This window comes from Dapis brunnea BLCC-M229 (assembly GCF_050015995.1).
In the GTDB taxonomy this organism is placed as follows: Bacteria; Cyanobacteriota; Cyanobacteriia; order Cyanobacteriales; family Microcoleaceae; genus Trichodesmium.
Map to the genome: position 1 here is coordinate 24,535 of NZ_JBNHEP010000223.1, position 57,671 is coordinate 82,205.

At 35.3% G+C, this 57,671-nt stretch carries 38 protein-coding genes and 2 pseudogenes; 22 read left to right on the forward strand and 18 right to left on the reverse strand.

Annotation, left to right across the window (positions count from 1 at the left end; genetic code table 11):
* On the reverse strand, positions 1–472 hold a 472-nt coding region (locus ACP6PM_RS24535), incomplete at its 3' end, for a tetratricopeptide repeat protein (RefSeq protein WP_426589288.1).
* 607 nt (positions 473–1,079) lie between these two features.
* Here ACP6PM_RS24535 and ACP6PM_RS24540 point away from each other — a divergent pair.
* The gene (locus ACP6PM_RS24540; RefSeq protein ID WP_426589290.1) at positions 1,080–2,294 is read left to right on the forward strand and encodes a hypothetical protein; all 1,215 of its coding nucleotides are present in this window, start codon (positions 1,080–1,082) and stop codon (positions 2,292–2,294) included.
* 340 nt (positions 2,295–2,634) lie between these two features.
* On the opposite strand, the gene ACP6PM_RS24545 is transcribed toward ACP6PM_RS24540, so the two are convergent.
* Positions 2,635–2,829 carry a hypothetical protein gene (locus ACP6PM_RS24545; protein WP_426589292.1) on the reverse strand — a complete coding sequence of 65 codons (195 nt, stop codon included), beginning with the start codon at positions 2,827–2,829 and terminating at the stop codon, positions 2,635–2,637.
* A gap of 391 nt (positions 2,830–3,220) precedes the next feature.
* Between ACP6PM_RS24545 and ACP6PM_RS24550 the strand changes: the two genes are divergently transcribed.
* Complete coding sequence (locus ACP6PM_RS24550) at positions 3,221–3,394, forward strand: hypothetical protein (protein WP_426589293.1); 174 nt, start codon at positions 3,221–3,223, stop codon at positions 3,392–3,394.
* Positions 3,395–3,720: 326 nt separating this feature from the next.
* Here the strand turns inward: ACP6PM_RS24550 and ACP6PM_RS24555 are convergent, their stop codons facing one another.
* The 4 genes from ACP6PM_RS24555 to ACP6PM_RS24570 form a co-directional block, all read right to left on the reverse strand.
* Positions 3,721–4,341, reverse strand: a complete 621-nt coding sequence (locus tag ACP6PM_RS24555; protein WP_426589295.1) for a ribonuclease HII — start codon at positions 4,339–4,341, stop codon at positions 3,721–3,723.
* Positions 4,342–4,681: 340 nt separating this feature from the next.
* A complete protein-coding gene (gene rne / locus ACP6PM_RS24560) occupies positions 4,682–6,727 on the reverse strand; it encodes a ribonuclease E (protein ID WP_426589297.1) in 2,046 nt (681 codons plus the stop codon).
* Positions 6,728–6,860: 133 nt separating this feature from the next.
* The gene (locus tag ACP6PM_RS24565; RefSeq protein ID WP_426589299.1) at positions 6,861–7,037 is read right to left on the reverse strand and encodes a hypothetical protein; all 177 of its coding nucleotides are present in this window, start codon (positions 7,035–7,037) and stop codon (positions 6,861–6,863) included.
* A 1,626-nt stretch (positions 7,038–8,663) separates the two neighbouring features.
* The gene (locus ACP6PM_RS24570) at positions 8,664–11,447 is read right to left on the reverse strand and encodes a TIGR03960 family B12-binding radical SAM protein (protein WP_426589301.1); all 2,784 of its coding nucleotides are present in this window, start codon (positions 11,445–11,447) and stop codon (positions 8,664–8,666) included.
* Between the two features lie 209 nt (positions 11,448–11,656).
* Here ACP6PM_RS24570 and ACP6PM_RS24575 point away from each other — a divergent pair, with 209 nt between their 5' ends.
* The 11 genes and pseudogenes from ACP6PM_RS24575 to ACP6PM_RS24625 all read left to right on the forward strand — a co-directional run bounded on the left by ACP6PM_RS24575 (position 11,657) and on the right by ACP6PM_RS24625 (position 28,291).
* Entirely contained in the window at positions 11,657–11,851 is a 195-nt protein-coding gene (locus ACP6PM_RS24575; RefSeq protein WP_293104450.1) for a hypothetical protein, read from the forward strand.
* Positions 11,852–13,151: 1,300 nt separating this feature from the next.
* The gene (locus ACP6PM_RS24580; protein ID WP_426589303.1) at positions 13,152–14,324 is read left to right on the forward strand and encodes a pyridoxal phosphate-dependent aminotransferase; all 1,173 of its coding nucleotides are present in this window, start codon (positions 13,152–13,154) and stop codon (positions 14,322–14,324) included.
* 873 nt (positions 14,325–15,197) lie between these two features.
* Positions 15,198–15,348 (forward strand): annotated as a pseudogene (locus ACP6PM_RS24585) (transposase); the annotation flags it as partial.
* 787 nt (positions 15,349–16,135) lie between these two features.
* On the forward strand, positions 16,136–17,836 hold the full coding sequence (locus ACP6PM_RS24590; RefSeq protein WP_426589305.1) for a S8 family serine peptidase: 1,701 nt from the start codon (positions 16,136–16,138) through the stop codon (positions 17,834–17,836).
* 233 nt (positions 17,837–18,069) lie between these two features.
* Entirely contained in the window at positions 18,070–18,801 is a 732-nt protein-coding gene (locus ACP6PM_RS24595; RefSeq protein WP_426589307.1) for an undecaprenyl-phosphate galactose phosphotransferase family protein, read from the forward strand.
* 590 nt (positions 18,802–19,391) lie between these two features.
* Entirely contained in the window at positions 19,392–19,562 is a 171-nt protein-coding gene (locus ACP6PM_RS24600) for a hypothetical protein (RefSeq protein ID WP_426589309.1), read from the forward strand.
* 73 nt (positions 19,563–19,635) lie between these two features.
* Positions 19,636–20,664: a GDP-mannose 4,6-dehydratase gene (gene gmd / locus ACP6PM_RS24605; protein ID WP_426589311.1), complete on the forward strand. Its 1,029-nt coding sequence runs from the start codon at positions 19,636–19,638 to the stop codon at positions 20,662–20,664.
* 643 nt (positions 20,665–21,307) lie between these two features.
* Positions 21,308–22,258 (forward strand): GDP-L-fucose synthase family protein, encoded by a 951-nt coding sequence (locus ACP6PM_RS24610; RefSeq protein ID WP_426589313.1) that lies wholly within the window; start codon positions 21,308–21,310, stop codon positions 22,256–22,258.
* 1,181 nt (positions 22,259–23,439) lie between these two features.
* Positions 23,440–24,159 (forward strand): DUF7168 domain-containing protein, encoded by a 720-nt coding sequence (locus tag ACP6PM_RS24615; protein ID WP_426589315.1) that lies wholly within the window; start codon positions 23,440–23,442, stop codon positions 24,157–24,159.
* Positions 24,160–24,350: 191 nt separating this feature from the next.
* The gene (locus ACP6PM_RS24620; RefSeq protein ID WP_426589317.1) at positions 24,351–24,785 is read left to right on the forward strand and encodes an AbrB family transcriptional regulator; all 435 of its coding nucleotides are present in this window, start codon (positions 24,351–24,353) and stop codon (positions 24,783–24,785) included.
* A gap of 1,955 nt (positions 24,786–26,740) precedes the next feature.
* Positions 26,741–28,291 carry an NAD(P)/FAD-dependent oxidoreductase gene (locus tag ACP6PM_RS24625; RefSeq protein ID WP_426589319.1) on the forward strand — a complete coding sequence of 517 codons (1,551 nt, stop codon included), beginning with the start codon at positions 26,741–26,743 and terminating at the stop codon, positions 28,289–28,291.
* A gap of 971 nt (positions 28,292–29,262) precedes the next feature.
* Here the strand turns inward: ACP6PM_RS24625 and ACP6PM_RS24630 are convergent.
* A complete protein-coding gene (locus ACP6PM_RS24630; protein ID WP_426589321.1) occupies positions 29,263–30,675 on the reverse strand; it encodes a UDP-N-acetylmuramoyl-tripeptide--D-alanyl-D-alanine ligase in 1,413 nt (470 codons plus the stop codon).
* Positions 30,676–32,114: 1,439 nt separating this feature from the next.
* On the opposite strand from ACP6PM_RS24630, the gene ACP6PM_RS24635 reads away from it, so the two are divergent.
* The 4 genes from ACP6PM_RS24635 to ACP6PM_RS24650 all read left to right on the forward strand — a co-directional run bounded on the left by ACP6PM_RS24635 (position 32,115) and on the right by ACP6PM_RS24650 (position 37,440).
* Positions 32,115–33,413, forward strand: coding sequence for a hypothetical protein (locus ACP6PM_RS24635; protein ID WP_426589323.1), 1,299 nt, complete (start codon positions 32,115–32,117; stop codon positions 33,411–33,413).
* Positions 33,414–33,688: 275 nt separating this feature from the next.
* Positions 33,689–33,868 (forward strand): 30S ribosomal protein S21, encoded by a 180-nt coding sequence (rpsU, locus tag ACP6PM_RS24640; RefSeq protein ID WP_426589325.1) that lies wholly within the window; start codon positions 33,689–33,691, stop codon positions 33,866–33,868.
* A 1,270-nt stretch (positions 33,869–35,138) separates the two neighbouring features.
* Positions 35,139–36,584: a GTP-binding protein gene (locus ACP6PM_RS24645; RefSeq protein ID WP_426589327.1), complete on the forward strand. Its 1,446-nt coding sequence runs from the start codon at positions 35,139–35,141 to the stop codon at positions 36,582–36,584.
* A gap of 523 nt (positions 36,585–37,107) precedes the next feature.
* Entirely contained in the window at positions 37,108–37,440 is a 333-nt protein-coding gene (locus ACP6PM_RS24650; RefSeq protein WP_426589329.1) for a zinc ribbon domain-containing protein, read from the forward strand.
* Between the two features lie 179 nt (positions 37,441–37,619).
* On the opposite strand, the gene ACP6PM_RS24655 is transcribed toward ACP6PM_RS24650, so the two are convergent.
* Complete coding sequence (locus tag ACP6PM_RS24655; RefSeq protein WP_426589331.1) at positions 37,620–38,954, reverse strand: aminotransferase class I/II-fold pyridoxal phosphate-dependent enzyme; 1,335 nt, start codon at positions 38,952–38,954, stop codon at positions 37,620–37,622.
* Positions 38,955–39,274: 320 nt separating this feature from the next.
* On the reverse strand, positions 39,275–40,930 hold the full coding sequence (locus tag ACP6PM_RS24660; RefSeq protein ID WP_426589333.1) for a mechanosensitive ion channel: 1,656 nt from the start codon (positions 40,928–40,930) through the stop codon (positions 39,275–39,277).
* A 355-nt stretch (positions 40,931–41,285) separates the two neighbouring features.
* Between ACP6PM_RS24660 and ACP6PM_RS24665 the strand changes: the two genes are divergently transcribed.
* Entirely contained in the window at positions 41,286–41,741 is a 456-nt protein-coding gene (locus tag ACP6PM_RS24665) for an SRPBCC family protein (RefSeq protein WP_426589335.1), read from the forward strand.
* A gap of 424 nt (positions 41,742–42,165) precedes the next feature.
* On the opposite strand, the gene ACP6PM_RS24670 is transcribed toward ACP6PM_RS24665, so the two are convergent.
* From ACP6PM_RS24670 to mutL, 3 genes are all read right to left on the reverse strand, one after another.
* Complete coding sequence (locus tag ACP6PM_RS24670) at positions 42,166–42,813, reverse strand: alpha/beta hydrolase (RefSeq protein WP_426589337.1); 648 nt, start codon at positions 42,811–42,813, stop codon at positions 42,166–42,168.
* A 185-nt stretch (positions 42,814–42,998) separates the two neighbouring features.
* Positions 42,999–43,823 carry a SirB1 family protein gene (locus tag ACP6PM_RS24675; protein ID WP_426589339.1) on the reverse strand — a complete coding sequence of 275 codons (825 nt, stop codon included), beginning with the start codon at positions 43,821–43,823 and terminating at the stop codon, positions 42,999–43,001.
* A 1,186-nt stretch (positions 43,824–45,009) separates the two neighbouring features.
* Positions 45,010–46,773, reverse strand: coding sequence for a DNA mismatch repair endonuclease MutL (gene mutL / locus ACP6PM_RS24680; protein ID WP_426589341.1), 1,764 nt, complete (start codon positions 46,771–46,773; stop codon positions 45,010–45,012).
* Positions 46,774–46,933: 160 nt separating this feature from the next.
* Here mutL and ACP6PM_RS24685 point away from each other — a divergent pair, with 160 nt between their 5' ends.
* Positions 46,934–48,589, forward strand: a complete 1,656-nt coding sequence (locus ACP6PM_RS24685) for an AIPR family protein (protein WP_426589342.1) — start codon at positions 46,934–46,936, stop codon at positions 48,587–48,589.
* A gap of 221 nt (positions 48,590–48,810) precedes the next feature.
* Here ACP6PM_RS24685 and ACP6PM_RS24690 read toward each other — a convergent pair whose 3' ends face one another.
* From ACP6PM_RS24690 to ACP6PM_RS24715, 6 genes are all read right to left on the reverse strand, one after another.
* Positions 48,811–49,374 carry a Uma2 family endonuclease gene (locus ACP6PM_RS24690; protein WP_426589343.1) on the reverse strand — a complete coding sequence of 188 codons (564 nt, stop codon included), beginning with the start codon at positions 49,372–49,374 and terminating at the stop codon, positions 48,811–48,813.
* Positions 49,375–49,461: 87 nt separating this feature from the next.
* Positions 49,462–50,025 carry a Uma2 family endonuclease gene (locus tag ACP6PM_RS24695; protein ID WP_426589345.1) on the reverse strand — a complete coding sequence of 188 codons (564 nt, stop codon included), beginning with the start codon at positions 50,023–50,025 and terminating at the stop codon, positions 49,462–49,464.
* Positions 50,026–50,069: 44 nt separating this feature from the next.
* A complete protein-coding gene (locus tag ACP6PM_RS24700; protein ID WP_426589347.1) occupies positions 50,070–50,312 on the reverse strand; it encodes a DUF4926 domain-containing protein in 243 nt (80 codons plus the stop codon).
* 275 nt (positions 50,313–50,587) lie between these two features.
* Positions 50,588–51,736 (reverse strand): beta-ketoacyl-ACP synthase, encoded by a 1,149-nt coding sequence (locus tag ACP6PM_RS24705; RefSeq protein ID WP_426589349.1) that lies wholly within the window; start codon positions 51,734–51,736, stop codon positions 50,588–50,590.
* Positions 51,737–51,743: 7 nt separating this feature from the next.
* On the reverse strand, positions 51,744–52,505 hold the full coding sequence (locus tag ACP6PM_RS24710) for a peptidylprolyl isomerase (protein ID WP_426589351.1): 762 nt from the start codon (positions 52,503–52,505) through the stop codon (positions 51,744–51,746).
* Positions 52,506–52,680: 175 nt separating this feature from the next.
* On the reverse strand, positions 52,681–53,244 hold the full coding sequence (locus ACP6PM_RS24715) for a photosystem I assembly protein Ycf4 (RefSeq protein ID WP_293097523.1): 564 nt from the start codon (positions 53,242–53,244) through the stop codon (positions 52,681–52,683).
* Positions 53,245–53,849: 605 nt separating this feature from the next.
* Between ACP6PM_RS24715 and ACP6PM_RS24720 the strand changes: the two are divergent.
* The 3 genes and pseudogenes from ACP6PM_RS24720 to ACP6PM_RS24730 all read left to right on the forward strand — a co-directional run.
* Positions 53,850–53,996: pseudogene (locus ACP6PM_RS24720) on the forward strand (photosystem II D2 protein (photosystem q(a) protein)); the annotation flags it as partial.
* A gap of 13 nt (positions 53,997–54,009) precedes the next feature.
* Positions 54,010–55,389, forward strand: a complete 1,380-nt coding sequence (psbC, locus tag ACP6PM_RS24725; protein WP_426589353.1) for a photosystem II reaction center protein CP43 — start codon at positions 54,010–54,012, stop codon at positions 55,387–55,389.
* Positions 55,390–56,287: 898 nt separating this feature from the next.
* A complete protein-coding gene (locus ACP6PM_RS24730; RefSeq protein ID WP_426589354.1) occupies positions 56,288–57,091 on the forward strand; it encodes a hypothetical protein in 804 nt (267 codons plus the stop codon).
* Positions 57,092–57,671: the final 580 nt, after the last annotated feature.

Consider the following 57,671-nt stretch of genomic DNA (forward strand, 5'->3'; position numbering starts at 1 on the left):
AAAATATGTTCCCTAAACCGTTATATGGTTCAGCATAATTTGGTTGAAGTTCAATGGCTTTTTGATAATATTCAATGGCTGCTTCAAGTCGAGATTCTGTAAGTTTTCCTAGCTCTAAAAATATATTCCCTAAACCGTTATATGGTTCAGCATAATTTGGTTGAAGTTCAATGGCTTTTTGATAATATTCAATGGCTGCTTCAAGTTGTTGGCTATCCTTCAGTGCTAGACCAAGATTACTATGAATTTCGGCATTATTTGGATTTAGTTTCACAGCTTTATCAAAGTAGAAAACTGCTTCTTTTGGTTGCCCCTCTAAACCAGCAATAACTCCTAATAAATGTAGCGACTGCCAATTTTGTCGATCTCTTTCTAGGATTTTTTTGCAGATTTTTGCCGCTAATTTTAAATTTCCTTTTTGATAATTCTTTACCGCGGAGTTTAAAAGATTTTCTGATGTCTGATTTTCCATAAGTTGAGCCTAATTACAAAATTTTTAATTCAAATTAGCTAGAGTACGGGAATTAAATTTTTAAATTTGTAGGTATTAGAGATTGTTTGTAAATGAAATATAAAAAGGAGATAGGGAGCACTTAACTGGGAACAGGGAATTGGGAATAAGGTGGAAGAAATCAAGACAACTATTTGTCACTTAAAAATATAGGAATATATGTACCTTTCCACCTCAGTCTTTCTATACAGGCAATTAATAATAATGTTGGCTTAAGTAAATAGGTGTTAAAATTCTCAACTATATAACTAAATGTAAATCTACCTAGCTAATACTAATTTCATCAACCTAGGCTACACTACTTATCTTATAGTGAAATGTGAAATAATTTCCTGAAATTACCGTAGCATCAAAGTTTTAAGCCTATAAAATCTTAACTTGACTTTTAACTTCCGTGAAACGGTATGACTACCCTGACAGAAACTGGAATTAATTTCAAAATCTTAATATAGTCAAGCTTTTCCACATCTATATAGTTAATCAACTATCTACTGGCGTTAATTTTTGGATAATTACCCCGTAGTAAGACCTATAATTTAATACTTAAAACCTTGTATATATTCAAAATATGTGGCAATCTACCCAAGGCATTCCCAATATACCCGATATTACCCATCCCCAAGAACTGATTGAACTTGGCAATCAAATTCTGAAAGTATCTCTCACATTGATTATTCTCATTGGTTTCCTTGGTTTATTTATAGCAATTATAAATTCTTCTTTCCGTCATCAGCAAGAATCAGAAGCAAATATTTTGATTAATGAGTTGGTGTCTAGATATTCGAGTTTACTTAAAAAATTACCACATCTAATTTTAGTTTTAATATTGCTAGTAGGAGGATTTTTTCTTTGTTCAACCCTGAGTAATCGTTACCATAATTGGGAACAAGCAAAAATTGCCAAAATTGCTGCGGGTGTGGCAGGCAATCGCCTCGAACAAATAGCTCCAAAAATTCGTTATGTAATTGCAGAACCCTATACATATTATCAGTGGGTTGATAATAAACAGGTTGAAGTTGAAAGTACGAGAAATGTAGATAAATATTTGAATATAAATGCTTCAAAAATTCAGGTAAATATTAACCAAGCTAAAGACGTTCAAAATCTCAAAGCTGTTTATGTTGTAGATTTTTCCGCAGAATATCAAGTTACTAACCAACTTCAAGATATTCAAGAATTTTTCTTTGATATTCGTCCTCCCTATAGTTATTCTTTACTCCAAAACTTTCGCGTCGAACAAAACAATAAAAGATTAATTCCTACCAACCCTGGAAATTATACTTTTCCTTTCAGTTTATCCCCTGGAGAAACTGTCAATTTCAAAGTAAATTATCAAGCTCAAGGCGGACCACGTTGGATTTATAATGCCAATAATCAACTATTATCAAATTTCCAATTAATAGCATTAGCAAACTTTCCCAAAGCAGACTTTGCAAGTGGTATTGTTCCTACCGAAACTATGGAATCAAATTCAGGTCGAAAGTTTACTTGGGTATTTGATGATAATGTTTCTGTCAAAAATCCTTTTGGAGTTTTTACTGCCACAGACTCAGTAAAAAATACAGGCATTTTACCTCGCCTATTAATATTAGCTCCCCTATTATTTTTATGGTGGTTAATTCTCTTATATTTTTCCCTACCTTTGAATTTACGAGATGTGGCAATATTAGGCGGGATTTTCTTTGCTTGTTTATTGACTTTAACTTACTGTAGTCGCTTTATTAACAATTTCCAAACCAATTTCGCCCGATGCTGCTCTGAATCTTGCAAAAGTAATCTCTAAACTTTCTCCACTAGACATCTCCTAAAATAGTCAAACACTGACTCTAACTATCTTTTAGTCAGCGATGTAGCTGCCGCTAGGCTCCGCCAACGCCACTCCCTTAAGATAGTTAATTTTTACGGTAAAATCAGTATTATAGATACTTACTATTAAAAACCATCCTAGTAATTAACCATGAAAGTTAACTGATTTATCTGGATATTAAGCACGAATTACTACTACAAAATCAATCCACCTATTCATAATCTAACAAGACCACAAATAGTCATTATTATTGGCGTATATTTATCAAAATTTAGCCTAAATCTTTCTTGGGCTACTCGTGCAGATTTTTAGCAATCTAATTAAATGTTGTCAGATGTCTCAAATAAGTTAAAGTTAAAATGATTTGCTCTGATGGTGATAATAATGGTGATCTACCTCCACCTGATGCAATAATTCTTACCTTTTTTTTTGATGCTAACTCCTGCCGTCCTTCGTATAGTTTTATTGCTTGTTTTAATAATTTTTCTAGTTGTTCATAATTGATTCCCAATAAACGTTGTGCTTCTTGAGGATGACTGTGAATATGTTCTAATATACTGAATCATAATTTCTAGACCAAAATTAAGATTTTTATTGTTATATCACGATTTATTTATTTTTCGGAGTGGTCTACTGCTAGGAAACTTAATTGAGTTTAACATAACTGATTTTTTAAATGCTCAGAATTAATTTCATAAATTTGGGAAATGGAAAAATTAATACCCTCCTTTTCCTGATACTATTTTTGAAGGTAAAGTAACTCCTATTCCTGGATTTGAAATTTTGAAATTAAGACTTGGTTTCCTCTAGCTACAGAAATAACTACTCGTTTTAAAGATAGTCAAAACTATTTTCAATATGACAATATATATGTTCTTTTGCTCCCTTGGCTTCCTAGTAATTTGATATATAGAAAACCCTATATTTTAGAACTTTGTATAGTCTCTGCTAGGTCTGTAGGAGAAACTCGTGACAGCCATTATCATAACTCGCCAGACTATCTAGTTTTAAAACCAGAAGATACTCAAAAACGGACACAAAATTTACAACAAACTAACACTAATGGTTACAAATGACATAGTAATAATTCTCAATTTAAAGCAGCTCAAGAAATTGTAAAAATTTCGGGAAATCAAGGTAAATATTATCAACCTACAAAAGAGTATCAACAATTATTGCGACAGCTAATTAATCTTTTTCCATATAGATTAGATACTAATTTTACCAAAATAGATAGGATAGTTCACTATGAAATAGAGAAGTTTAAAGAAAAAATAGTAGAAATTGACTTTATATTCAACTGTTGCGCAACAGTTGATGAATTATTCAATCATAAAAGTATAATTAATTTAACTCAAGCAAAAATCCTGGGGCAGTTGTTGTTTCCCTAGAATTTCTAGGGCTAAAAAGGAAATAGGGAAAGTTGACAAGGACTAAACGAAAGACGATGTTGAGGTGACACCCCGTAATTTACTATTCCTTGTTTATGCTTTTTAGTACCATAACCCTTGTTATTAGTCAAATCATAAACAGGATATTTTTTCGCCAAACGCATAATCAAAGTATCACGCCAAACCTTAGCCACAATACTCGCAGCAGCGATCGCCAAACACTTACTATCCCCCTTAACAATAGTCCGTTGAGGTATAAATAAATCTCTAATTTCTTGATTTCCATCAACTAGAACCAAATCAGGCTTAGGTTTCAGCTTCATAACAGCCCGCTTCATCGCCAATAAAGAAGCTTGTAGAATATTCAAGCGGTCAATCTCCCGAACAGAAGCCATACCAATCTTACAATCCAAAGCCGCTGCCAAAATTTGAGTCGCCAAGTTACACCGACGCTTTTCTGTCAACCTTTTACTATCTTTCACCCCACTACTAGCCAAATGCTCTAAAACCTCCTCTGGCAAAATTACTGCTGCTGCCACCACTGGTCCAAATAATGCCCCACGCCCCACTTCATCCACACCAGCAGTTGGAAGTGAGGATGGATAATCAATCAACTCAGGAGAATTCATCATTACCATTTTAAAAAGTTTGCCACAAATTATTAGCAATCAGGAGTCAAGAGTCAGAATTGATAATGGTTGGTCTGACACTATAGACGTTGATTATTTGTTTTTTTGTCTATTGCTTGCTATTTCAGTTTCTTGGTGAGAAAAGTGAATATTGGTTTTTAGTCCAATAAATATCAAAATTAAGACTTACCTATTCCTCATGACTCTTGACAAAAGCCTAACTATTTGTAGCAAACATTTATCAGGCTTGGTATAACTGCCAAATCTCAAAATTAAATTGTTACCCTTAGGGGATAAGTAATTAGAGCAACTACAAAGCCGACATCATCGGAAAATTTTCCGCTTATTCTTCTGTAACTGCGGAAGAACGACGGCGACGGCGACGAATTGGCCCTGAATCATCAGAGTCATTGCTATCTGAGTTTAGATCGACATCTGAATCACCCAACTCTGACTCGTAGTTATCATTTTCCTCATCACCATCAAAATCATCAGCTTCCCCCAAAGACGCCGATGAATCAAACGTATCTAATTCCCGCTCGTCATCTTCTTCTTCGTAATCTACTACAGATTCAACTTCTAGATCTTCTTCCTTTTCTACCATTGTTTTTTTCAAATTACCCTCCCCAGGTTTCTTAATAGAGATAATTACTGACTTGGGATTTTTTACCGTTCCTTCCTCTACAAGTGTTAATGGAGAAATACCCATCAAAGCATACACATCCTGCTCATCAGATGTCATTTCTACCGTTACTATCTCTGGAGGTTCAGTCACAGGTCTAATTATCTCTCTTCCCGAACGTCGATTAGGACTTGTAAGTGGATACCCTTCTGAAAGGATAGGATATTCCATTCCCGATCCTAATTCTCTTTCCTGTAATTCCAAAGCCTCATCCTGCATAGTTTCACCCACTCCTACCCGACGGCGACGACGGCGACGGGTAGATTCCTGATAACTAGGATGATTCAACAATTCTAAATCTGAGCCATTATTAGCAGGTTCAACTTCTTGATATCTCTGTGTTACCTCCCAAGATTGGTTTTGGGCAGCACTAACCAAAGTTGGAGGAGGAACACTCACAGGTCTCGCTGGTTCCTCAACATCTGGAGTCCGAGTAACTACAGGCAAATTAACTTCCCCGATAGAAGCCTCCGACTCACCTGGTAAATGAACTAAATGTCCTAATCCATTACAGGTAGGACAAGTACGACCAAACAGTTCATATATATTTTGACCTTGACGTTTACGAGTCAACTCAACTAAGCCCAATTCTGACAACTGAGCTATCTGAGGTCTAGCTTTGTCAGCTCTGAGAACTTGATTAAAATGTTCAAGAACCTGCAACTGGTCTCGCCGTGAGTCCATATCAATAAAGTCAACAATAATAACCCCCGCAATATTACGCAAACGTAGTTGACGGGCTATTTCCGTAGCTGCCTCACAATTTGTCCAAAGTACCGTTTCCCGTGCTGTAGCAGAGCGTGTAAAAGAACCGGAGTTGACATCTATGACAGTTAGTGCCTCAGTAGGTTGGATAATAATATAACCTCCAGAAGGCAGGTCTACCCTTGGTCTGAGAGCCTCTCTAATTGCTGCATTAACTCGGAAGTATTCTAGGACAGGAATCCGATCGCTATGATGGTCAATCAAAACTTGTAATGGTTTACCCCCACTCCAGTTCAGCAAATGTTGCTTGACTCGCTTCACTCCCTCACTAGAGTCCACTACAATCCGATTTACATCGGTACTATACATATCTCGTAGTACCCGTTGAATAAAATCATTATCGCGATTTAGTAGTGCAGGCGCTCTGTTTGAATTAGCTTCGATTTGGATAGTTTCCCACTGTTGCTGCAAAACCTCCAAATCTTCTATAACCGCTTCTTCTTCCATTCCTTCTGCTTCAGTACGGACTAATAACCCCATTCCCGCTGGTTTGATTAAAATTGCCAGAGCTCTGAGGCGACTTCGTTCACTTTCAGAACGAATACGTCGGGATAAATTTACACCCCGTCCATAAGGCATTAGGACTAAATAACGGCCTGGTAGAGTTACATTTCCTGTTAAACGTGGCCCTTTTGTCCCAGTCGGTTCTTTCATCACTTGCACTAGGACTTTTTGTTGCGGTGTAAGTAGTTCTGTAATCGCACCAGAGGAGCGCTTCAATCGTAATGGCCCTAAATCACTAACATGAATAAATCCATTACGTTCAGGATCTCCAATATTCACAAAAGCTGCATCTATTCCAGGTAATACGTTTTCTACAATTCCTAGATATATATCACTAACTTGATGGCTGCCTTTAGCAACTACAAGCTCTTGTATTTGGTCTTCAGAAAATACAGCAGCGATTCTTTGCTGCTCGGCGATAATTATTTGCTTTGGCATTCAATTTCCTCCTGTACAGGCTTGCTAATCAAGCCCCTACTTGAATAAAAATGTGGCGTTGTCAATTAAGTCACCCTTAGTGTTATGTAGGTTACTCCTAATGTTGGATGTTAACTGCTTTGCTGTGTGAACTTTAAATTTCTGTTTTTTGGATAATACTTGGTCTGGTGTTGAGTTTTTTCCGTTTCAGTTCACCCTTACCAAGGTGAATATTCCCATCAACTTGTACAGACCTGGTTACTGAGCAACTACTAAAATTATCAACAACAAAACTAATCCAAGCTTTTTTACAAATCTTGATATTTGGCATCAATTCTAAGTTTTTAGAATGATATGCTCCTTTCCGTTCCAGAATGCTCCGCAAACAGGAATTTATAACTAGAGCAATTAATATAATTTATCATCAGGGTAACATTCTCTCAATTTTATAAGTCCTCACCCTTAAGGGCAAAGTTTAAATTGTCAGTTTTAATTCCCATCTGATTATTTATAATTTTCATACCTTTCTTGCTGCTATAAAACTTTAGCATTCAGGCTAATTAACATCTAGTTTCAGTTTTCATTAAATTAATCTATCAATGATTCACTGTATAATTTGCAGACAGTCTAATTTTAGCATTGTTTTAGTTGAAATTCTCTGACTAACTTTTTCATTCATAATATGCAACGCAATCAATAAATAAACGGACAATTTCTGTGATGACTCTGTACTGGAATTAATCAATTTATTAGGGACAATCCCCAATTATCTGCACTACAACTTTAGAGTTTTTTTTGTCAAAGCTTAATTTATTAAATCCATATCAATATCAAATCATACACATTGTTACTGAAAAATTGGGTTTAAAGCCTCCCCCTAAAAGGGGACTTTGTGCTACACTTAAAAAAACTCGAAAGGTATTCAACCGCTCTAAAAATCTAGCTACTAATCGTAACGCACTACCACATTCAAAACTAGAGCTATAGGGTTTTGCATAGGAACACTTATCCATGGAAAAGATCTAAGCAATAAGTACCAGAAAACCAAAGTTTTTTTAGGTTTTAACTGTACCCTAGGGCATAAAAAAACAAGCTCTTGGAATAGAGCAAACCCTTGGGGAGATAATCATCTCTGGATTAAATATCGCAAAGTAATTAATTTAAGTAGACTCTACGGAACTAAGCATCCTAATTTTAGGAGAATATCCGCCCCTTGAGGTCAGAGACCATATTAAACAAAGCTAATTTTCTTGCTTTTAATAAAGTAAATTTTTAGTCTTCAGACTTTGAAATTAATAGCGCTTCAAGCATTATTTTGTCGTTCAAGCAATCCTGAAAAAGCCTATTAACTCAAACTATAAGATTATCTCTACCCATAATTTTAGCATAGACACCCTCGTAGATTTTGGAATAGCAAGCCATAATACCTTATGCAAAAAAGATTGTTACAAATAAACTAATTAATTGTAGTAGCCAATAAGTCCTAGGTAAATCTTAATTTTATCACTATGTCTGAATCAAACTTCTCAGACTCTCAAATCCTGGACCATTATTTATAACATTATTTTACCTACTTGCCATAACAAGCTATAAGTTATATTTATTGACTTACAAGGCCATCATCCACCTTGAGCATGATTCTATGTAATATTGGCCTTGTATAAATCCTGTAATATTTCATATTGGCGATCGCCGAAAAATAAGCCTACTAAAATAACACAGCTCAAACAGTAAATTAGGAAAAATCCTTAATCTTTTGTCAACCAAGGCTTTCCCGAATATAAATTATACCACTTTAGTTGTATAACCTCCCTAAAAACAGAGCATTTCCTTGCTCAAAACTGTTTCAGCTTTAATTACTTAGATTATACCTTCTGCTTTTTTCAACTAGAGTCATCTTTTCAATTTCCACACTGATAAAACCGAAACTTCTTAATAGATTTTCCTGAAATTTTTATTACCCCAAGAACAACTTTTGCCGATGAGTATGCAGCAATTCAAATTCTAACTTGCTGACTTCTTCCAGCATATAAATTATATTTTGTGGTCTTAGTAAAGTCCCATCATTCTGATAGCTTCCTACATAACGAATAATACCATCAGTTTCATAATTCCAATTTGACTCATAAGACCTTGTAGGGAAGTTGCATCCAACGCCCGTAAAGTAATAATTTAAAGCTGTTGAATACTCTAAAAACTCCAACTCAAATAAGCGATCGCGCAAGTTAACAACCTTTACCTTACCCGACTTTGTTTTTTGTTCCCAAAGAATTGATTCCCTATTTTTAATTGCCTCTATCCATTCTTGCAAATTTAGAGTAGAACAGTCATTGCCTTCAAATTCTCTTATATTCTCACAGTCTTTTATTAAATCTTTTGCAGAGTCATTAATTTTTCTGACCCTCAAAATATACTCTGATCTTTCCAATATCTGAGATAAAGAAGGACTCTTAACTTCTACTTCTTCTACCTTATATATAGGTATACCAACTGGCAATTGATTCTCCAGTTTATTCTGAAATATTATCACATCCATTACTTCTGTCAACTCAAAATCCACTACTTCCCCTGTACTTGTTACTCCTAGAGATAAAGCACTAGCTGGAATAATCCGTGGACTTGGATGATATCCCCCGGTAAAGGCAATAGGTATATTACTCCGGCGAACAGCACGAGCGAATAACCTAGCTAAATCTAAATGACTAACCAAAGCCATTTCTCCTAACTTCCCAAACCAGACTCGCAGACGTTGTACCCGATTTTGATTAGGCACAAACTGACCGACAAATTCTGGAATTGGTGGTGGTGGAATAACAATATTATGACCCAAATCCGGACCACAAACACCACAATGGGAACAAGCTGCAAAAGAACAGTCAGGAACAATTGCTTCTGCCAAAGCTTTCTGCAAATCTTCTTTGAGCCAATTTTTATCAATTCCCGTATCTATATGATCCCAAGGTAAAGGTTGGTCAAGTAGGGAATTGATTTTCTCTTTACATATATCACGATGATTTTCTGTATTTTCAAATACATTCCACTCACCATTCTCTACCTGACGGTACTTCCAACTCAAATCTGACTCTGAAATAGCATCACTCCAAGCAGTAAAAGCTCTATCTAAACTTTCCCACCAAGAGTCCATTCCAGCGCCCTTTTCCCAAGCACGCCGAATTACAGATGCCAAACGGCGATCGCCTCTACCCAAAAAATCCTCCATTGCTGAGAGACGGACATCTGTATAATTTGCCTTTACACCTTTCATTCTCCGAAATTCTGTCTTTAGTAATTCTTGCTTACGTTGAAATTCAGCAACAGAAACAGAATGCCATTGAAAAGGAGTGTGAGGCTTGGGGGTAAAATTAGAAATCGTCAAAGTAACCTGTAGCTTTTTCCGACCTTTAGCTCTACATTCTTGCTGCAACCAATTAACAGTTTCCGCAATACCCAACACATCAGCATCAGTTTCCCCAGGCAAACCAATCATAAAATAGAGCTTAACCTTATCCCAACCTTGGTCATAAGCCGTTTTTACCCCCCGCAAAAGTTCCTCGTTTGTCAATCCCTTATTCACAATGTCCCGCATTCGTTGGGTACCTGCTTCTGGGGCAAATGTCAAACTACTTTGGCGAGTACCACCAATAATATTGGCAATATTTTCATCAAATCTATCTACTCTCTGACTTGGTAGAGATAGAGAAATATTTTCATCCTTAAAACGGTTTCTAATTTCAGTTCCCACTGCTGGTAAAGCCAGATAATCAGAACAACTCAAGGAAAGTAAAGAAAACTCATTATGTCCCGTTGCACTTATACCTTTTTCAATAGTATCCACTATCTGTTCTGGTTCCACATCTCGTGCTGGTCGAGTTAACATACCTGGTTGACAAAAGCGACAACCTCTGGTACAACCGCGTCGCACTTCTATTACCAATCGGTCATGGACTGTTTCTACATAAGGAACTAAACCTATAGAATAAGCTGGCATAGGAGTTGCGACTCGACGCAATATTCTTTTTGGCACATCATCACGAATAGGGAAAACCGAGCCATCTTCAGCCATGCTATAAAATTGTGGCACATAAACACCGGGAACTTGGACTAAATCCAACAGTAATTCTTCTCTAGTTAACCCATCCCTCTTCCCCTCTTGAACTATTAGTCCTATTTCTGGAAGTAATTCTTCTCCATCCCCTAAAGCAATAAAGTCAAAAAAGTCTGCATAAGGTTCGGGGTTTGAAGTTGCTGTTTGACCCCCGGCGAAGATTAAGGGGAAGGAGGAGTGTAGTGAGTACAACTTCTGACTTCTGACTTCTGATTTCTGACTTCGTTTAAGTCGTTCTTTCCAAGTCAACGGAATACCAGCTAAACTTAGCATTTCTAGAATGTTTGTTGCTCCTAGTTCATAACTGAGACTAAAGCCTAGAATATCAAAGTCAGTGAGCGATCGCCTTGATTCTACAGCAAATAGGGTCGTATCTGTGGCCCGCAATTTTTGTGCTAAATCTGGAGCTGGTAAATATGCGCGATCGCATAATTGCTGTGGCTGAGAATTTAAGATATTGTAAAGAATTATATGTCCTAGATTAGAAGCTCCTACTTCATAAACTTCTGGGTAGGTCAACACCCAGCGAACTTGAGAGCTGTCCCAAGGTTTATGAAAAGCACCAAACTCATTACCAAGATAACGAGCAGGTTTGTGGATATCGGGTGTAAGTAAATTCTCTACTGCTACTGCCACTATTACTACTTAAGGTGTATTTTATGGTTAGATATATTTCAAGATAGCACCAAAAACTTATGGTGTGGAACTATAACTCAAAGATTTCACTTATTATGGCCTCAGGGTCTCAATGATGAATATCACTTTCTCATATAGTATTGGATCACCTATCAGGGTAAATATCTAGCAGAGAATTTAACTATGTAGAGTTTTTATTTAGATTAGCCATGGAACCAAACTGTGTGATTCGGAAACTCGTATCTAAAGCTCTCTATTTTCGGCAATTAACCCCTGAAATCGAAAATCAAATCAACTCTGAGTTGACACGACTTGGGTATATTTCCGATGTAGATTATGAAGCATTAGAGTTATTAATGGAGGAAATGGATGCAGGGCGAATTCAGCTCGTTCCTACTATGTAAATAATCTCAATTTTTTGTAGTTTAAAATTTCCTAATGTGGAAAAATATTTTGACAGCAAAAATAATCTTTTTTTGGCATATCAGTTATTAGAAAAGCAATATTTAGCAGGGCTATAAAATAAAATAAAATAAAACATGAACTGAGATAGATATAATTCTAAGTTGCTAAGTTAAGTTTTGCGGTGGAGATAAAGAAGTAATGATAAGCAGTAAGGAATAGGAAAGACTGGAATCACTGAATAGTTCTGATACTAAATTAGGTACTTTTGTCAAATCCCCTCTGGTCTTTCAGCATAAGTGCTTTATACCCTCTGCCTTACTCCCGTTATCAAGATACTATCGTTAGCTGATTTTAGTATAATATCCTTTTTCCTTTTTCCTTGCCTTTTTCCTTTTTCCTTGTTCCTTGTTCCTTACTATTTTAGGACTACCAATTTCTCTATGTAGAGCTAGTTTGACGATCTTGTTTTTCAGGGTGTATATTCAATAATTGATAATTGATAATTGATAATTGATAATTGATAATTACCTCTCCCTAAAACGGATTGGATTGACGCTCCGCGTGAAAATTTTTCTTGTTTCTCCTTTAAAGGAGAGCCTTTAAACCTTAATTATTTAGTAATTTTCAAACTGTTTAGTATGGAAAGGTGCAGTTTAATATTAATTTTTTCTCTATTCCCTATTCTCTATTCCCTAAAGTCCTAAAATTTTTTACCTCATCAACTCCAAAACTGCTGCAATTGTATATCTGATGCTCAAGTTAAGTAAGTAGGCAAAATTATTTTTATATCTACTGCTCAAGTATATACAGCATATTTTTTGTTCCATGTTTCCTACTGACAAATTTTTAATTAATTTGGCAGAGGTACTTAGAACCAATTAGAACCAACAAAAATTCACTTACATTGTTGTTTCCAGAACCTGCTCTCTAAAATACCTAAAAATAATTAATTGCATAATTCTATTATCTGTGAATGCCGAGAAAAGAGAGGAAAAATCTGCTACATACATCGCTCCACTGAACATCTTAGTAGCATAAGGACGATAAAGTTGTGTAAAAACTTGGGATTAGTATCCTGCGGAATGCTTACCAAACATTTCACTTTCTCAGACTCATAATAAACTACTCATAAATTTTCCCACTTAATCTACTTGAACAAAATCTAGAACAGAAAATTTGACTGCTCATAACTTTTGTCTTACATATTTTTACTTTTGACTCAAAAACTTCCCTGACTACTTTTCAAGATAAACTTTCCTATATGTACATTAATCAGTTCAGGAGTTAATAAAAGTTATCATGCAGCTTGCCAAAAGGCTAGAAAAAATACCACCTTATCTCTTTACTGAAATTGACCGTAAACGGAATGAATTATTAGAAAGAGGAGTTGACATTATCAATTTGGGGGTAGGAGATCCAGATCAACCTACACCAAATCATATTGTTCAGGCAATGCATGAGGCAATTCAAGACTCAAGAAATCACCATTATCCCCCCTACAAAGGTATAAAAGAATATAGACAAGCCGCAGCAGCTTGGATGAAACGTAGGTTTGCCATTGAAGATTTAAACCCAGAAACAGAAGTAATTTCCTCAATAGGTTCTAAAGAGTCAATTCACAATACTTTTTTAGCCTTTGTAGACCCAGGGGACTATACTCTAATTCCTGACCCTGGTTATCCAGTTTATCGAACCTCAACAATCTTTGCTGAGGGTCAACCTTATCCAATGCAACTTAGGCCGGAAAATGGATTTTTACCAAATTTAAAGACTATTCCTCAAGAAGTAGCTGAAAAAGCTAAATTATTGTGGATTAACTATCCTAATAATCCTACAGGTGCCACAGCTAGTTTAGAGTTTTTTCAAGAATTAGTAGACTTTTGTGGGCATTATGACATATTACTATGTCACGATAATGCTTATTCTGAAATGGCTTATGATGGCTATAAACCTCCTAGTATATTACAAATTCCTGGTGCAAAAGATGTAGCAATTGAATTTCATAGTTTATCTAAATCTTACAATATGACAGGATGGCGGATTGGTTTTGTCGTAGGAAATAGTTTGGGAATTAAGGGATTAAGCCAAGTTAAATCTAATGTAGATTCTGGAGTATTTAAAGCAATTCAAAAAGCAGCGATCGCTGCTTTTTATACTACTCAAGAAGACTTGCAAAGTTTAGTAGCGGTTTACCAAAAACGAAGAGATATTCTCATCAAAGGTTTGCAATCTTTAGGTTTTCCGATTAAACCAACTTTAGCAAGTCTATATGTATGGGTTCCAGTTCCTCAAAATTATACATCTCAAGAATTTGTCACTCTTTTACTAGAAAAATGTGGTATTATCGTACCTCCTGGAAATGGATATGGTGCATCTGGAGAAGGTTTTTTTCGCATTACATTAACAGTAGAAGAAGAACGGATTTATGAAGCATTACAAAGAATCAAAGATGCAGGTATTACTTATGTATAAATAGGGAACAGGGAATAGGGAATAGGGAATAGAAAAAAAATTTAGCTCATTGATATAAGAACTCCTTGATCAATTTTACTCTGATGAGAGTTTAACATTACTAATGTTATGTCCTACATTCCGTGTTCAAAAAGTAGTACAAAACGATCAAGGAGCCTAATTAGGGCTTGCTTATGGAAGTCTTTTGGTAAGGGTAGGAGTTAGGAGTCAGAAGTCGTAGTGGCAAATGGCCATTCGCCACTACAGAATAGATGGGAATTATAGAGGAGGTAGTCGGAATAATTGTAAGAGTGATTTTTCTACCCTTGTCTGCCCAAAATCCTAACTTTTTGGTAGCTCAAGCTAAAAAAGTTGCACTTTTTTTCGATCCTTAAACGCTGAAGCTTTAGAATCTCAATGCTTTTAGATTTAATCAGCAAACCCTAATTAACCTAATTTACGGAGTATAAATACTTAGGGAGATAGGAAATTGTTTTCTACTTTAGTATGTTACAAATTGTCATGGGGAATGTAGGATATATAGTCGTTGCTTTTAGATTTAATCAGCAAATCCTATTAACCTAATTTGCGGAGTATAAATACTTAGGGAGATAGGAAATTGTTTTCTACTTTAGTATGTTACAAATTGTCATGGGGAATGTAGGATATATAGTCGTTGCTTTTAGATTTAGACAAGCTTTTCTTGGTATGAAAGGATTTCAGCCGAAAAAGTGTTTCATTCTTAAGTTAAATAACTATATTTGTGAGAAATATACTTCAAATTGATACCATAATAATTCTATTGTAGTTATTTATAAAATTAACTAAAAAAACAACAGCTTCTTTAGTATAAGAGGCAGAAGTTTTGAATGTGCAGCAGTTACTTCAGATTAAATTAGAGATATTTATCGAAAACGGTGGGGAGTTGAATTCTCATTGAAATTTTTAAAGATGCACCTAAAACTAGATAGATAGATTAATTACCAAAAATGTCAATGGTATTAGCATACAAATAATTTCTAGTTTCATCGCTTACCTAATTTTACCGAATTATTAATTATTAATAATTGATAATTAAATAATTCATGCCTTGAAGCCTCCCCTTGGATAGGGGAAAAAGCGGTCGTTTGCGGAGCATTCCGAAGGATGGGATGGCGAGGTCTCCCGCTCTTTACAGAGCCGCTCCGCTAACGCCATATCCAATCTCCCCTTGAGAAAAGAAATAATATTTCCTTATATTCAATTCCCGAACGGTTTTAACCAGAGGTAATTATCAATTACCCATTATCCATTAATGAAAATTTGTATCCATTCCCAAAGAATGGGGTAATAAAATGTTAGATACATTTCCCGATATTCAAGTTTGTAGGTTTCAACAAATCAGTTATATTCACTGGATAGAAGATATTATGAAATGTTGACATTTTTACCCTTGATAAAATTACTGTAACTTGATATGTAAACTTTTTTCAAGACATTTAACATTTCTGATAAGGGGTAATAGTTTTTTAATTTATATCAATTTCATAACTTGGGAATATGATTTATCATGTCTCTATTGTCTTTAATTATCGCCTGTTTATTCAAGTATTCTATTATCTGCTTATACCATTTATCCATGAAGTTGCGCTTAATAAAAGATAACAGCTATTAGTAAAATTCAGGTTTGGGTAAGAATGATTAAGCGCATTGTTACAGAGAAATGGTATTACAATCCAAAAACTATTAAATATGTGGGATTAGTCTTGGGAAAAATTGATTAATTTTTTATTCTTTAATAGCAAATAAATATAGCAGGTTTATACTGAAAATTAACGTTCAGAAAAAAAACGATGATTGGTCCTAGCCCTGATGGTCGCTCCTATTTATTGGATAACAACTCTAATAACTTTACTGTGCCTTTTAATTTACTAAATTCATATCCAGAAGGTTTACAAGCTCTACCTGGAAATGATACAGTAATAGGCTCATCCAACCCTGAACTAATTAATGGTAATCAAGGTAACGACAACATTTTTGGTGGAGACGGTTCTGATACTTTACGAGGTGGTAGAGATAATGATTTGATTCAAGCTAACCAAGGTAACGATCAAATTTTTGGAGATTTAGGTAACGATATAATTTATGGAAATCAAGGTAACGATACAATTTATGGAGGGAAAGATAATGATATTTTATTAGGAGGGGATGGTAACGATATAATTTCAGGTGACTTAGGGATAGATACATTAACTGGAGGAGCAGGCAATGATACATTTGTTTTGCGAGATTCACAAAATAATAACAATCTAAATACAGCAGATATTATTGATGATTTTAATCCTAATTTTGACAGAATTAAAATCCCAGACAACTTAACAGAAAATGACATCCTATTCACAGAAGATTCCTTCACAGGAGATACATTAATTCAAGTTCAGATCAACGGTTCAATATTAGCAAGAGTTAGAGAAATATCTGACACAAACCTTCTTGAAAGTCGCTTGATTTTTGGAAATACCTCAAATGTTAATGAACTGTCCCAAACCGCTAGCTCTGTAACCCCAATCTTTAATAATATTTTTGGATATGGTTTAGTTGATGCGTCAACAGCAGTAACTAGAGCAATTGGAGCTGGATCTTTCCCAGATGTTCCTGATATAGGAGGAAATCAATGGGGACTAGATTTAGTAAAAGCACCCGAAGTTTGGAATCAGGGAATTCAGGGAGATGGTATTGTAGTAGCGGTCATTGATAGTGGTGTGGACTATACTCATCCTGAATTAACAGGCCAAATGTGGAATAATACCAGTGAAATTCCCAACAATAATATTGATGATGATGGTAATGGCTATGTAGATGATGTCCAAGGTTGGGATTTTGTCAATGATGATAATGACCCAATGGATGAAGAAGGTCATGGAACTCATATTGCAGGGACGATCGCTGCCAAGAGAGATGGAATAGGGACAACTGGAATTGCTCCAAATGCCAAAATTATGTCTCTCAGGGTATTGAATGATGAAGGAAAAGGTAAGGTTAGTGATGGCATAGCAGCTATTCGTTATGCTGTTGATAACGGAGCAGATGTAATTAACCTTAGTTCTGGTGGGAGAAACTTAGTTACGGGTGAAATTGAAGCTATTCGTTATGCTGCTCAGAGAGGCGTTGTATTTGTTTCTGCTGCGGGTAATGGTGGTTTAAGCAGTCCTGATTATCCAGCAAGATTAGCCAATCAACAGGGAATAGCAGTTGGGTCAGTGGAGCGAAATGGGAAATTTTCTTCTTTCTCTAATGAAGCTGGAAACCAACCTTTAGATTACGTAGTTGCCCCAGGGGGAGATGGTATTCGTGAAGATGCAGGAGATATTTATGCCCCTGTACCTCCTTCCATAACAGGTAATCTATATAGTTTCTTTGCAGGTACTTCTATGGCATCACCTCATGTTGCAGGTGTAGTAGCTTTAATTAAACAAGCTAATCCAAGTTTATCTGTTGAGGCCATTGAAAATATAATTATTGAGACTGCTAACTCTACAGTGGTGACTGTCTAATTGATACTATTGAGAAAATAGGCAATGAATGGGACTATTGTGATAAAAATGTTTGATTTTTCAATTCAAATATTTTTATAAAATCCTTACATATAGGCACAGAAACACCCAAGTAAGAGGCGAAAAATCGTTCTTGTCCACAATTAGTCATCTTTTTCACAACCAAAGTTGCGCCCTATTTCGCTATAGGCTTTATGATCAGGACTGTGTGTGGTGTGAAGTGAAGGAGTAAGATGACTGCTGATAGCCAATTCATCTCTGGCAAGGTAATTAGAGGATTTACAGGACGAGCTTTTCAGCCTTTCCTCCCCAGAGATAAACAAAAAAGTCTGTTTCTAGAGGGCCTAGAGGTAGGATTTTCTAAACGATTATTTGATATCCTATTTTCTCTATCGGTTCTCGTATTGTTTGCCCCTCTTTACCTGCTTATAGGTTTACTAATTGTATTTAGTTCGCCAGGATCTGTTTTTTACGTTCAACAAAGAGTGGGTAAAAATCGAAAGCTATTCCGTTGTTTAAAATTTAGGACTATGGTGGAAAATGCAGATGAGATGTTGGGAGAGATTATGGAAACATATCCTCATCTGCGCCTAGAATTTCAGGAAAGTTTTAAATTAAAACATGACCCCCGAATTACATGGATAGGTAGATTTCTGAGAGTGACAAGTTTAGATGAATTTCCTCAATTTTGGAATGTTTTGAAAGGTGATATGAGTGTAGTAGGGCCGAGACCATTAGTGGTCGAGGAGCTGCCAAAATACGGTCATCACATGGATAAAATTCTTACTATTAAACCGGGAATTACTGGTTTGTGGCAAGTTTCTGGTCGCAATGATATTCCTTACCCTAAGAGAGTTCAAATAGACCTTTACTATGTAAACTTCAGAAATTTTTGGATAGATATATGGATTATGTTTAAAACAATTGGCATTGTTATTTTTCCAAAAAATAACGGTGCTTATTAATCCTTGTAATTATGAGTGATAGATTTAAAATTAGCTGAAGCTATCCTAGGGTTAGAGGTTGGTAGTATTTTGACAAATATTGCACCTCTAACCCAAATTTATAAGTATAAATAATAGACATTTTATTTGGGAGGATAACTACTTGTAAAGGAGTCAAGTTGATAAATTTTAACTAAACAATTATTGGTTATAAGGATCGTTTTAGGTTAATCTAGAAATCTGGGGACGATATAAAGTAAAACTCTGCTATTGGGCAAAAAATCAAAAAATATTTATTGCTTTTGTAGTATAGATATTAATCTGATTCTGATAAATATTCCCCTGCTTATTTATCAAAACCAGCCCGATTGGCAGTAAATGTTACAGTAAAAAGCTCTAAAGACATAGTTTTCCTTTGGTCGCAATATTATGTTGCGAGCTTTGCAAGACTAGGCGAACAGCCATCACTTTTATCTGTGATGCTGGTTGGGGAAAATTCCTCACTATTCTTTCTGCCAAAGCTGAGAATGCTGGGTAGTTAACTATAGCTATGAATCCGAACGGCACAACAACTGATTGTTCAAACTGTGGGGAAAAAGTCCCAAAAAAAGTTGTCAGATAAGATTCATTCTTGCCCTGATTGTCGCTGGCTCTGTCGTGACAAAAATGCTACAGCAAATATAAAACATAGGGCGGTAGGGCATTCCGTTCTTAAAGCTTGTGGAGTCCGACGGGATACCGGGACTGGGAAGCGAGAAGACCACACTATAGCCTCAGCTTAGTGTGGGAGTATGTCACGAAACTCGGTGTCTTTAAGGCCGAGAGTATGTCAATAGGTTGTAAATATTAACTGCAATGAGTGAAAGAAAACGAGCGCTAATTACTGGTATTACTGGTCAAGACGGTTCATACTTAAGTGAACTTTTACTTGAGAAAGACTATGAGGTTCATGGTATTATCAGACGTAGTTCTAGCTTCAATACAGATAGGATAGACCATATATATCAAGATTCTCATAATCCTAATGCTAAATTATTTCTACATTATGGAGACTTAACTGATGGGACTACTCTACGTCGAATTCTGGAAGAAGTTAAGCCAGTAGAAATATACAACTTAGGTGCCCAGTCCCATGTGAGGGTTAGCTTTGATTCTCCAGAGTATACAGTAGATGCAGTGGGAATGGGCGCTCTACGTTTACTCGAAGCAATTCGAGACTATCAACAGCGTACTGGAATTGAAGTTCGTTTCTATCAAGCTGGTTCTTCGGAAATGTTTGGCAAAGTTCAAGAAGTCCCTCAGAAAGAAACTACACCTTTTTATCCCCGTAGTCCTTATTCTTGTGCTAAAGTTTATGCCCACTGGCAAACAATAAATTATCGAGAATCATACGATCTCTTTGCTTGTAATGGTATATTATTCAACCATGAAAGTCCCCGTCGAGGAGAGACTTTTGTAACTCGTAAAATTACTCGGGCTGTAGCTAGAATTGTAGCGGGTAAACAGAAAAAACTCTATCTTGGTAACTTGGATGCTAAACGAGATTGGGGATATGCAAAGGATTATGTTCGAGCTATGTGGATGATGCTACAGCAGGAGCAACCAGATGATTATGTGATTGCTACAAATGAAACTCATTCTATTAAAGAATTTCTAGAAATAGCATTTACTCATGTAGACTTAAATTGGCAAGATTATGTGGAGTTTGACCCCCGTTATCTACGTCCTGCGGAGGTTGATTTGTTAATTGGTGACTGCACAAAAGCACAAGAAAAGTTAGGTTGGAAACCATCAGTTACATTTACAGAGTTGGTACATTTGATGGTTGATTCTGATATTAAAGCTTTGGAAAAAGCTGCTATTATTGGCAATGGTTTTGATTAGATTTTTGGGGCTATACTGATTAGTTAGGAGGATTAACTTTTTTGAGGTGATAGTGCTTTTAATTGTCTTTTGACACTATCAAAATTAACAAAGTTTATGATGAAAAAGTAGCTCAAAATCTCAAAATAGAGATAATTATCGGGTGTATCAAGATAATATATAAATGAGTCAACTGGGGAACTAATTTAATTAAAAGAACCCTAGCGGCAGAATAAGTATGAAGTAGAAAGCTAGGATAAATATTTAGTCTATCCCACTAAGACGATTTTTAAGGATTTCACGATTTTTCGATTGGCTCAATGTAAGGGTTTCAACTGTAGTGGGATAGGTTCATTAAAAATAAACAGTTAGTCTCTGAGATTATGACGGTACAAATGCTGCATATAGCTCCTAAATTATTGGTTAAATTTGTCAAATCAAGTTTTACTTCTTTCTATATAATCATCATCTCAGCAAAAGCAAAAATTCTGCCATATCCTAAAGCTGGAAAAAATCTTGAGTAGCCATTAAATACTAATAATAGAAAATCAGAGATTTTATTCTCAACTCTACGGGACTACCGTTTTTTTATCTGGCTAATTTGAATCTACAATAACCCTGAACTAAAGTCTTAGTTAGTATCAATCTTGCTTGGAGGTTTTTAATGAGTAAATTAGAGTTAGAAAACAAAAGAATTATTGTGACAGGTGGATCTGGTTTTCTTGGACGTCAAGTTGTAGATCAACTTCATAAAGCAGGAGCCAATCTTGATAAGATTACTATACCACGCTCCCGTGATTATGACCTTCGGACTCTGGAAGCTTGCCAAAAAGCTGTGCAAGAACAGGATATTATAATTCACCTTGCTGCTCATGTAGGGGGTATTGGTCTAAATAAGGAAAAACCTGGTGAGTTATTTTACGATAATTTGATGATGGGAGTGCAATTAATTGATTGTGCTTATAAAGCAAATGTAGAAAAATTTGTTTGTGTCGGTTCAATATGTGCTTATCCTAAATTTACTCCGGTTCCTTTTAAAGAAGAAGACCTTTGGAATGGTTATCCAGAAGAAACTAATGCTCCTTATGGTATTGCTAAGAAAGCTCTTTTAGTTCAGTTGGATGCTTATCGTCAACAGTATGGTTTTAATGGTGTTTATCTATTACCTGTTAACTTGTACGGACCTGAAGATAATTTCGATCCTAAGAGTTCCCATGTAATTCCTGCTTTAATTCGGAAAGTGCATGAAGCTCAACTAAGAGGGGATAAAAAATTGCCTGTTTGGGGTGACGGTAGTCCGAGTCGTGAATTTTTATACTCTACAGATGCTGCTAGAGGAATTGTCATGGCAACTCAATTTTACAATGAATCCGATCCTATTAATTTAGGAACTAATCATGAAGTAAAGATTCGTGATTTAGTAGAGTTAATTTGTGATTTAATGGATTTTCAGGGAGAATTAGTTTGGGAAACTGATAAACCTAATGGTCAACCTAGGCGATGTTTAGATACAGAAAAAGCTAAGGAAAAATTTGGCTTTGTTGCTGAGGTGGATTTTAAGCAAGGGTTGAAGAATACAATTGATTGGTATAGAGAAAACGCCGATTCAGTTTAAAGGTAGAGGTTTGATTATAATCGATTGATATAGTAAAAAGTTGGAAGTAATTTCCCTTCCAACTTATCCCTATATAAAAGCTTTGATAGTGGAAAATTACTACAAGCTAAATTATCAATAAATTTTGATTTTATCAAAATTACATATCAGTGATTTAAGGGCAGTTTTGCTGAGTGCAGCTAGACTGAATTTATGTACTATTTTCCAGTCAAACAAGCCAGAAGTTGTCTTCAAACATCTTTGGGAAAACTTGATAGTGTTGCAACTATGAAACCAGCTAATTACATGAGTTTTTCTAGCTTGAGAATACTTTAACTATACCTAAATTCTGAAAAATAACTCTATAAATTACCTCTGGTTATTAAAGTTATATTTAATTTTAATTTCAAAAAAAATATATAATTCTGAAAAATAACTCTATAAATTACCTCTGGTTATTAAAGTTATATTTAATTTTAATTTCAAAAAAAATATACAATAGTGAATTTACTTATTTTTTTGATAAAAATATATACCAATCCTCGATCATATATAAGAATCAGTTAACTTTGTCAAGACTAAATACATCCATATCTTTACCGATAAATTAAGGTATAAAGCCTCTCCATTCATGGAGAAAGAAGAAAAAAATTCCTTGAATGCCAATCCTTCTATTACAGAAGAGGTAATTATTCATTATTCATTATTCATTATTGAATATATGATAATTATAGGATATAGCAGTCCTATTGTAGTAGCGTGTCTAGACTGAAATTGTAGGTAAACTATCCCCCCTCTCCTACAAGGAGAGGGGTTGGGGGAGAGGTCTTCATTAACTTGCTCTTTACCCACATTTTCAAGCTAGACGCGCTACTCCCTTCCCGGCAAAAAATTATAATCAGTAGATCATTGCAGCATATAGTTTATAGCCAAATTTGGTTAGGTAACCTTCTAGCGGGAAGGGAGTAGTAGTTGTGCAAAAAATATTCTGAATCAAGGGAAAAGAGAACAGGAATAATAGTTACAGACTTTTGATCTATTCCATGGATTTTTGACAACTGATTGAGGATTGCTATAGTAGAAAGTATACTTAAAAAAAATATTTTCAAACAAGTGCTAAGACCTATTAATTAGTGTCTTAAGTAGGTATAGTTACAAGAGAAAAAAATTTAGGATAATATGCTGTATCTAAGGTCAGATAAATGGTCGATAGGAATCTTCTGGAAAAAATTAGTAAACTCTTAGCTCTTGCTAATTCACCTAATGAACATGAAGCTGCATCAGCAGCAGAAAAAGCAGCAGAATTATTAGCTCAACATAATTTATCTGTAGCAGACTTAGGACAAGACAAAGATGAAGATATTACTAAGGGTATTGTTGATAAAACAGGTCGTTATGTAACCTGGAAAATGTGGATTTTAGCAGGAATTGCTAATGCTAATGGATGTCAAGCAATGCGTTCTACTTACACTGGTGAAATGAGATTAGTAGGGACAGAAACTAATATCACAGTTTCTCACTCACTTTACAAATATTTAACGGCTGTAGTTGATAAATTAGTTAAACAACATAGAGGTAAAGGAAGAGCTTTTATTAATGCCTTTAGGGTGGGGTGTGCAACTAGATTAAGACAGAGATTAGAGCAGCGACGAAAAAATATGGAGGCAAAAGGTATAGTTGCTAATGCTGATTATAATTCAAAATCTGCTATAGTTGTACGCTCAATGTTTGAAAAACATACTTTGGCTATTCAAGCATATTTAAAACAAGAAGGTGTAAAATGTAAAACTCAGAAATCAACTGGAATTAATAGCGATCTAGGTTTCTCCTTTGGATATATTGCTGGAGAAAAAATTAGTTTAAATTATTTGAATCAAAATTTACACAAAGATAAATTCATCAAACATTTAACTATTAAGTAAAGGTGTAATAATTAGCACACCAGCTATTAATCATTAGCTTTTTTGACGTCTTAACTCCCTCACTATGAAGGGTAATTGCTCTCAAGACATTTAGATTAAAAAATATCTTAAAAGAAAAGATTAAAGAGGCTTGATATTAGAAGGTGTAAGTGTTAAAGTTTATGAATGAAGATTTTAAATAGATGGAGAAGATGGCTAAAACAACAACAGAAAAATCAAATACTTCAGAACTATTAGATGCTCCACTGACAGGTAAAGCATTGTTGAAAAAAGTTAAAGAACTTCCAAACAAGTCAAAGAAAGATACTGCTATTGCTTGCGGATATTATACAACTACAAAAGATCAGCAGAAACGAGTAAATCTTGCCAAGTTCTACGATGCAGTTCTACAGGCCAAGGGAGTACAATTAGATGAGAAGAATCCTAAAGATGGAAGAGGACGTGCTCCTACTTATCGTGCTTGTGTTCATAAAAATGGACAGTTAGTAATAGGAGCTAACTATACAGAGGAAATGGGACTTAAACCAGGAGATGAATTTTCTATTCAGTTAGGAAATAAACATATTCATCTGAGGCAGATTAACACTGAAGTTGAAATAGAAGATGACAATAATGAGGAAGAGTAGATCGGTGGGGTAGGAGATAGCTCTTATCTATAAGTCTCCAAGTAAAACTAATCTCAATATGTCAAAATGCTGCAAAAAACTAGAGTTATTTATAGTATGGGAAACCTAGTTTTTGGCAGCAAATAAATTTTGAGAGACAAATTTTAAAGATATGGTAGGAGAAGAACAAAGGATATTTGATTAATCCACCTTGACCAAGAAAGTTCTGGTGGGAAAATTTTTGTCAAAATCAACTGAATTAACAATCCTAGTTGTGCAAACAAGGCAAGTTATACTACTTCCATTGGAAATGTAAAAGGAGGATTAATCCAGAAAGGGAAAGCTGAAGTCAGAACAGGGAATACGAGGAAAGAGATAGGAGTATTTTTGTTTGATCGGGAATTAGTCTTGGATTTTATATTTGATTTGGAAATGCTATAGTTTTATTTTTACACCTGTGGTTAAAGAACGCAAATTAGCTTGCTACAAAATAGAAGAATATTTCGGTTCAAAAAATATTACAATCAGATATTTGGAGAAGTAAATATTAAATATTTGCCGTTTATTTTTAGATAAAAAAAATAATTAAATTATTAATTAAGATTATTAATGCTGGCAGAATTGGATAATTAAATTCACCTCAATAAAACTGAAAAATTAGTTACACTGACATTATTTCATCAGAAATTAAAATTATAAATTCTGAAGTTTTGTGGCTTTTTTATCTGCCAAGAAATAAATTTATTGGTTCACATCAGAAGTTATCTTTAGATGACTAAAGGTAGCTGATTTATAATGGCTGATTAATTAGACTTGAGAGACTGTTTGTCAAATAAGTATTAAGAGAAGCAAATAGTGACTAAAATCTAAAAGCGGTAATACTTCAAGGGAGTCAAATCTGGTAGATACCATAAGTGTTCGGTACATATATTCCTAGATTTTTAAGTGAAAAATAGTTGTCTTGATTTCTTCCTCATTATTCCAAATTCCCAATTCCTTTTTCTCTGTTAAGCGTTCCCTGTTAAGCTTTCCCTATCTCCTTTTTATATTTCCTGATACATTCAATCTCTCATATAATTCTTGTAGTAAAATGGTTTCAATGAAAGAACAATTTATAAGTACCTAAACAAAATTCTTTACCTATTCTAATTCTCTGCAATCTTTAGAAGGTAAAGAATTCAGCTTGTATAGATGTTTCAATAATTGATAATTGATAATTACCTCTATCTAAAAGGAAGAGGATTGAGGTTGTGCCTTTGCACTCTTCGGAAAACCCGCTCTTGCAGAGCCGCTCCGAAGTGCGCCATCCCATCCTACGGAAAGCTCCGCAATTCAAGTCAGGGAGACGCCGTTTTGCTGCGCGACATGAAAAACGGAGTTATGCGCCAGCAAAACGACCGCTCTGTTGGTCGATTGGATATGGCGAGGTCTCCTCGCCATCCCATCCTGACGGAATGCTCCGCAAACGACCGCTTTTTTTTCATGAATGGAGAGGTTTTATACCTTGATTTTTTGGTAAGAGTAATATCATGTCCGCTGGTATTGTTTGCGTAAAAGATAGGGTGAATATCTACAGGAAATTTAAGTTTTTTCCAGCTTTTAAACCTTTTTTCCTTCTTCCTTCTTCCTTGCCTTACAATACCGATGCTACCGGACATGATATAACTCATGGAAGGGGTAAAATAAATATAACTGAATAATAAATATATAAATAATTTTCTCTGCCGACTTACTTGAGATAATTAATATAATAACTATTATATAGCGTTTCTTAGGTTAATGAGGTACACCTATTTTTATTTCTTTTTTATTCCCTATTCCCTATTCCCTATTTCCTGTTCCCTGTTCCCTATTCCCTAAAACAAAAGAATTTTGTAGCTCACCAGCATGGGAATTGCTATATAATCATAATTAATTGATAAATTAATATATAAAAACAAGCAATAATTACGACAAAAATTAATAATAAAAAAATCATGTCCTTAACAGAACAAATCCTGTCTCAAATTCCAGGAAACCCCCTAGAAAGTCTGCGACGAGTCGATCTGATTTGGCAAAAACTTCGAGCAGAAAATACACCTATTCCTACCACTGTTAAGACAGAAACTCAATTATTAGAAAATTCCGACTGGGATGTAGTAATTTGCGGAGGTACTCTTGGTATCCTGATTGGTGCTACCTTAGCCAAGAAAGGTTGGCGGGTTGCCATGTTAGAACGAGGTATTCTCAAAGGTAGAACACAAGAGTGGAATATCTCTCGTAAAGAACTAGAAACATTTTTAGAATTAAACCTTCTATCTCCAGAAGAACTAAAAACAGCGATCGCTACCGAATATAATCCTGCTCGGATTAGCTTTCCAAATAGTCCTGACATCTGGGTAAAAGATGTCCTCAATATTGGTGTAGACCCAGTTTATCTGTTAGAAACTCTCAAAAATGGCTTCCTCAAAGCTGGTGGTCAACTATTTGAAAATACAGCTTACGAAGCAGCAACCATTCATCCAGATGGGGTAAATATCCAGACTAGCAATGGTCAATCCTTCAAAACTCGACTGCTTCTCGATGCAATGGGACATTTTTCTCCCATTGTTAAACAAGCAAGGGAAGGCAAAAAACCTGATGCTGTCTGTTTAGTGGTTGGTACTTGTGCTACTGGATACCCAAAAAATGACACGGGTGATATTTTTGCCTCATTCACTCCCATACAAAATCAATGTCAATATTTTTGGGAAGCATTTCCTGCTAAAGATGGGCGAACTACTTATTTATTTACCTATTTAGATGCTCATCCAGATAGATTTTCTTTGGAATTTTTCTTTGAAGAATATCTACGTCTATTGCCTGAATATCAAAAAGTCGAACTTAGTCAACTTATATTTCAACGTGCCTTGTTTGGTTTTTTCCCTTGTTATCGTCAAAGTCCTCTTCAAACTCCTTGGAATCGTATTTTGCCAGTGGGGGATAGTAGTGGAAGTCAATCTCCTCTGAGTTTTGGCGGGTTTGGAGCAATGGTACGTCACTTGAAACGTCTGACTATGGGTATTGATGAAGCTTTGCAAATTGACAACCTTTCGGTAAATGCTCTAACACTTTTGCAACCTTATCAACCTAATGTATCAGTTACTTGGTTGTTTCAACGTTCTATGAGTGTAGGGGTAGAGCAGAAAATTAGCCCAAATCAAATTAATCAACTATTGGCAGGGGTATTTCAGGTAATGGAACAACTCGGTGAACCTGTGCTTAAACCTTTTTTGCAAGATGTGGTACAGTTTCCTGCTTTGGCACAAACTTTATTTATTACTTCCTTAAAGGAACCAGGTTTAGTAATTAAAATTATCCCTCAAGTTGGTGTGGAAAATTTATTAGGTTGGATGAAGCATTATTTTAATTTGGGAATTTATAGTTTGTTATATCCTATTGGGGGGGTAATGGAAGGTTTGATGGCAAAAATGTCAGAGGAGCAAAGGTATTATTATCATCGTTGGATTGAACAATGGCAATATGGTTCTGGTGGAGATTATAGTTGAAGTCAGAGGTTAGGAGTTAGGAGTTAGGAGTCAGAATTTCAAAGTTTTCAGTTAGAATTAACTGTTATAGAAGCCATTTGGTATCTTTGTCTGCAATTAAATTTTTGAGTTACAAGTCGGGAGTGGAATAGAGGCAATACACCGAAAAGATTGAAAAATTCTCCCTGACTTCCTTACTCCCCTACTTTTAAGATTAGAATCAGATTTTTCCCATCATCAAATCTTTCCACCCATTCCTCCTGAGTGGAAAAGCACAAATATTTTCATTTTATGAAGCTCCTGAAAAAAATCGCGAGTCAAAGGATTTTCGGCTGCATCCTCACAAAAATTGTGATATGATAAAATTTAAATGGAGTTGTTCGCCCATACGCATGACTCTTTATTCAACCAAGTTTCCTTGGCAGGAGAAAATCAAATATTGAGGAATTTTTCCCAAGAGCAATAGCAGAAATATTTTCATCTTGTGGAGCTCTCATGAATACTTGTTTTTCCCTGCTCAAATCTTTCCACCCATTCCTCCTGAGTGGAAAAGCACAAATATTTTCATTTTATGAAGCTCCTGAAAAAAATCGCGAGTCAAAGGATTTTCGGCTGCATCCTCACAAAAATTGTGATATGATAAAATTTAAATGACTTTTTATTCAACTAAAGATGGTATGGTTTCGAGAGTGATAGAACTCCGTTCCGCTTCGCGATCGTGTAACATGCACCGGTGAGAGGCATCTTGCCTGTGCTACAAATACATTACCTATTAATTAGGGCTTGCTGAATAATCATAAAAGCATTGACATATAAAGATTTTAGCTTTTTTTTATCTAAAAAAGTACCTGCTTTTGGGTTGATCAAGCTCAAAAAGTTAGCATAAAAGGCAGACAACGGCAGAAAAACCAAGGGAAAATTCTGACTCCTACCTCCTTTGTAATTCCCGTTCCTCGTGACTCCTGACTCCTACCCTTACCAAAAAACTTTTTTCAGCAAAGCCTAATTAAAATATCGACTACTTTATTTAACTCGACAGAATGAGAAGCTTTAAAAAGAACTAGATCGCCTGGTTGTAAAAACTCTTGTAAATGTCTAGCTAAATTCTGGTGAGCATCATCAGCAGTAATATCTTCTACTTCTATAAACTGTAAACTAGCAGCACCTATAGCCATTGCTTCTGCTTCCTCAAAATCAGCCAAAATAAATAAACCATCAATATTCAAATTTCGTACAACATTACCAACTTGTTGATGGAATAAAATTGATTTATCCCCCAATTCTTTCATAGTTCCCAACACAGCAATATGACGTTTTCCCGGAGTTTCAGCTAATAAATTTAGAGCTGCAATCATCGACTCTAATCCAGCATTATAACTTTCATCTAGAATCACAATATCATTATCTAGATTAAATCTTCTTGCTCTACCTTCTGGTAATTGAACCAATAAATTATTAGTCAAAGGTTCAAATAGAGTTTTTGTCGGAATATTTTTTCCATGAAGCACTTTCAACACTGCCAATGCTGCCAAATAATTAGAAGCATTATGACTACCAGGTAAAGGTAAAGGTAAATCCACACCCTCAACATTTATAGTTTGAGAATCAATTAATGTTCCTTGTAAATCTCCACCTTCTAAACCATAAGTAAAAGTTTCTCCCGACCAAACTTTAGCCGCAGTTTCTATCAACCGTCGATTATCATAATTTAGAATAGCAATACTATTATTAGACATTTCTCTTAATAATTCACACTTAGCTTCAGCGATCGCTTCAACAGAACCCAAACGACCAATATGAGCAGTACCAACATTGGTAATTAAGCCAATTGTTGGATTGGCAATATGTGTTAATTCTGCTATTTCTCCAGGTCCTCGCATTGCCATTTCTATCACAGCATAATTATCATTAGCAGAAAGTCGTAGTAGAGTTTTAGGTACACCTATTTCATTATTATAATTAGCTTCAGTTTTCAGCACTTGACCCTGAGTTGCTAAGACTTCAGCGATTAATTCCTTAGTAGTTGTTTTACCTACTGAACCAGTGACTGAAATCACAGAAATATCAAATCTATCTCGCCACCAACGAGCAATTTTTTGGTAAGCTTTTAAAGAATTTTCTACCCGTAATATAGGTACGTTATTTGACAGTTGTTCAACCTCATTATTTAAAGTATATTCTTGTTCAAGAATCACACAAGAAGCACCTTTTTCAATTGCCTCCTTTATAAAGTTATGGCCATCAAAATTTTCGCCTCGTAATGCCAAAAATCCTTCACCAGATTGTAAGTTACGAGTATCTGTGTTTATACCTGTAATTAATTTGTTTTCTGGAATCTCAAAATCTGTAAGTGTTGTAGCAGTCAAGATTTCAGTTAGTTGGAATAGGGTAATGCGACAAACCATAGCTATTGGCAGTCCTCCTGAAAGATGTGTAATAATTATATAAGAGTATTTGTTATTGTTGAATTCAATTTATTTTCTGGAATATAACTGAGTAACCAAAACAAAATCAAAAGTTTAAATAATTCTCAAAAGTTATAGAGAATATTTTTTTGTAGCTTGGCAAATATTGTCATAATGTTGAACTCAGATGAGGCAAAAATCTCAGATTGTATTACTCTAATCTAAAGCAAAATTATGACAAAGCCTAGTAGTCTTGAATTGTCAAAAATAGCATATATCATGACCATGAATAGGTTGTGAATAAATGTAGGTTGTTGACCCATGTCTATACCTTTATATTTTCCCAGACTTTTATCTAAGGTTACTTTTCATGTCCTATTTAGGATAGCTGTATTCATTAATGGATATTAATGGATAATAGATAATTACCTCTCCCTAAAACATATTGGATTGACGCGGAGCGTGAAAATTTTTTCTTCTCGAGAGGAGATTGGATATGGCTAGGTTTCCCCACCATCCAATCCTAAGGTCATGCTCCGCAAACGAGAGGCTTTTTACTTTAATTATTCGGTAATTTAAGTTTTCTCTGACCTCTCTGTGGGTAATACCATGCATGAAAAAAGAATGTTACGAATAATAAACAGTATTAAAAGACTCGATCGTCCATGTCTATTTGACGAAAAATATAAATTACGACATAAAAAATATAGCAATCCTATTTAAGTTGTAATATTTTGGTGGTAGTTAGGAGTCAGTCCTCAGTCCTCATGAGTCAGAATTTTCAAGGTTTTTGGTTAATATTAACTATTCTCAAAATTTTCACAAATCATTTAGGATTGCTATAGTATAAAACCTATTAATTATGACTCGGTCTGACTGACTTCCCCTCCCAGGAGGGGTTAGGGGTGGGTTGACTTCCAAGAAATAGCCTAACTATTTGCAGCAAACATTTATCAATTTGGTATAACAGCAAGTTCCATATACTAAACCCTTAGCTCCTTGGCAATTAATATCTATGAACATAGTTAATCATCTATTAATACCAATACTCCAAAAATGTGGTATTTTTGATGCTGATGGTAATCAAATAGTAAAAAATCCTATTTAGTTCAGAAGTTGGTAATTATTTATGACTCAGTTCAATTAATATCTATATTACCTAATTTTCGCAAAATCTTTACCAAAACTTTATAAAAACTCCGTAAATTTTGAAGATAATAAAACTAATAGAAATTAGTCAACCGTGTAATTTAAAGTGTTAGGCGCTACCAGATATGATTTTTTCTGAAAAAGAATCTAGGTAAAAACTATATATAGTAAAGTCAATAGCTATCAGATCGGAAATCCTATAGACAACTCGATCAAAACCAGAGATTAGCAATTGTTCCCATAGCTAACGAGACTGGAATCGAAAAAAAATAAATTGGGGAAGATATAAAATGAAAAACTTTATTGATGAATATAAACAAGACAAATCCCAGTATGAACAGTATATCTATAACCATTTTCTCCAATTGATAGACCTAGAGTCATCAGAAGAGATAATTGAAAGGTTTAGGATTTTATTTATTAATGGTTCTGGATATCCTGACAGAGAGGTAGCTAAAGCACTCGAAAGAATTATTGTATTATTGCAAGTTGAGGAAGAATTTAATTTTATCCTAAATCGCTGTTGTCATATAGTTATTAATAGAAAGCGACCCTATAACTATAAAAAAGATGTGTTGCTAGACTTAATTAAACTTTTTGATAGTATCAAGAATAAAACAGTACACCGTTACTATGCTTCCCGCAGTAGCAAGAAACTATTTGACCTGGTTAAGGCATTCACAACAAGTGAGCAGTATTTAACTTTAAAACGTTTTGCAGAATTAATAAACCAAGAAACAAGAAGTTATAGAAACACTCATAGTGCTTTAGCTCAACCTTTGAGAACTCTAATTCCACGTTATCCTTACTTATACCAACATTGTTTAATTACCTCAGACAATAGCTATGAACATCAGCAAGCTATTAAAAAGATGCAACGACAAAATCAGAAAAAATTTGAAATAAACTTATCCCACTATGTCACTCATCAAATTAGACATAGGATAATAACTACCTCAACGTTTACAGAGTCTAGTTGTAAAAATACAAACAAAATTCAAAATCCTACTCTTTTGAGCGATCGGGAATTATTATCAGCTATTAGACAATTTGTAGGTAAAGTTGAAAATGGTTATAACTACCAAGATTATGCCAAAAGTTTCCTAACTCATGCCAGGCAACCTCAATCTTATCGTTGCTTTAAAGAAAGCTTCTATGAATATTTAAGCTCATCATTTGATGTAGACTCCAGGTATATTAAGTATCAGTTCAAGGACAAACTATATAAGCAACTAAAAAATACCATGTCTCACAATGATGATAAACAATTTAACGACTTTTTACTGATGAGAACCTGTAATCAAATGTTAGGGTTTTTGGTTGTAGAAAGCATTCAAAAACCACAGCACTTTTTATTTCTTAACCTGATGGCAAACATGGGTCCAATAGCAACTACCAGTCTCCTCCTAAAAATAGTTTTGGTTTGCTATAGAGTCAAACCATACCTAGAAAAGCGATTTGCAATACTATTTAACCATTATGAAGCATCTACAAGAGAAGCAGTGAAATGGCTGGTGAAAGCATTAGAAAATATACAAGTTGCCTTAAGTACCAACTTTGGCAGGATCGATATATCTTTTATTCATTAAAAGATATGAGAGTTTCTTGAACAAGTCAGTAATAATATTATCACTAGACAAAATTCAAAAAAGATACCTTAAGTAAAATCATCTGAAAAACTATATAAAAGATTTACTCTACTCCTAAATCCTGATTCCTAACTCCTACCAATCCAAACTTTGTAGCAATATTTTATGAAACTGGTATAACTTAGCTTAGGGAATAATTTTGCAACTATCTTGCACCTATAGGTAAACTATTAATAACTAAATTATAGGCGAAGTACAGAACAATAGAAAAAGTAATGACCCAAGTGTTACTCAACGAAAACGAAGGAATAGAGTCGGCCATCCGGCGATTCAAACGTCAAGTTTCTAGAGCAGGTATTCTTGCAGATGTGAAAAAGCGTCGATACTTTGAAACCCCTCAAGAAAAACGTAAGAGAAAGGCAGTAGCAGCACGGCGTAAAAAACAGTTTTATTAAAGTATTACTTGATAGCTAAAAAATTCATCAGATATATTTAAAATTTTGATTAGGGTTAAGAAATTTTAGCCTAAAGGTTTTGTTACTGTGGCTAAACTTATCAAAACTCTAATTATATATAGCAATTCTCAGCTCTGAGTGAGGTAGAAAATTCAAGGATGAAAAGGGAACATAAAACAAGAGAGAAATATAGCTCACTAACTTGAGAAATACTATAAACAGCCGTTTTGCTCCGCAACATCAAAAGTGTTTAGTCTGTCGCTGACATGAATGCGGAGCATTGCGTAAAAAAACTTTGCGCCAGTAAAATTTACACTACTAATTTTAAAAAATATAGTAGGAATATTAAAGTATAATTTAAAAATATTAAAATATGAACTGTTGACTGATAAAGAATAATAGGAAACATAGAAAATGAGGGAGAGTAGGAAATTTTTATGGAATCTCCTTACAAGAATATTTTATTTATAACTGATTATCTGAAAATGATATAAGTATGTAAATAATAGTTATATATATATAGTGATTCCCATATTAATAAGGTATAGTATTTTTTTATTCCCTATTTCCTATTCCCTAAAATCCAAAACTTGTGTATCTCTACAAGGGTTATAATTCCTATATTTTGATCGGCTCTATAACTTTATTTATATACTATACATGAAAAAATAATATTACAAATAGTGAGCTAGGATGGTCAAACTTCTGGTAACATGAATATTTGAAGATTTAGTGAATACCTAAAACCTACCACCTAATAAATAAAAATTATTTCTAGCAAACATTTATCAAACTGGTATTAAAAACAAGGGAAATGATTAAATTAATTATAGATACAGCCTATTTCATGTAAGTGTGGCACAGTGATTCTAGTAGATTTGATTAAAGACATGAAAACTTTATTCTATACTTCAAAAACTATTTAAAAATTTAGTGTCACTGTACCTCATCAACCTGGAATCCGCTGTATCACTCAATATTGTACTCTGAAAAATATTTCTTGCTACTAAAGGATGTTAGTTGCCGGTCTGATTAAATCCAGGCGAAAAAGCAAATTAAGAGCTACAGTTATATCTGAAAAAATTGACGTTAGTAGCAAAAAATTACTGAATTTTGCAGTTTACTTCCTAGCTTTAAAAAGGATATAAAAATCCAGATAAATACTTCGATAAAACCGTCAAATTTACTTGATGAAAATATAAATAAAACTTGAAAAAAATCAATCAAAAACATAACAAATTGTTTATTTTGAAGCGAAAAATATCCGAAAATGAATCTAGATAAAGAACTAGACAAAACAATATCAAGCTTTGCAGATATTCAAGCAGAACTTAACATCTGTAACGCTAAAGATGCTTTAAAAGACATCGTAACTAATCTGGATTTAACTCCTGAAGAAAGAGCAGGATTAGACTCAGAAATTTCCGGGTTAGAATCAATGTTAGAAAAGTTAGAAAAAGCTGCTGTTTATATTGCTGTATTTGGCATGGTAGGCAGAGGTAAATCTTCACTTCTCAATGCCTTATTAGGAGAAAAAGTATTTGAAACAGGTCCAATTCATGGTGTTACCAAAACTACCAAAATTAAACAATGGGAATTGGGAAGAGAAAATTTAACAGAAATAGAATCATCATCTACAAATTCTCTTACTTCCTACAGAATATCTCAAGTGGAACTGATTGATACTCCTGGTATAGATGAAGTAGATGGAGAAACTAGGGAATTAATGGCGCGACAGGTAGCTAAACAAGCAGATTTACTTCTATTTGCTGTAGCAGGAGATATTACTCAAGTAGAATATGAAGCTCTTTCTTACTTACGAGATGCTGGTAAACCAATTTTGCTAGTGTTTAACAAAATAGACCAATACCCAGAAGCAGATAGATTAGCTATATATAATAAAATTCGTGATGAACGAGTTCGTGAATTACTCTCGCCAAATGAAATAGTTATGGCTGCAGCTTCTCCACTAATGGCTAAAGCAGTGCAACGTTCTGATGGTAGTCTTAGAGTAGAGATGGTGCGAGGAGAACCTCAAGTAGAAGATTTAAAGCTGAAAATATTAGAAATTTTAGATCGAGAAGGTAAATCTTTGGTAGCCCTCAATAGTATGCTCTATGCTGATAATGTTAATGAGCAGTTAGTACGCCGGAAAATCGAAATTCGCTCTCAAAGCGCAGATCGGGTCATTTGGAAGGGAGTAATGACTAAAGCAATGGCGATCGCTCTCAACCCTGTAACTGTAGTAGATATTCTCAGTGGGGCAATAATTGATGTAGCTATGATATTGACTTTATCCAAGTTGTATGGTATTAGGATGAGTCAAAGCGGAGCAGTAGATTTATTACAAAAGATAGCTATTAGTATGGGTGGTATAACTGCCAGTGAATTAGTAGCAAATCTAGGACTAAGTTCTTTGAAAGGATTATTGGGTTTAGCTGCACCTGTTACTGGAGGATTGTCTTTAGCACCCTATTTGTCTGTCGCAGTGACTCAAGCAGCAGTGGGAGGTTTATCATCTTATGGAATTGGGCAAATAACCAAAACTTATCTTGCTAATGGTGCATCTTGGGGAGAGGAAGGTCCGAAAGCTGTGGTGAGTAATATTTTGGCATCTTTGGATGAAAATTCGATTATGGGTCGTATTAAAGATGAGTTAATTAGTAAGTTAAACATCAAAGATTTCAGTTTGGAAAAAGGCAACAGGCAAGACTAAGTTAGAAGGATTTGTAATTAATTTTGCCTAGTTACTTAACAATCAATAATAACAAAGCAAGTAAAAAAATATTACTTCAGAGTAGTTGAATAATTTATTGCTTCGGAAGATTAGTAATTTAGAGTAAGTTGATCATAGATTATTGACTAAGGAGAACTCTGATTCTATTTATTCTGGAAATTTGAGTTGAGTTTCTACAAAATTTTTCCTAAAAAAGGGTATTGATAGATAAGGTATGTTTTAGTGTCAACTTTTATATATCCCTTATATGATCAAGGTTTCATAATCGAAATGTTAGCTGTGAAACTCAATTCAAAAAACGAATTAAGAAGTACCGAAAGTTAAGTAAGTCATTATCTAAGAAAACTAAAGGGTCTAAAAGATCTGAAAAAGCACGGGCTAGAGTGGCTAAGTTCCATGCTAAACTCAAAGATACGCTTGACAGATTTTCTGCATAAATTATCTACTAAAATAATTCGTGAAAACCAAACAATTATTTTAGAAGTATGACAATGTTTCTGGCATGGTAAAAAACCGCAACCCACCCCCATCCCCTCCACCGGAGGGGAGCAAGAGGGGTGGGTATCTGATGCGCGGTTGGCGACAATTTAGAAGTTTATTGGAAGGAAAAGCTGAGAAAAAGGATCGTGATTTTAGAGTAATTAGCCGTTGGGAACCTACAAGTCAAGTTTGCTCAAATTGTGGCTTTAAAGGTGGCAAATTAGACCTTCAGGTGCGAGAGTGGGAATGCCTTAACTGTGGTGCAAAACACGTTCTTAGACAAGAATGCAGCAATAAATATATTAGTCGCTCTCTGGCAGTCCGAGACATTAAAAGGACGCGGAGGCAAGCGTAACCCACCCCCATCCCCTCCCGGGAGGGGAGCAAGAGGGGTGGGTGCAGCAGCCCGTGAAACGTCAACCCGCCGTGGGGCTAAGGCTCGGTAGGAATCCCCGTGCCTTTAGGTCGGGGAGGATGTCAAAGAGTAGAGTTCTATCGTATATCATTGATATCTCAACCGCCATACTTCCATACCTAGATACCTTCCCAAGGACGATAACCTTGTCTCAACATCTCATATTCTTGATTGATTTCTCTGTCTAAAGAAATATAAGAAACTCCTTTCTTAATCTTTTCAATGGTAGCCTGCATACAGGCTAATCCTGCTTTATACTCCGAAATATTTGTCACGTTTATCCGAAAGCCAATTTTCTTTGTAAACATTGAGCTTAAAGGTAAAAGTGTAACCTTTCCAATTTGAGAAAAATATTCACCCAATTTATAACTATCCGCTATCCCTAAACTCTTCATCCTAGATTCTAGTTCTGAGTTAAACCCAATATTGACAAAAGGCCCTGCACAGCTACTTTTTATAATCTTCATTCCCATAGCCAAGAAATCAGAAGTCATCAGAAAAGCTTCAGCATTAGTCCTCAAGATCTCTAACTCTTTTCTCAATTCTTCACGATGATTCAAGTCTCTTTTGTTTAGAGCCCAAGAAGCTGTAAGTACCTCTGCATTGGTGTAACGAATATGTGCTGCGACAACAAAGCGCTTAATGTCCTTCACAAGCTCCTCATTCTGACTCGTCAAAAAACCTACTTTGCCAATACCGTCAATTCCAAATTGTCTTCGCATTCCACAGGTTGTAATAACTAAATCTGAGCGACTACTCACACTAGCCACTGAAACTTGGTCATTTTCTATTGCTTCAGTTCCTGAAAAATACAGATCATTAATGATTAGGATATTATGTTGATGCGCGACCTCGGCTAATTCTTTTAACTCATCTGCACTATAAATTTGGCACCAGGGATTATTAGGGGTTTCCAGTATAAAAGCAGCAATTAGATATCCATTCTTTTTTGCAGTACAAATGACTTCTTCCAATTTGTCTGGCTTAATCTTAAAACTAGAGGGACAAACTTCTACTAAATGCCGATTAGTGCCACAAAATATATCTATATTATGGTTGTAGCGAAAGTTACCTTCTGGATAAATGACTGTAATAGGTTTAACATTTCCTCCCATCCGTAATAATCTATCTTTGGAGGCTAGAATCGACATTTTAATAAGAATTGTTGAAGTCTTAGGGAAAATAGCTACAGATTTCGGATCAACCTTAGGAAAAGAGGGAATTAATCCAAAAATCTTTTCTGCACCTAGATTAGCAAGAATTTCTGGCACAGTTACTTTATGAGAATCGATTAAATACTGGGCAGGGTAAGATGCATATAAATTCTCCATTTCTAGCATTAGATCTTTCTTCTTATATTCAGGGGCATCTGAATGACCCAGATCAACCTGACCTTGATAGCGTTTAAGTTTTCTAAATAATTCATACTCTTCTGTTGAACGTGATTTCATCATAAAATTTCGCTAAGCAGGAAAAGTGCCAGTTTTAACGGCTGTATGGAAAGGAGTCAGGAGGAGAGAGAACCACTTTCATTTAGTAATTATGACGACGGGAGAATTTTTTTTATGTCCAATCAAACGTATTTGATATTATGATTAGATGAAGCGATCGCCTCTCCCTTACGGTTTTAACCAGAGGTAATTATCCATTATCAATTATCAATTAATGAACTACCTACCTTAATAGTTTAAGTTTGAGTCTAGGGAGAACGGGTTATAGCATTTTGAGATTTCCCATTCTCCCAAATCAAAAATTTTGTCAGAACTTTTAATAACTATTTATTCTTAGTTTTAAACTGTTCTAACCATTCCTGAATTTGAGAAGAAGCAATATCTCGTCCTCCCAAACCAAAAGCTAAAGCAATAGCTACTGCCATTGCTCCCATGAAAAGTCCAAAAGCTAGATTCACAATGCTGGGAGCAATACCCATTTGTTGCAGAGCCATAGCTGAGACTAATACAATAATTCCAATCCGAGCAAGCTGACCCAAAAGTTTTGCTTGAGAATTACCAGAACTGGTAATTAAATTATAAGCAAGGTTAGCCAAGTACAAACCTATGGCCAACACTACCAAACCATAGAGAACCCGACCTGCAATTAATATTACTACGTTAACAATTAAGGTCAGAGCCTCAAGTTGCATAATCTGAGTAGCTGAAACTGTAGCAAATAGGATAATGGCCACAAAAGCTACAAGGCCAGCAATTTCAGATGGAGTCCGCGTAGTACCAGGTCCACCCTGAATTACAGTTGCATTTGGGTCGCTAGATGGGGAAGATGGTGGAGTGGAAGTTAAACCAAGCCAATTGAAAAGGTTATTAAAGCCAATACTTGTCAGAAGATTAGTAACTAAATCTTTAACAAATTGACCAACAAAGTAAGCAATTGCAAGAACTACAACAGCCGCAAAGATTTTGGGGACAAATGTCAAAATATTGTTGAGCATCGCCACTGCTGGAGTAGTAATGGCCTCAATATTCAGAGCACTCAGAGCAGCGATCGCTACAGGAATCAATATCAGTACATAAACAACCGTACCAATAATCGCAGAAAGATTTTGACTGCCACTGGTTTGACTCATGCCCAACCTGGTGCCCATTTGATCCACACCTGTAGCAGCGAGTAGATTAGTAACAACTTTCTTAACCACAGTAGCGAGTAACCAACCAACTGTAGCCAGAATAACAGCCTTAAGAATCCTGGGCAGAGCTTGTAAGATTTGATCCACCATGTTTTGAACAGGTTGTAGAGCAATCTGTAGTTGCAAAGCTTCCAGAATTACTGGCAAGAATAGTAAGAAAATCAGCCAATATATGGCATTAGCAATAGTATCGCTAACATCCATTTGACTTTCTGCTTGTCCATCACTGACCTGCTGATTCAGACGGTCATTTAAACCAAATGTTTTAAGTCCTCTGCTTACTGCTAATTTAGCTATAGTTGCCACTAACCAGGCAATACCTAGCCAAATCAGGGCAGCCGCTATATTAGGTAAGAAGCTAGTTATTTCTGTGAGGAAAGCATTGAGAGGTTCAGAAACTGCGGTTAGCTGAAGCTTGTCAAAGAAGGCTATCAGAACAAAGATCATAATGATCCAGAACACTACAGAAGATATCCATTTCTCCACTGGTAGATTCTGAGCTTGTTCCTGACTGCCTGTCACCCAACTAGCAATTTTGTTATCAATATTAGTCTTCTTGAATAGTTTTCCAACTATGCCGGAAATAATCCCAGCAACTATCCAGCCTACAACTAGAATTGCAATTGCTGTTATCATGTCCAAAATTAAAATTTTGTTAAAATTTTGGGACAGCATATCTACAGGAGTTGTTGGAGTTTGTGCGAAAATATCTGAGGCTAACATCGGATTAGCCTGAATTGGTTCACTGAGGTTGATTGATTGTGTGATGCTTTGCCAAGTGCCATTCATGCTTTTCTTGGGTTAATGTGAGTTTGAATTAGCAATCAGAATGATTGCTTTTATATGTCTAATAGCTTGAAGTTGACATCCTCTCGGGCGGGTTAGGCACAGAGATACTTACCGAGCCTTAGCTCCTCAGCGGGTTGACGTTTCATTAGATACTGCACCCACCCATTTTGCTCCCCTCCCGGGGGGGGGATGGGGGTGGGTTACGCTTCCCTCCACGTCCGTTTAATGTCTCCGAATGCCCTCCGGCGACTAATATATTTATTGTTGCGTTAATGATAATGCTTTTTTTGAAACAAAATCAACTAAAAAGTCGTGCGCTTATACGCCAGGCTTTAGACCCTATTTTTCGGTAACTATGCAATTTAGTCAAGTTTTCGAGCAACATATTTTAATTCGTGCCAGTGCCACTATTGTAGAACGTTGTATTACAGATAACATTCTTATGCACAAGTGGTTAAATCCAATGCTACGTTGTGAACCTGTGGGTAAATGGGATACATTTGTGGGAAGTCGTAGTAGATTCATCATAAATATTCCTTTTTTACAACCTTCTTTATATAGTGTTGTAGCTGAACGAGAACCTGGTTTAATTGTTTGGGAATTTCAGGGTTTTTTCCAAGGTCGCGATCGCTGGGAATGTCAACCTGAACCTGAAGGTACTCGTTTATTAAATCGTTTTGAATTTGAGATACCTAATCCTATAATAAGGTTTGGTTTTAATCAGTTTGCTGCTTCATGGACAAAAGCAGACATGGAAGCTCAACTAAGACGCTTGAAGAGAGTAGCAGAGGAGCAATACTATCATAATTAGGGAGTAGGGAATAGGGAATAGGGAATAGGGAATAGTTAAGATAAATGGGAATTATAGAGGAGGCAGTCGGAAGAATTATCCCTTGATTTTTCTGCAATTATTCTGCCTAAAATGCTAACTTTTTGGGCTTTTAAATCCGAAAAGCTGGCACTATTTTTGAAGGAAAAAAGCTAAAGCTTTTTTCTATCAATGGTTTTATAGTTAATCAGCAAGCCCTAATTCATTGTTAATTATTAAATAATTCAGGTTGAAAGTCAATCCTCTTATTTTTAAGAACAGGTAATTGTTAATTGCTGAACCATAACTACTGTGAAGATTGATAGTAAGATGGGGTGAGATAGAATCCGGTAATACAGTATATGTTTATAATTCTATAATTACTTCAATCTCCCCATCTCCCCATCTCCCCACTCCCTAAAACAAATTATTCGCAAAATATTTTTTGCACCTGTGGTTGTTCTCTGACAAAATCTAGTCCTCTTTTAGCAAATTCTATAGCCTCTACAAAAAATGTTTCAATACCTTTAGCATCAATGACAATTTTATCAGTCCATTTAAAGTTTTGTACCAGTTCTAAAAATGATACTTCTCCATCAGCAATAATTTTATTAACTGCCTCAATAAGATCGTTAGTTACCGTCGCTACATTACTATTCGGAGAAAAATAGCGACTAAATTCTTCAATAGCAAGTTCACCATAACGTGATTCTAATAATTTATTGACAAAATCGGGTTTAACCTCTAATTTATAACTTAAAATTTCTTGAACTTTATCTATATTTTCCTGACTAGCATTAGCTGTTAAAAATAGTGACTTTAATTGCTCAGACTGTTCTCCTGTATTGGCAAATTTCACTAAATCAGAAATAGCTATAGGTATATTAATCGATTCATAAGTAATCTTAATTTCATCTATCGCATCTGCTGGTTGAGAAGTAAAGATTAAAATACTAGAAATAATTGTTAAAATTCCTGCCAAAGAAATGTAGAAAAACTTTGATAATCCTTTACTGAAACCAGTAAATTTGAATAATTTGTTCTTCAATACCCCTAAATTTAAAATATTTTTCATTCTGCTCTTCCTCACAATTTAATGGCTAGATTTGTTCAATGGTTTTTTGGTCTTATATCTAAGGTCTGAAATATTAGATATCAAGTTCCCCAGAGCTAATTTATTAAAGATGATATAAAGAGAGCCTGATAGAGCTAAGTTTAATATTTAGTTTATCAATCAACTCCGAGATCGGAAATATTCAGTTATAGATTTTGGCTAATTCTATCCAGTAATTGTCTAATTATCTCTACATCATCAGCTTGAGGAAAATTCACTAGATAAGTTTCTAAATCTTGACGAGCTTCTGTCCAAAGATTTAGCTGATAATATAATACGCCTCGGTCTCGTTTTTCCATAACTGCATTTGGAAATAATAGTAAAATCCGATCGATGGCTGCAATAGCTTTTAACCCCTCATTTCGGTTCAAATAAATTGCTTTAAGATTTGTCAACATTCGTGTTAAAAACTGTTTATTACTTACAGTTGCCAAAAACTGAGGTTGTAGTTCCACTGGTTGACCATAAATTTTGGCCAACTGTTCTTGACAATCTTGAGGAAAAAGAATTTCACCTTGGTTAAAAGCATCTACATATATACCAACTTCTTCAAAATTAGGTCGAATTAAGAAATGTCCTGGCATTCCAATACCCACCATGGGAAAATTAATTCTTTTAGCAATTTCTAGATAAACTAGGGATAAAGTAATCGGAATTCCAGTGCGTCTTTCAATTACTTGATTCAGACAACTATTCCTTGGGTCATAATAATCAATAGTATTTCCAGTAAAACCTAAATCATTATAAAGATAGTTATTAATACTCTTAATAATTCGTAAAGGATAGAGAGTTTCTGGTAATGTTTCTTGGACTTCATTTGCCATTGTATCAAGAGCATTTAGATACTCATCTGGGTCAAATTTTTGGTCATCTTCCAAAGCTAAATAAAGAGCAGCTTTAGCTAAATCTATTTTTTCATCGGATTTGTTAATTTCTGAATAAAATAACTCTCTATATGGGGAACAATTCATATTAGTACCTAGTCATTATTTCGCTTATCAGTTATCAGTACCTCCTATATAAAGAGGAGACTTGAGAGGGAAATTTTTCACTCAGAATTAAAATTACAGCAGTTTCCTACTTGATAAAAAAGTAGATATGTTGATGGTGTTAGGGAGCATAAAAGACGGGTCAGAGGATAGGGAACAAGCAAAAAATATTTACCCCGTTAGTTGTACCACATTAATCACCGATAGGGGAACTATCGAATTTGCGACGTATAGTCAGGAATTAGAATAGTTTGGGAAAATTTACTCATTCCAAATATTTTAAGTTTAATTTTGCTTACCTACTTCGTTAAATTTATAATCTAGTAATTGATAAAAATGTATTTTTTTTGTTCGTTGCTGTTTGGTTATTTTCCAGAATTAGAAAATAGAGTAATCGGCTAATTTAGTATAACTTGATTTATCCTTCTCTATCAGATATTTAGGTATCAGTTTATCAGTCAACAGTTAATATTTTTTCATTTTTATAATTTCTGAAAAAACATTGAATTCATTGCTTTTTCCTTCTTCTTTATTCCGTTAAACTGAAATAACTATATTTTATATTACCTCTTCCTTTCTGCCAAAATATTGAATTTATTTCTTCTTCCCTCTTATACTATTTATCAAAAACTTCTCTACATTTTCTTGAGTAGGGAAGTAGGGGAGTGGGGGAGAGATAAATATGAGAATAATTAATACAAAATGTCTAATACTTATCAAAAAAGTTATTCTGTCTGTGTTAAATACTTAATAACTGAAGTAGCATCAAATTATAGCATTAATGCATAATGAATAATTATACCATTTTGAAAAAAGAATGTTACAAATACTTGGATGCGATCACTTTTGAAATATTGGATACTGACAGGCGATGTAGCTACGCTAGGCTGCGCCAACGTACCTAAATATTGGCCATTGATCAAGCATTAACAATAAATTCCCATCCAGTTATTCCAGCTACTACTTTTTGGGTTAACTTGTTTAAACTTTTAGTCAGAGCATTTTGTAATACCAATTTACTTTAAAAATGTCACAAATAGTTCCAAACTTCAGATGATAAATAATTGCCTGAAATTACGGTAGCATCAAAGTTTTGAACCTACAAAATCTTACTTTTTACTTTTTACTTCCGTGAAACGGTATTACCTCTTCCTTCTTGCCTTTTCCTTCAAATTCCGTGACTTTTTCCAATAACCCAATGTCGCCGAAAGAAACGAGCTAAAGCTGATTCTTCTAAAGATAAATAAATTGGTCTACCGTGGGGACAAGTACGAGGGTTACGAGTAAGTTGCCATTTATTTAATAAACTTTGCATTTCTGGTAGACTTAAAGGAGTTCCATTTCTAATAGCACTACGACAAGAAGTAGCTACTTTAGCAGATTCTAGATCGCCTCCTTTACTCAGTTCAATTAAAGCATCAGCAGTGTCATTTCTTTTGGCTAACATTTCAGGAGCAGTGCGAGCTGCCCAAATAGAATCTCCGAAAATTTCCACCTCTATATTTAAGCGTTGAAGTTGTTCTATTTGAGCGGAGGATAAATGATGCAAAATAATCGGAGTTTCCAAAGAAGTTATTTGCCAAGCATCGCATAATTCTTCATATAAAATTCTTTCGTGGGCAATATGTTGTTCTATCAACCAAATTCCACTGGGATGTTCCGCTACTATATAAGTATTATGTAATTGAGCGATCGCTTTTAATTCTATTAGTCCTAATTCTCGATCTTTTTCTTCTGTATTTTCTGGGGAAATTTCTATAGAGCGACGAGTTTGATAATTGCCTGTATTTTCTGAGACTTTTAATATTTTTTCTACTCTTTCTGACAATGGAAATTCTGGCATTATATCCGCACTAAATTGTAATGCTTTACCAATTGCTAGATTGATTTGTTGTTGCCAAAATTTCAAATTATCTAGATAAATTTCAGTTTTCGCTGGATGACGGTTCCAGTTAATTTGATAGGGAAAAATTTGTAAATGAACAAAACAAATAGGATAGCGATCGCGAGGGCAAGTTCTCGCCAAAGAGCTAATAATTGTTTGTTCTAATTCTGGGACTTTTACCACCCTACCATTAATAGCAACTTTCACCCAATCAGGTCGTCTCCGATGACATCTATCTGGCAAACCTAAGACTAATTCTAATGATTGTCTATCCAAAAATTGAGAATCTTGATATTGGGAAAAGTTTGATGTTTCGATATTTAATTCTTTTGCTTCCTCCTCATCAATTTCTTGTTGAATATACTGTAAATCATTCAACCTTACTGTCGATAAAATTTGAGGTAAAATTTGTTTTGCTGTAGCACCAGGACTAATTTGTATCCATAATTTACTACCCTGCCAAACTTGCCAAGTAACATCAGGATAACAAAGCGCTATTTGATAAATAATTAATTGTATGCCTCGCATTTGTTGGGCAGGAGAAGGCATTCCTTGGCGGCGTACAGGCCATTTCCCAAACAGATTAGAAACTTTAACAATAGTACCAGGAGCAATGGCAACCCTTTCAACTTCAACAGCTTTTCCTTCCTGGTTATAAACAACTCGCCAACCTTCATTTTCATTCTCTGAAAGAGGCGACTTAGGACGACTTAATATTTCTAAATTTGAGAGATTAGCTAAACTATGAAGTGCCTCTCCACGAAATCCTAAACTGGTAATTTTTGTAAGGTCTTGAAGATTAGTAATTTTGCTCGTACTATGAGGATTTGCTGCTTGTTTTAAATTAGCTAAATTCATACCCATACCATTATCAGAAATTTGTACTCGCCACTGTTCAGAAATGATAGAAATTATGATGCGAGTTGCACCAGCATCAAGAGAATTTTCTACTAATTCTCGTACTACTGCCGCTAAAGAATCAATCACTTCTCCAGCAGCAATTAAATTGACAACTTCTTTCGGTAAAGTTTGAATTTTAGATTGCATTTGTAGACACAAATTTAGCCACGGATGTACGGATTAGTGCAGCAGGGTGCGTTTTGCTGCACAACATGAAATATAAACATATTTTAAATAGTTTGGATAAATATAATTTGATAGTATATTATGTTCATAACTACTATAACTATATAAGAGCATAAAATTTATGTCAAATAATAATGATTTAATTATACTTGATCAAATTATTGAAGAGAAAATTAATGACACATTATCTAACAATTCAAAAGAAGATTTTTTTGAATTATTCTCTTTTGAACAATCCTTAAAAGAGTATGATTTATCTAATGAAGAAATAGATTCTGGTAGAGTAGATGGAGGTAATGACGGAGGTATAGATGGTTTTTTTGTTTTTGTAAACGATGAACTATTTTATGAACTTCCTTCATTAGAGGATATTAAAAATATTAAAAATATTACCCGAAAACCACAAATAGAAGTTTACTTAATTCAAACCAAAACATCGAAATCATTTCAAGAGACAGCCATAGATAAGCTTATTGTCACTACACAAAAACTATTTGATTTATCCCTAGACATAAAAAATCTAGAAAATATTTATAATGATATGCTTCTAGAGAAGATAGAAATATTCCATACACTATATAGAAATTTAGCTAGTAAGCATCCAAGCTTAAAAATTAATTATATCTATGCAAGCAAAGGGGATACGTCACAAATTAATAGCCAAGTAAAGTTTAAAGTTGAAACACTAAAAGAGCAAACAAAAAAATGTTTTTCATCTTCTGAGGTAGAATTTAAGTTTATCGGTGCCAGTGAACTACTTAAAATATCTAGGAAAGAGAAAAGCTATAATTTAGAATTAAAGTTTATAGAAAATTATATATCTAGGTTAGATAACAATTCAGATAATAATTTAAACAAAGGTTACATTATTCTCTCTAAGCTTAAAGACTACTATCAATTTGTGACTGATGAACAAGGTAATTTACGAAAGTATATATTTGAGTCAAATGTGCGAGATTATCAAGGTAATAATATAGAGGTTAACAAGGATATTAGAAACTCTCTTGATTCCCCTCATAAAGATATAGATTTTTGGTGGTTGAATAATGGCATAACTATACTAGCATCTAATGGAACAACTAAAGGAAAAGTCATTAGCCTTGATGATGTTCAAATAGTAAATGGTCTACAAACAACGACAATTTTATATCAATACATGAATGTTTTAAATAAAAAGAATAATAACGAAAAATCAAGCGTTTGGAACAATCAAGATGACAGAGCAATACTAATTAAAATCATCTTTACAGAATACCAGGAATCTAGAGATCAAATTATTAAAGCAACTAATTTTCAAACTCCGATTCAAGCATCTTCTTTAAGAGCTACTGATTCTATCCAGAGAAATATAGAAGATTACTTTTTACGACACGACTTATTTTATGATCGTCGGAAAAATTTTTATAAAAATACAGGTAAACATTCTAAAAAAATAGTGGGAATTCCTTATTTAGCTCAGGCAATAACTTCTATTGTTTTTCGTGAACCACATAGAGCAGCATCTAGCCCAAACACAATAATCAAAGCGGATAATAACTATAAAAAAGTATTTAATGAATCGATAAATATGAAAATTTACTTCTTTTGTGCTAAATTAGTAAAAACAATAGAAGATTGTATTAGTTCGCCAGATTTTTCAGAAGTAAAGAATTGTCTAAAGAATCAGTCTCTTAAGAAGTCTAAAACAACAATTAGAACTTTAAAATTCCACATTGCAATGCTATTTACTATCAGACAACTAAAAACAGCAATTTATCAAGTAAAAGATGTAGAATAATTAAGCTTACCCGAAGATAGTAAAGTTATTTTTAAAGTGATTAAAGAAATTGATACTTGGACAGATGAGTATTTGAACACTTCAGAGGACTATCCTTCTTTAAATAAAGCAATTAAACGCAAAGATTTTACAGATTTTCTAGTAAATAAAGTTAATTAATCATTCGATTTGATTGGCAAAACCATAGCATTACTGGGGGAGCAAAATGTTGAAAGTTTGTATCAATCTCCCAATATTTCATCAACAGTAAAAGTTACATTAGGCAAAGCTTGAATTGTCACAGTTTCACCCCTTTGAAAAGTCTGCACAATTTCATAACCATTCGCAGTAGGTTGTCGGTAAACTTCCAGACATTCTTCAGTCAGATTCACCAACCAAACTTCAACAATGTTATTCTCAGCATATAAAGGAACTTTTATTTCTCGGTCATATTTAATTGTTGTATCTGACACTTCTATAAGGAGAAATACATTTTCTGGTTGAGGTTGTTGAGTCCGATAAAAATCTGGTCGTCGTTGCAGCAAACTTATATCTGGTTGTGGTTCAGAAGTATTATTCAATCTTACAGGATCTTGAATTCCCACAGTAACAGTTTTTCCTAAACGCAAAAAGAAAAGTTCGTTCAGACATTTCACACAAGCGGGGTGACGAATACCCATAGGGGACATTTTGATAATTTCTCCTCGGATTAGTTCTACTCGTTCATTTTCAGTTAATATTCCTGCTTCCAGCATTTTATAACATTCATCTACAGTAAATAGTCGTCGCAATAATTCTACAGCCATTATTAATTAACTCCTTGAAAATAATCCTATGAATTTGTTTGTATGAAAAATTATATTTACTCTAAATATTCTAACTGAAAATTTCTGTTAATCTCCCAATATTTCATCAACAGTAAAAGTTACATTAGGCAAAGCTTGAATAGTCAAACTTTCACCCTTTTGAAAAGTCTGCACAGTCTGATAACCATTCGCCGTAGGTTGTCGGTAAACTTCCAGACATTTTTCAGTCAGATTCACCAACCAAACTTCAACAATATTATTCTCAGCATATAAAGGAACTTTTACTTCTCGGTCATATTTAATAGTTGTATCTGAAACTTCTATAAGGAGAAATACATTTTCTGGTTGAGGTAGTTGAGTCTCATAAAAATCTGGTCGTCGTTGCAACAAACTTACATCTGGTTGTGGTTCAGAAGTATTATTCAATCTTACAGGAACTTGAATTCCGATAGTAACAGTCTGTGCTAAACGTAAAAAGAACAGTTCGTTAAGACGATTCAGACGACCTGCATGATGATAACCCATAGGGGACATATTTATAATTTCTCCTCTGATTAATTCTACTCGTTCATTTTCATTAAATACTCCTGCTTCCAGCATTTTATAATACTGCTCTACAGTAAATAGTCGTCGCAATAATTGTACAGACATTATCAACTCCTTAAAAATACTTAATAGCTAAACATTTGCGAGGATTAAACAACAACTTCCACTAATTCATAATGTAATCGCATTATTTGATTACCTGAAATAGTTTCCATGGCATAAGTTGTTCCATCATTATCAGAAAAATCTACTTCAAAAACATTATTATTGTATTCCATAACAATTGTTTCTACTTGTCTTCTATATAAAATAATAGATTCTCCTGTTTCAAAATGAGTTGTTTGTCTATCCTCAGTTAATGCAACTATATCTAATTCTTGTAATTCAGTCATAATTATAACTCATATAGAATCCGGTTGAACAGTTGTCATTGCGACGGAAGGAAGCAATCTCCGTGCATCCCTGAGATTGCTTCCTTCCACTCCGTTCCAGTCGCAATGACTTGGCTATAGTAATTATCAGGATTTTATATCACCTACTAACAGAATAACAATTTGTTAATCTCGGAAAATCTTCTCCTGTACGAATTATCCAGGCAACTAAAATCAGAGATTCTCCTAAAAACTTCTGATTTCTGACTTCTGACTTCTGACTTCGTTAACCTGCGCTACACCTTACTCAATACCAAAGTAGCATTTTGCCCCCCAAACCCAAAACTCAAACATAAAACATTTTCCACCTGAGACTCACGAGCAAACCTAACCAAGTCTAAGTCAAATTCTGCCTCATTTAATCCCACACAAGGAGGCAAAATCTGATGTTCCATCGCCATCAAACAAAATGCAGCACCCAATGCTCCAGATGCTCCCAAAGTATGACCCGTCGCTCCCTTTGTCGAACTAACTGCCACTTTCTGAGGAAAAATTTTCTTAATTAAATTAGCTTCGTGGCGATCGTTTAATTGAGTTGCCGTTCCGTGACCATGAACATAGTCAATATCTTCAGCAGATAAACCACTTCTTTCCAAACATTGAGCGATCGCCAACATTGCACTTTTGCCACTCAAATCCGGCGCATTACCATAAGTTGCATCATTTGTCAAACCTAAACCTCGAATTTGACCATAAATTTTAGCGGATCTTTGCCGTGCAAATTCAGCAGACTCTAATACCAAAATAGCTGCTCCTTCCCCCAAAACTAACCCCTCCCGACTGCGGTCAAAAGGATAAGCACCTGTTTGAGCCAAAGCTCCCATTTTCCGAAATCCTGCTATAGTAAGAGGTGTAATAGGAGATTCCACAGCACCCGCAATCACCTGTTGACATTGACCCATTTCAATTAACTCTACAGCACGAGCGATCGCCCATATACCCGTCGCACAAGCAGCCATTGGAGCCAAAACAGTGCCTTTTGTACCGATATGATTTGCAGTCAGAATAGCAGGTTGATGTGGCAACAGCTCGATAAATGAACTGCAATCTTTTTCCAGATTATTTGGCTGACTATTTCCAGTAAACTGCTTTTTTGCCAATTTTTCCAGCATACCTTGATAGCCACGACTCGAACCTATGACTACACCACATTCAGGTAGTGGAAGAGTCAAACCCGAAGATTTGACAGGAGTTTCCACAACTTGCTTAGTTAACCTAGTTAAATCAACAGGTTGAGAATCAATTATACCCAAGGGTAGGGGAGGTAGTTCTGCAAAAGGTTGATGTAACTTAATAGCAGACCTACCCTTGAGTAACTTTTCCCAACTTTGATGGAGGTTTCCCAAAGCAGAAGCTAGACCAATACCCGTAACTACAACTTTCACAGTTAAGTTATGATCCGCTAGTATTAGTTTTTATGCTTAAATTTTCCAGACCCTCAACCACTTTAGCTGACTCAATGCGATCGCCAGCTTCTATTTGATCGACAACTTCTTTCATCCCTTGTGTGACATACCCGAATACTGCATAGTTACCATCCAGGAAAGGAAGGTCAGTTAAAGCAAAATAAAATTGGGAAGAAGCAGAGTCAGGAGGCTGAGAGCGAGCCATTGCTACAGCACCTCTTGTATGAGGTAAAACAGGTTGCTGCTGAATACCAACATTTTCAAAAGTTTTGCTGTAAACTGGTTCACTAGCTTCTTGAGGTTTAATTTCTAGAGGAATATAACGCCTAGTAGAAGTTTGTGGATCGATAAAACCTCCTGTACCTAAATTATTTAAGGGAACATTGAGGTCTTTACTTTGAGGGTCGCCACCCTGAACTACAAAAGGTTGAGGTTCACGCACTACCCGGTGAAATGCTAACCCATCATAAACCCCTTTTTGAACTAGATCCACAAAATTACCTGCTGTAATAGGTGCGTTCATACCATCTACTTCTATTGTTATAGGAGATCCATTAACAGTCATTACTACTGTTGCTTTACCGTTGAGCTTAGGCAAGTAACTATACTTAACAGCTAGTTGTGTTTGACTTGATGGAGTTGGGGTAGAAACTTCCGTATTAGGAACTGAGATGGCACTACATCCTGTCACTAAAAAAGTTGCAACTACCAACAGTAGCAATAACCACTGGCTGATTTTTCTTTGCATTTTCACTCACAATTCTATGTTAATTTTTTTAAGACTCTCATCGTTAAATCAAAAATTATAACGGGAGATTCTTGTTTGACTGAGGCAACGCTAAGCATTTCATGCGCACATTTTTAAATGTTCAAACTAAGTCAGGGATTACTTCTAACTTCTAACTTCTGACTTTTGACTTCTACTATAGCCCCTCCAAAGGAACTTGGAGAAACTTTGCGAGTTGAGCAGCTTCATTTTCCAATTTAGACAAGGCTAATGGCTGACCTACACGGGTAAGAGGTATTTGCCGACTATCTTTGAGGCGGAGATATATAGCTCTACGAGGATTGAGACCTTCTTTAATATCTACTTTAATCGATTGGACATTTTCTGTAGTACAATTAAATTCTACTTTACGGTTCTTACCAGGAAATCCCCAGCGAAAAATCATAATCTGGCCTTTGTCTTGGTTAAATTCATTATAGCCACCGCCAATGTCCCAAAGAATAGTTAACCACAAAAAAATGCCATATAGTGTACCAATCAGGCCATAAAATCCCATAGCTATTCCTTGGGGTAAGAAATTGAGTTGGCTAGGGTCGGCAACAAGTAACAGGTTAACTTTGAGATAGCTAGAGATCCCTGATAAGAGGAAACCAATACCTCCCATACTGACAATTACAGCCCAGAAGTAATTACTCAGACGACGAGACCCAATAATTGGTTGATGCAGTAGGCCATTGCCTATTGAAGCTTGAGTAGTCATAAATCCTCTATGGTTATTAATTCTAAATTTTAAAATTTTTTCGACTCATATAATAAATATCTAAAATCTAAAGTAGAGTTTAAATAAATTTAAGGTACTAGGGATAGACGATAATTGCAAAATTTATTAAACCTATATATACTTATGTTAACTTGCTTAATAAAACAAACTTTTTGATCAAAGCAAGATAGTTGACTTAGTTGACATTACGTCATCTGGCTTTATTATGCGATAGTTATTCAAAGTAATGAAGCGGATAGATTTTCTCCATCTGCTAGGACTTGTTCTAGCTGGACTCATGTAATGGATATGCTATGAAGTAGGATCATCTTTAGATAGCCCAGAATGTGATATATCTATAGAGGGCGTATAAGAAGCAAGTCAAGTATATATTTGAGATATGCGGTTTCAGTAGGGAAACGAGACTTAAATGCTAGTTTAAATCTAGCTAGGGCGGTCAGTGAGAGCTACGCTCCGCTGACGCGAACGACCGTGACAGCTTGTGGACTGGATAACGCCGACGTTGCCAGGTAGAAACAAGAATAGAAAAGATTATTTATAGAAAATCATAGATTTGTATAGATAATCATAAGTTTCTAAGAATGGCTTATGACTTCGTATCCTAGGAGTTACGGGCATTAGAAGACCCATCGTTTGAAACATTTTATACCAAAAACATTTTGCTGAACAAGGCTATCCGAGCTTGGATGGCTCCTGTAGATCAGCTAGATCAAAACTTTATATTCCTTTAGGAGGTTCTAATAGGTGGTAACACTCTCTGATTCTATGATGGGAGGCCGTGATATAGAATCAACAGGCTTTGCCTGGTGGTCTGGAAACGCCCGTCTAATTAATCTATCTGGTAGACTACTGGGCGCTCATGTTGCTCACGCAGGTCTAATTGTATTCTGGGCTGGAGCAATGACTTTGTTTGAAGTTGCTCACTATGTACCAGAAAAGCCAATGTATGAGCAAGGCTTAATTCTCATGCCCCACGTTGCTACTATCGGCTGGGGTGTGGGTCCTGGTGGTGAAATAGTTGACATCTTTCCATTCTTTGTAGTAGGTGTTTTACACCTAATCTCATCTGCTGTTCTTGGTTTAGGCGGTATCTATCATGCCGTTCGTGGCCCAGAAACTTTAGAAGAATATTCTTCTTTCTTCGGATATGACTGGAAAGATAAGAACCAGATGACTAACATCATTGGCTACCACTTAATCCTATTGGGTTGTGGCGCACTTTTGTTAGTTTTTAAGGCCATGTTCTTTGGTGGTGTATATGATACTTGGGCACCTGGTGGTGGTGATGTACGGGTAATTACTAACCCTACTCTTAATCCTGCTGTTATCTTTGGTTATTTAGTTAAGGCACCTTTTGGTGGTGAAGGCTGGATAATTGGAGTTGACAACATGGAAGATATTATCGGCGGTCATATCTGGATCGGTCTGACTTGTATCTTTGGTGGTGTTTGGCATATTTTCACTAAGCCTTTCGGTTGGGCACGTCGCGCTTTCATCTGGTCTGGAGAAGCTTATCTCTCCTACAGTTTGGGCGCTCTATCTTTGATGGGTTTAATTGCTGCCTGTTTCGTATGGTTTAACAACACTGCTTATCCTAGCGAATTCTACGGCCCTACTAATGCTGAAGCTTCTCAAGCTCAGTCTTTTGTATTCTTAGTTCGTGACCAAAAATTAGGTGCTAATATTGGTTCTGCTCAAGGTCCTACTGGTCTTGGTAAGTACCTCATGCGCTCTCCTACTGGTGAAATTATCTTCGGTGGTGAAACTATGCGTTTCTGGGACTTCCGTGGTCCTTGGTTAGAGCCTCTTCGTGGTCCTAATGGTCTAGACTTGAACAAATTAAAGAACGACATTCAGCCTTGGCAAGTTCGTCGTGCTGCTGAGTACATGACTCATGCTCCTAATGGTTCTATCAACTCTGTAGGTGGAATTATTACTGATATTAACGGGTTCAACTATGTTAACCCTCGTGCTTGGTTAGCTGCTGCTCACTTCATTCTTGGTTTCTTCTTCTTAATTGGTCACTTATGGCACGCAGGTCGCGCTCGTGCTGCTGAGGGTGGTTTTGAGAAAGGTCTTGACCGTGAGACTGAACCAGTGCTATCTATGCCTAACCTTGACTAATATCTAGTCACTGTATTGAGCTAGTTTATTGCTAAAATTATTTAAAGACCTTGCCTAATTTGGGTGAGGTTTTTATTTTTTTATGTAATAGGGTGTCTAGCTTGAAAATGTGGTTCAATAATTAATAATTAACAATTAATAATTAATAATTACCTCTTCTGTAATAGAAGGATTGGCTAAAAGGAATTTTTTTCTTTTCTTGGTCGATTGGATATGGCGTTTCGCTGCGCGACATGAAAAGCGTTCGCGGCTTTGTAAGAGCGGGAAACCTCGCCATCCCATCTACCAGGTCATGCTCCGCAAACGACCGCTTTCTTGGTCGATTGGATATACCGAAGAGACTTCGGCATCCCATCCTAACGGACTGCTCCGCAAACGACCGCTTTTTCTACATGAATGGAGAGGCTTTATACCTTTATTTTTCGGTAAAAAAACCTACAGCGGTTTTCCTGCACGTTAGACCACAGTAGGGACGTTGCATGCAACGTCCCTACAAGGTTTTGGTTATGGCGATGTGGTTCGTCAATTTGAAAAGCACTGTAACCCCCCAACCCCCTTCCTATCCCCCCTTGCCCCCCTTTGAAAGCTATCCCTTATAAGGAACTCCTGAAACCCTGTGGATGAGGGAGTGGGGAGATGGGAAGATGGGGGGAGAAAAGCCTCTAATTAAATAGGTTTACTCTCCGGAAATGTCCATTGCATAACTTCTCTTTTTTGTCAAATTTTATGTTAAGAAAGATGTTTATAAAGCATAGCTTTGAAAGGGGGAAGGAGGGAAGGGGAATATCTCTCCCCTCTCGGAGCAGGAGAGGGTTTGGGGAAGAGGTCTTCCGTGGTTGGTAACTCGTTACTGACGATTTTAGTCTAGACACCCTAGTAAGTTGAGAAACTGATAAATATGAAGATAGAATTGCCGAATATATCTGAAAGTTTTAATCAGACTAAAGATTTTTTAGTTGAGAAAACTGATAAAGCAAAAGATTATATTTATGAAAAAACAGAAGCAGCTAAAAACTCTTTATCTGAATTAGCGAATCAATCAGTTAGTAGTATTAGTGAAGCAAAAAATCAAAGTGTTGAAGTTATTTCTCAAACTACTAACAGTGCTGTAAGTAGTTTTTCAGAAATAACTGCACAGACAAGGGAATTTTTTGCTGAAACAACTCAAAAATTGACTGATACTGCTACTACTACAACTAACCAAGCTGTGAAAAGTGTAGGTGAAGTTACTGATAATATAATGCAAACAAGGAAAAGCTTTAGTTATCTAGTTACTGAAGTTATTCAAAATTATTTTTCTCCTGCTATTATAGAGTGGGTCGAATCTAATCCTTTGATGGTTTGGTTATTAAATCATCCTTTAATTATATTAGCAGTTGGTTTGTTATTAATATTTATACTGTTAGGATTTTTGCAAGTAGTTAGTGATTTAGGTAAGTCATTATTTTTATTTATTTTAACTAGCCCCTTCAAAGTTTTTAAGAGTATTTGGAGCTTAAGTAATAAATCTACTTCTAAAAAATTTTCTAACGGAACTGATTTAGGTAAAAATTTAACATTAATAGATTCTTCAAATAAAATTATAAATAATCGCCAGAGACTAATGCAGATTTTGACTAGGTTGGAAAAAATCAAAAAGGAACAAGATTTACTTTTACAAGAAGCTTCAGAAATTATTAAATCTCAATCAAAATTTAAGTAATACCGTTTCACGGAAGTTAAAAGCGAGTGCTAATTGGTGAGGTTTCCATTTCCTGCGGAAATGCTCCGCGAACAGAATGTAAGATCCACATCTGACAGTCAAAAGTAATTAATTAAGATTTTATAGGCTCAAAACTTTGACACGCTCAGTAATTTCAGGAAATTATTTCACTTATGTAGTTTGAAACTATTTGTGACACCTTTAAAGTGAATTGGTAGAAAATTTATACTAATTTAATTTAGTTGTAGTTTCTCAAAGTGATAGTGGTCATTTGTGTGACAATTGATGCCTCAAAAATTTTTTTTGACTGTATAGAACCCATTTGGTATCTTTGTCAGCAATTAGATTTTTTACCAGGAGTCAGGAGTCAGGAGTTAGGAGTTAGGAGTTAGGAATTAGGAATTAGGAGGACAGAATCAGAAGATGGAGGGAAAACATAAGAGAAAAAGGTTGAAAAATACTCCCCACCTCCCTATCTCTTTTTAGAGGTTGGTAAATCAAGAGATGAAACTTTAAGAGTAATCTGTTTCTAATACCTCTAAATATTTAACCAGAGTAAGTGATGGGTCTCACCCCTAGT

Excerpts from the sequence above, each read along its gene's own strand:
- ACP6PM_RS24540 (WP_426589290.1), top strand. The coding sequence starts at position 1,080 with ATGTGGCAATCTACCCAAGGCATTCCCAATATACCCGATATTACCCAT.
- ACP6PM_RS24555 (WP_426589295.1), bottom strand. The coding sequence starts at position 4,341 with ATGATGAATTCTCCTGAGTTGATTGATTATCCATCCTCACTTCCAACT.
- rne (WP_426589297.1), bottom strand. The coding sequence starts at position 6,727 with ATGCCAAAGCAAATAATTATCGCCGAGCAGCAAAGAATCGCTGCTGTA.
- ACP6PM_RS24565 (WP_426589299.1), bottom strand. The coding sequence starts at position 7,037 with ATGCCAAATATCAAGATTTGTAAAAAAGCTTGGATTAGTTTTGTTGTT.
- ACP6PM_RS24575 (WP_293104450.1), top strand. The coding sequence starts at position 11,657 with ATGGAACCAAACTGTGTGATTCGGAAACTCGTATCTAAAGCTCTCTAT.
- ACP6PM_RS24580 (WP_426589303.1), top strand. The coding sequence starts at position 13,152 with ATGCAGCTTGCCAAAAGGCTAGAAAAAATACCACCTTATCTCTTTACT.
- ACP6PM_RS24590 (WP_426589305.1), top strand. The coding sequence starts at position 16,136 with ATGATTGGTCCTAGCCCTGATGGTCGCTCCTATTTATTGGATAACAAC.
- ACP6PM_RS24595 (WP_426589307.1), top strand. The coding sequence starts at position 18,070 with ATGACTGCTGATAGCCAATTCATCTCTGGCAAGGTAATTAGAGGATTT.
- gmd (WP_426589311.1), top strand. The coding sequence starts at position 19,636 with ATGAGTGAAAGAAAACGAGCGCTAATTACTGGTATTACTGGTCAAGAC.
- ACP6PM_RS24610 (WP_426589313.1), top strand. The coding sequence starts at position 21,308 with ATGAGTAAATTAGAGTTAGAAAACAAAAGAATTATTGTGACAGGTGGA.
- ACP6PM_RS24615 (WP_426589315.1), top strand. The coding sequence starts at position 23,440 with ATGGTCGATAGGAATCTTCTGGAAAAAATTAGTAAACTCTTAGCTCTT.
- ACP6PM_RS24620 (WP_426589317.1), top strand. The coding sequence starts at position 24,351 with ATGGCTAAAACAACAACAGAAAAATCAAATACTTCAGAACTATTAGAT.
- ACP6PM_RS24625 (WP_426589319.1), top strand. The coding sequence starts at position 26,741 with ATGTCCTTAACAGAACAAATCCTGTCTCAAATTCCAGGAAACCCCCTA.
- ACP6PM_RS24630 (WP_426589321.1), bottom strand. The coding sequence starts at position 30,675 with ATGGTTTGTCGCATTACCCTATTCCAACTAACTGAAATCTTGACTGCT.
- ACP6PM_RS24635 (WP_426589323.1), top strand. The coding sequence starts at position 32,115 with ATGAAAAACTTTATTGATGAATATAAACAAGACAAATCCCAGTATGAA.
- rpsU (WP_426589325.1), top strand. The coding sequence starts at position 33,689 with ATGACCCAAGTGTTACTCAACGAAAACGAAGGAATAGAGTCGGCCATC.
- ACP6PM_RS24645 (WP_426589327.1), top strand. The coding sequence starts at position 35,139 with ATGAATCTAGATAAAGAACTAGACAAAACAATATCAAGCTTTGCAGAT.
- ACP6PM_RS24650 (WP_426589329.1), top strand. The coding sequence starts at position 37,108 with ATGGTAAAAAACCGCAACCCACCCCCATCCCCTCCACCGGAGGGGAGC.
- ACP6PM_RS24655 (WP_426589331.1), bottom strand. The coding sequence starts at position 38,954 with ATGATGAAATCACGTTCAACAGAAGAGTATGAATTATTTAGAAAACTT.
- ACP6PM_RS24660 (WP_426589333.1), bottom strand. The coding sequence starts at position 40,930 with ATGAATGGCACTTGGCAAAGCATCACACAATCAATCAACCTCAGTGAA.
- ACP6PM_RS24665 (WP_426589335.1), top strand. The coding sequence starts at position 41,286 with ATGCAATTTAGTCAAGTTTTCGAGCAACATATTTTAATTCGTGCCAGT.
- ACP6PM_RS24670 (WP_426589337.1), bottom strand. The coding sequence starts at position 42,813 with ATGAAAAATATTTTAAATTTAGGGGTATTGAAGAACAAATTATTCAAA.
- ACP6PM_RS24675 (WP_426589339.1), bottom strand. The coding sequence starts at position 43,823 with ATGAATTGTTCCCCATATAGAGAGTTATTTTATTCAGAAATTAACAAA.
- mutL (WP_426589341.1), bottom strand. The coding sequence starts at position 46,773 with ATGCAATCTAAAATTCAAACTTTACCGAAAGAAGTTGTCAATTTAATT.
- ACP6PM_RS24685 (WP_426589342.1), top strand. The coding sequence starts at position 46,934 with ATGTCAAATAATAATGATTTAATTATACTTGATCAAATTATTGAAGAG.
- ACP6PM_RS24690 (WP_426589343.1), bottom strand. The coding sequence starts at position 49,374 with ATGGCTGTAGAATTATTGCGACGACTATTTACTGTAGATGAATGTTAT.
- ACP6PM_RS24695 (WP_426589345.1), bottom strand. The coding sequence starts at position 50,025 with ATGTCTGTACAATTATTGCGACGACTATTTACTGTAGAGCAGTATTAT.
- ACP6PM_RS24700 (WP_426589347.1), bottom strand. The coding sequence starts at position 50,312 with ATGACTGAATTACAAGAATTAGATATAGTTGCATTAACTGAGGATAGA.
- ACP6PM_RS24710 (WP_426589351.1), bottom strand. The coding sequence starts at position 52,505 with ATGCAAAGAAAAATCAGCCAGTGGTTATTGCTACTGTTGGTAGTTGCA.
- ACP6PM_RS24715 (WP_293097523.1), bottom strand. The coding sequence starts at position 53,244 with ATGACTACTCAAGCTTCAATAGGCAATGGCCTACTGCATCAACCAATT.
- ACP6PM_RS24730 (WP_426589354.1), top strand. The coding sequence starts at position 56,288 with ATGAAGATAGAATTGCCGAATATATCTGAAAGTTTTAATCAGACTAAA.